Raw genomic sequence first — 54,944 nt, 5'->3', positions numbered from 1 at the left:
CGCCGAGGCTGCCCCAATGCAAATGGAGGCGGAATTCTGATGGATGCCCTTGCCGAAGCAAACCGCATCAAGGATCGCCTGCGCGCCTGCACATCAGCCAAAGAGCTGGAGCAGGTTGCCAACGAAGAGCGTGCAGCAGTGCTCAAGATGAAAGACGGAGAGGGCCACGGCCCGGCGATGTACCTCCACATTCGCAATCTCAAGAACCTGATGATGCGGGACTTTGACCCTGCACGGGCGGCGGCATGATGGCGGTATTTACAAACCTCTCTGAAATCCCGATGTTTCACTATGATCTGATCATGGCGGATCCGCCTTGGCTCTTTGGCAACTGGTCAAAGAAAGGCGAGAAGAAGAACGCGACATCCCAATATGATTGCATCCCAGAGGATGGCATCCGCGCACTCAGGGTGGCAGATTTCGCCGCTAAAGACTGCGTTCTCTGGCTTTGGGCCACAAATCCCCTGATCGATGTTCAGATCGATGTCATGAAGGCTTGGGGCTTCAAGTTCGTCACCTCAGGGCATTGGGCAAAGTTCACAAAGGCCTCCTACTGGCGTGATCAGAACGTGGTTTCCGGCAAGCAGCACTTCGGCACTGGGTATTGCCTGCGATCAGCGGGCGAGCCGTTCATCATCGGCGCAATCGGCAGCCCGACATATGCCAAGAAAGTCAGATCGGTATTGATGGCGCCAGCGCGTGAGCACTCCCGCAAGCCAGAAGAGGCCTATGCGGCCGCGGAAACACTGGCGCCAATGGCGACCAAGCGCCTTGACCTGTTTTCACGCCAAGTGCGCCCGGGCTGGGATTGCTTCGGAAACGAAGTCGGCAAATTCGAAGAGGTGACAGCATGAGTGGCGTCTCCCGCATCTACCACAAAGGCCCCTCAGATGCTCCGCAGGGCGCAGAAGCAACGCGCAGGAACCACATGGAACGCAAGCGGCTCTGGCACCAGCTGGGCGTGGCTGTGATCGACCCCAACGACATCAACAATGATTGGGAACGCCAACAGGTGATCAATCAGGCAGAAGAGCTTTACGGAAAGAGAAGGAAGCGCTGATGGTTTCCAACAGGCAGGTCAGAGAGCAGCTGAAGAAAGGCGGGCAACGCGTCTTCTCAAGTGCCAAGGCAGAGATCTACGACAAGCAGGGCGCACGCTTGGACCGACAAACAGCCGCGGGCATTGATACCAACGTCCACCAACTGCTTGACCCCAGATTGCCCCTTACAGACGCACAGCGCGCCGTAGGCAACTGCTTTGGCGCATACACCCAAGAGCTGCTTGCAGGTGGCAGGGGAAGCAACATCCTGCGTGAGAGGGTGGACAGCACTCCTACCGGTGCCGCTGGTGTGTCCGAGGGGCTTGTGTACCGCTCTCAGATGGTCGCCTGTGCTGTGAAGGTGCTGCAGGCCGCCCCGAAGATCACCTACAAGGTGGGAACGGCCCGCAACTGCGTGATGGGCAACCACAAGCCGATCTCATGCCTAGAGCTGGCCTCCAAGGTCTGCACGCAGCAGCGCACGCTCTCACAGGTCGCTATCACCTTCGGTTGGGTTCGCATCCCGGTAAAGGATGGTCAGTGGCAGTCGCCCAAGGTTCCAGACCGCCAGCGCAAGCACCTCTCCCAAGCTCTGGCTGACACCATCGACATGATCTCAGACGCTTGGGAAGAGGGTGGATACAAGGTGCCGCACCAGTTCTTCACGGTTGTGGTGAGGTGAGGCGAAGTAAGTTCGATAGCGGGAAGGAGACAAGATGGCCGAAGAAAAGAACGAGGTGGTTACACGTCTGGAGGAGGTGTTGGAGAAAGCTAAAAAGGGAGAAATTGACTCTCTTGCCTATGTCTACTCTGACCCCTCCAACACAATAACTTGGGGCCATATTGGGGTCACTGACTATGGCCTGCTGCTCTATGGTGCGCGAATTAGCGCGATGGCCCTCGAAGAGGGTGATTAAAAAACCGTTGACTGAGAGTCAGTTACTGAGTCATGTATGACATAATGGGGCGAATCAGGAACAAAACTGATCTCGCCCTTTTTGTTTGGAGTTCTTCTCATGACTGTTGGAGAAAGGCTTATCAAAGCCGCCCGTGAAGCCCGCGAGGGGTATGGCGGCGACAAGGTCCGGAGCATCGTGCGCTGACTGCATTGTGCTCCTTGGGCGCGGAGTTGTGACAGAGTCAGGTCTATTGTTGATCCCGAACTATGAAGGGCATGACCAGCTAGACACGGTGTTTGCCGCTGGAAAGGCAATAAGCAACGTGCCGTGGGTTCGAATCCCTGCCAACTCCCGCTCAGCAGACCTCATCGAAAGGGTGGGCGCCCCTCAAGCGTCAAATGGGTACAGTGCTGCAACCGAGGCCCTCCACCGAAGAGAGTAGGTGCGGATTCTTGCAGCCGGATTGGCAGACGAAACAGGGCTGTGTGACCGGATCGCTACCGGAGCCGAAACCCTGGCCATAAACACCACAAGAGACTGAGACGTCATATGGCAGCCATCCACCAAACGTGGCAATGGCGCAAGCTGCGTCCCAAGATCTTAGTCAGAGACAACTGGACCTGTCAGATGTGCGGCGTGGTTCTCCGTGAGGGCAGGCGCCACAAGGCAGCAGCTGTGGTGGACCACATCAGGCCATATGACCTTAGGCCAGACCTAGAGCTTGAGCCTGACAACCTCTGGTCAGTCTGCAGGGACTGCCACGATAGGGAATGCAGACGGATCGAGGATAAGGCGCGGAGCATACGTCAGTGGACGCCACGTGGAGCGGACTGGATCGCTTCGGAGAAGATGAGGTTCAGGTTCGTGTCGCTGGACGGGACGGTAGGTGGGCCAGGTGGTCAGCCGCCTCGGGCTTAAGGTAGTGCCATCAGACAGCCGCAGGGGGGGGTGGTAAAAGTGCCACAGGGTCGGTTGGCCGCTACCCGCGCCCAAGCTTCATTTTCGCGCAGATCAGTTTTCAAAGGGGGGTGGGGGTCAATTGAAGAAGCCGGTTTACAAACGCCTCTTTGCCCAAGCTGAAGACGGCGAAGCCCGTGCCAAATTTGCTGACGCTGAATGGAAGGCTCTTTGCGAAGCGCTTGATGCGAACGGCCATCTAAACGAGCAGCGCAAACGCATAATCGACCGTCTGGTGAGGGAGCGCGTTGAATACGAGTTTCTCTATCCTGTCGTGTCCGAGCATGGGCCCATCAAAGTCGGGCCAAATGGTGGCGACGTTTTCAGTGGCGAATGGTCCGCGCTCCAAAAGATCAAAGACCAAATCCTGAAACTCGAAGAGGCGTTGAAACTTACGGTTCCAAAGAGTGATGAAGCCCCCAAAAAACCAAACACAAATGCGCCAGCGCAAAAGTTCCTCGATCGCCTTGGACCCAACTAGCGAATACGCCCGCAAGGTGCTCGATGGAGAGATTGTGGCTGGTAATTACATTAAGCTGGCCTGTGAGCGGCACTTCTCAGATCTGGAGGCAGGGCCAGAGCGCGGATTGTATTTCGATGCTGAAGCAGCGGCTGAGGCCATTGGGTTTTTTCCGGCGATGTTTACCATCGCGGACGGGAACAAGGCGGGAGAACCGTTCCATCTTTTGGAGTGGCATACATTCGTTGTTGGGTCTTTGTTTGGATGGCACAAGAACGGGCGTCTGAGGTTCCGCAAGGCATGGATTGAAACGGGTAAGGGGCAGGCAAAATCACCTTTGATGGGAGGTATTTCGCTATATGTCTGCGGATTTCGGGGCATACCGCGAGCGCAATGCTACGCCATCGCCTCGAAGCTAGATCAGGCAAAAATCCCATTCAAAGATGCGGTGGCGCTTTGCCGTGAGCCGATACCAGAATTGGGTGAGAGCCTGGAAAAAAGGCAAGATGTTACCGTTTCCGGTAAAGGCCAGAACGCTTGGCGCATCGAGTTTCCTCACAACGGATCGTTTTTTGAAGCCAAAGCGACAACCGATAGCCTGTCCGGCCCTCGGCCAGATTGCGTGATCGCTGACGAGGTGCATGAGTTCCAGTCAATGAAGCCGCTTGAATTGTGGGAAGCTGGCATCGCAAAAAAATCGGGATCGGCGTTCATGTTGCTGGGGACAAACACGCCAGCGATTGACCAGATCGTCGGTACGGAAAAATCTGAATATTTCCAGCTCATGCTCAAAGGGATTTATGAAGACGATGAGGCGTTCGCTTACATCGCGCGCGTTGATGATGATGATGATCCATTCCAAGATGAGAGCTGTTGGATCAAAGCCATGCCTGCTCTCGGCGTCACATTCGAATACGACAACGTAAGAGGCCAAGTAAACACAGCTCGGAACGATGAAGCCAAACGGCTCACTGTATCGCGCCTGTATTTCGGGATTCCCGTTGGCTCCAGCGGTTTCTGGGTGGATGAGGCCGAGTGGCGAAAGTGCATTGGAGAGGTCAGTGAGCAGGATATAGAGGGCAAAAAGTGCTTTCTGTCGCTGGATCTCTCGGAGAAAAACGACCTCACGGCTCTTGGCGCGGTCTTCAAGGGTGCGGATGACCGGCTTGCCGCAAAACTCTGGTACTGGACCACGCCGGGTGGTCTTGAGCGGCGCTCCACATTGGATCGCATTCCTTACAAGGTCTATGTCGAAAAAGGCGAGCTGAGCGTCACTGAGTCCGCAGTAATCGACTACGAATTCGTAGCAATGCAGATCAAAGACCTGGTCTCGAAGCACGATGTTGACAGCCTGACGATTGACCCCTCTTTCTGGGAGAAATTCAGAGACGCCTGCGAGAAGATCGGTCTGAAAGTCTGGGTTTACGAAGGGCCAGAGGAGCCGGAAGGCGAGGGGCTTAAGGTTGTTCGCCATTCGCAGGGCACGAAAGTCGCGTTTGGCGAGCGGAATTTGTGCATGCCTCATTCGATCACCCGCCTAACCGACAAGGTTTTGACCGGGGATATCGTGATCGAGACCAACCGCCTGACGCAATATTGCGCGGCCAACACTGTGATCCGCACGGATGCGATTGGAAACCAGATGTTCGACAAGTCACGGCAGCGCGGCCGAATGGATGGAATGATCGCACTGGCGATGGCCACCGGCGCCTCTGAGGGGGTGAAGGTGAAGGCAACTGAGCCGAGCATCTATGAAAACCACGGCATTCGTACCGTGTGAGGGAGCTTGAATGAGCGTGTTTAGCATTTTCCGCCGCAGCGAACCGCAGGCGGCATCTCATTCGTCGGTGAAATCTATGGCGGGCGATCTTGCAGCATTCAACGGCCTTGATGACCCTGCGCTCTATGAGTTCATCCGTACCGGTGGCGGCAACCTTACCGAAAGCGGCGAGACCGTAACCATCAAATCTGCAATGCGAAACACAACCATCATTCGTTGTGTTTCGCTGATATCCTTCTCTATAGGCATGCTGCCGCTTCATCTTCAGAGGAAAGATGACAAGAGCAACGCCACAGAACACCCGTTGTTTCGGCTTCTTCACCGAAGGCCAAACCCCTGGCAGACTGCGTTTGAATTTCGCTCTTTGCTGGAGCAGAGGGCATTGCAGCACGGTGACGCGTATGCTCGAAAAGTCTACAGCGGCAACAAGCTGCTGTATTTGATCCCGATGAATCCGGCGCATGTGACCGTGCGCCAGCGCGATGATTGGTCTCTCGAATACCGCCTGGACCGCCGAGATAAGTCTCCGATGGTTCTGCCCCAGCGCGAGGTCTTCCATCTTCGCTACGGGCTTTCTGATGACGGCATTTCCGGCATCTCGCTGGTGAAACAATCCGCAGAGGCTATCGGCCTAGCATTGCAGGCTGAGAAAGCAGCGGCCCGCTTGTTCCGTAACGGGATGATCGTTGGGGGCGCGTTGAAACATCCGGGAACTCTGAGCCCCGAAGCGTATGAGCGTCTTCGAGCCAGCATGAACGAGGACGCAGGCGCAGAGGGTGCCCATAAATGGAAGATTCTGGAGGAGGGCATGGAGCTTCAGCCTTCTGCCCAGTCTAACAAAGACAGTCAGGCAATCGAGAACCGCAAGCACCAAATTGAAGAGGTCGCACGCCCATTCGGTGTTCCCCGTCCATTGCTTGGGATGGACGATACATCTTGGGGCTCAGGTATCGATGTCCTTGGTCAGTTGTTCGTAAGATATGGGCTCAATCCGTGGTTTGAAGCCTGGCAGCAGGCAATTGAGCGGGATTTGCTCACCGAGCGAGAGGCGGATCTCTATGAAGCCAAGTTCAACCCCGGTGCGCTGCTGCGCGGGTCGATGAAGGATCAGGCGGAGTTTTTCGCCAAGGCGCTCGGTTCTGGCGGCCATCAACCTTGGATGGAATGGCGAGAGGTCCGCGAAGTCATGGATCTGCCGGCAATCGATACGGCGCCGCCTCCACCACCGGGCCTTACAGGAAAAGGAGCTAAAAATGAGCCTTCGTGATCTACCTGACCTCCAGGTCAAGAAGTTGCCTTCAGTATGCGCTTTTGAGGCTGATCCCATCGCGTTGGAGCGTTGGAATGCTGGCGTTCAAGCACGTGACAGCGACGATAACACCATCACAATCCTGGACGTGATCGGCGAAGACTACTGGACCGGCCGAGGGGTGACTTCTGAGCGTATTGCGGCTGCACTGCGCAGGATCGGCTCACAAGACGTTGTTGTTGAGATCAACAGCCCGGGAGGCGACTTCTTTGACGGTATCGCCATTTACAACATGCTGAGAGCGCACCCTCACAAAGTGACGGTGAAAGTGATCGGTCTCGCCGCATCAGCCGCTTCAGTAATCGCGATGGCTGGCGATGAAATACAGATCGGCAAAACTGGGTTCATGATGATCCACAATGCCTGGACCATCGCTCTAGGCAACCGGCATGATCTCATTGAGGCCGCTGAAACGATTGAGCCCTTTGATGATGCCATGGCGACGCTATATGCATCTCGCTCTGGGGATGAGAAATCCAAGGTTATTGCATGGATGGATGACGAGACCTGGTTCAACGGCGAGCAAGCCGTTGAGGTGGGTTTGGCTGATGGTTTCCTCCCAGCGGATGCTGTGACCGAGGACCAAACCAAAGCCAAGGCGATGGAGGGGGTCAACGCGACACGACGCATCGACGCACTCCTCGCTAAATCTGGAATGCCGAGGACTGAACGCCGTGCGCTTCTCTCCGACGCAAAAGGGGGCAAGCCGGACGCTGCTCCAACCGCTACGCACGACGCTGGCGAACTCGCGGCTCTCGCCAAGGGCCTTTTCAAAATCTGAACCAAGGAGAAGCATTATGAATATGCATTCCGCACCCGCGAAGCCTCGCGGGATCGTTGCCGTGCGCGCTGATGCGTCCGGCGATATGAAGAATATCCTGACCAATCTGCAGAAGGACTGGCAGGCCTACAAAGACACGCAGGCTGAAAAAGACAAAGAAGTGGAAAACCGCTTCGATGATGTCGTCACGACCGAAAAGTTTGATCGCATCGACGCCAGCGTTTCGGATTTGCAGGCCGCTGTGGATCAAGCCAACGCCAAGCTGGCTGCTTTCGAAATGAATGGCGGCGCTGAAGGCGAGCGTGATCCTGAGTACAGCGAGTCCTTCAGGGCACACATGCGCAAAGGCGATGTGCAGGCAGCGCTGAACAAAGGTGCCGACGATGAAGGTGGCTATCTTGCTCCTACAGAGTGGGACCGCACGATCATCGATCGCCTGTCCGAGGTTTCGCCGATGCGGCAGATCGCTGATGTTCAGAAGGTCGGCAAATCTGGGTTTACTGTCCTGATCAACCAAGGCGGCACCGGTTCCGGTTGGGTGGGCGAGACTGACGCACGCCCAGAAACGACCACACCAACCCTTGTTGCCTTCACTCTGGGCAATGGCGAAATCTACGCCAACCCGGGCGCCACCCAGCAGATGCTGGACGATTCTGAGATCGACTTGGAGTCTTGGCTTGCTGGCGAAGTCGATACCGAGTTCGCGGAACAGGAAGGCGCAGCTTTCGTTGCAGGCAACGGCACCAACAAACCGGCAGGCTTCCTGAGTTTCGCGACCGGCGGTGTGAACGCAAACCGCAATCCTCTGGGCGCTGTTGAGGTTCTTCCGGCGGCGGGCGCTGCGGTAGTCACCGAAGACGAACTGCTGGATATGATCTACGACATTCCTTCTTCTTACTCGGCTGGCGCGCGTTTCATCATGAACCGCAAGAGTATGGGTAAAGTACGGAAGTTGCGCGATGGTGATGGCCGCCAGCTGTGGCAGCCCTCCAGTCAGGCGGGTCAGCCGTCTCAGTTGCTGGCTCATCCGCTGACTGAAATGCCTGACATGCCTGATATGACCAGCGGCGCGCTTTCGATCGGCTTTGGTAACTTCAAGCGCGGCTACCGCATCATGGATCGCTGGGGTGTGCGGATTCTGCGTGATCCGTTCACAGCAAAACCAAAAGTTCTGTTCTACACCACCAAGCGTGTGGGCGGTGCTGTGATCGATCCTCGCGGCCTGCGTGTCTTGCGGCACGCGTAAATCAATTGATCCGCCCCATCCTGGGGCGGATTTCACCCCTTTCAGGAGACAGAAAATGGCAACGCAAAAAACGGACAAAGACCAGGTTCAGCAGCCGAAACCTCGCCGCGCAATGACCCCCGAGGAAGCGAAGAAACGCGGCCTAGACCCGGCCGCCTATGGCAAGCCGTCCTCAAAATCGAAGGACTAGAAATATATGTTCCGCCCCATTTTGATCACGCCTCCATCCGAGCACCCCATCACCGTTCACGATTGTAAGGAGCATGCCGTTGTTGACTTCAACGAAGACGATGCGCTGATCCTTGGCTACATTGATGCGGCTATGGCAAAGCTCGATGGATACAGAGGTGTCTTGGGGCGGTGCATTATCAACCAAACGTGGCAGCAGGGTTTCCCATGCTTTCAGCGGGAGTTTTTACTGCCTGTCCCAGACGTTTCCGCAGTCTCGATCAAATATGATGACGCCGAAGGCGTTGAGCAGGAAATTCCAGCCGACAGTATCAAGTTTTACCCCGCGCCGCTTGGAACGCTCGTTGTGATTTCGTCCGGGTTTTCGTTTGCGGCATTGGAGTCCGGCAACCGGGCGCCGGTTAGGGTTGAGTTCACTGCGGGCTTTGGCGGAGCGGGTGATGTACCCCAGCCCATCAGGGTTGCAATTCATCAGATTGTCACCCGTCTTTATGAGGACCGGTCAGGCGATAATGGCGATCTCAGTGCATCGGTCATGAGCCTCATCAGCAACTACCGGTGGACCCGCGTATGATGCGCGAGAACGTAGCTTTCGATGCTCCGGTGCTTTCTCCGGATGGCTCTGGCGGTCATGAACGCGAATGGGTGAAGCGCTATTCCTGTCGCGCCAAATTCATCTACTCGCGGGGATCTGAAGCTGTTTCGGCCGCACGCTTGGAAGGTCGCGCAATCTATAAAATCAAAATCCGTCAGTGTGATGCATCAAGGGTCATTAAGACGGATTGGCGCATGCGCGACACACGTCGAAGCGAGACCTACAACATCCGTGAAGTTGACGCGATCACTGACCCGAAGTGGGTCTATTTGACCGTGGAAAGTGGGGTGGCGCAATGAGTGCTTCCGTAGAATTGCAATCTCTGGTCTACAGCACCCTTATCGCGGACGCAGGCGTTTCTGCGCTGGTGGGTGACAAGGTATTCGACGGCCGTCCCGACGAAACTCAGTATCCGTGCATCACTTTTGGTCCGATGGATATGAGCCCCGATGATATGGAGGGCATCTCGGGCCGAGAAGAGACGATACAGATCGATATTTGGTCCCGCGACGGGGGGCGGCTTCGCCCGTGCAAAGAGATCGCAGATGCTGTCAAGTCGGCGCTTCACCTGGCGGATCTGTCTCTCGCGACGAATTGTCTTGTGAAGGTTGAGGTCGAAAGCATGCGCGTGTTTCTGGATCGCGACGGCCTCACTGCTCACGGCGTCGTCAGCGTGATGGCCGATATCGAAGAAGCCTGATGGTCGAAGGTCTTGACCGGTTCAATCGCCGCTGGAAGTCGATCCCGAAAAACGCGCGTATCAATGTGCGCGCCGCGATGGAAGATGCCGCCACGGACATCGTGGAAGAGATGTGGTTGCGCGCGCCATATGATGATGGTGTTCTCGCGGCTTCCATCGGATGGACCTGGGGGGAAGCACCGGCTGGATCTTTAACCATCGGAACCGTTGGCGGCCGCGAGTACGGCGCGATGCGCATCACGATATTCGCAGGCGGGGGCGATGCATTCTATGCGTGGTTTCAGGAATTTGGGACGCAGGATATGCCTGCAAACCCGTTTTTTTACCCAGTTTGGCGGGTGCGCCGGAAAAACGTCAGATCCCGTATTTCTCGCGCGATCAGCAAGGCTATCCGCGAGAGTTAAGTCCGCTCATCAAAGAGGGAACTCCGCATGAAAGTCATTATTGTGAACGACACGACCTATCGCGTGTCTTCAGCGGTTTCGCAGTCATTCAAGGCGAAACCTGACCCTTTGAACCTTCCAAAGAAGACCGCACAGGCCCTCATCAATCGTGGGGATGCAGTGCTTTTCGACCCAGAAACCAAGCATCAAGGAGATTGAAATGGGAACGGGAAAACAGACCACACGGCTGGTCATTCAACTTGGCGACGGCGCTGATCCAGAAGTCTTTGCACATACCTGCGGCGCAAACGCGTTCGGCGTGACGCTCACCAACAACCTCGGCGAAAACGTCGTCTTGGACTGTGACAATCCTCTGGACGTCCCAGCTGCGATTGTGCGCCATCTGGAAAGCCAAGATACCAGCGTCACGATTGCGGGCATGGTTGCCATGGAGTCGTGGCCCACTTGGCGCGCATGGGCCGATACAGGCGCTGAGAAAAACATCCGGCTGAATATCGATGAAAGCGCCGCAAACAACGGCGGCCACTGGACGCTGCCCGCATTTTTGCAGCAATTGGAGATCAACAAGCAGAGCAGCGGCAAGGTGTCGTTCTCGGCCAGCATCAGTGGCGCCGGTCAGCGCGTATGGGCTGACGCAACCTGATGGCGGAAGTTGTTCGTGAATGGGCCGGAAAGCCTCGGTGCTTCCGGCTCGACTTCGGGAAGGTCATGGATCTCGAACAGGCCGCTGGCGAGGGCATCGGCGCGATTTTCCTGGCGGTGATCGGTGGGCAGTTCAAGGCGGCCTACGTGTATCACACAATTCGCCTTGCGCTGATCGGCGGCGGTGAGCGGATTGTCGATGCTGACATGCTGATCAAAGGCCATTTTGACCTGCGGCCTTACATGGAGAATGCGGCCCTAGCTGGTGAAATCCTGACCGCCTTGATGGCAGGGATTGAGCCTACTGAAAGCGACGAAGATACCGAGCCGCAAGGCCCGATGGTGTTCTCTGAAGTCAGTCAGATTTGTCAGGTGTTCAACATGTCCCCGCTCGATCTACGGGCGATGGAGTATGCAGACTTCGTGAATATGATCCGCGGCTTCAACGCAGGCAGCGAAGAGAAAATCCCACACATGAGCGAGGAGGAATTTGAAGACATTCTCCGTCGCTATGAGCCAGAGAAGTAAACCGCATGACCCGTTCCGTTGAAGACGCTCTTGTTGTTCGCATGGAAGCTTCGCTGCGCAAGTTTGAGCGGCAGATGGAGCAGGGGCGCAAGGCGGCGGTCAATTCGGCGCGGGGCTCTGAGGCTGCTTGGAACAAGGCGGGCAATCAGATTGCAGCGAATTCAAACCGCGCGGCGACTGGCTTGCAGCGACTGACAGCGGTCTCCAAGCAGCAAAGGTTTGTGATACAAAACACAACCAATCAGATCAGCGATATGGCTGTCCAGTGGGAGATGGGCACTGATGCGATGCGGATTGCTGGGCAACAGTTGCCGCAGACCATCGCGGGCTTTGCGGTTTTGGGGGGCACCATAGGTGCTGTCGCGCCTGTAATCAGCGCCTTGATTGCCATCGGTGCCCCCGCAGCGGCCATGTTTCTAAACATTGGTGAGAATGCCGAAGAGGCGGGGGAGGAGACGGAGAAGTTTGGCGACAAAGTCAGGTCCGCAATTTCTGCTCTGTCTGACGTCGAAAAAGCGCTGTCCAACCTCGCAGAGGGCGGCCTGGAGCACCTGATCGAAAAATACTCTGATGCGTCAAAGGCAGTCCGTGACCTGCAATCTGACCTGCTCGAGCTTGAAGTAAGAGCCGCAAAAATAGAGGTGGGAGAGGTCATTGATGACGCGCTTGGGGATGACTTCAAGGCATCATTAGAGAAGATCTTTGGGGGTGTTGGCGGCGCTGTTGCCGAAAGCACCCGCAAAGAGTTTGCCGCGCTCGAAAATGAGATATTGGCAGTGCAGTCGAGTATTGAGCAGCGTGAAGGTGTTGGCCTCATCGTTGATCCGTCAGAGCATCGACTGCTCAAAGAGATGCGGGAAGAGCTCGCGCTTTTGAATGGCGACCTCTCAGCGGCGGGAGACCTAGCATCTGAGATCGAAATAGATCCTTCGCTATTGGTTGACATTGATGCAGCTCGTAAGCGGCTTAAGGGCGCTGTTGATGAGGCTGATTTCTCTGGCGTGGCTGATGGGCTGAATACGGTGCGTATGCTTCTCCAGCAAATTGGGGATGATATAGATCAAGGGGTCATCGACGAGATGATCAAGGCTGAGGATGTTGTGCGTCAGGCAGCAGCGAGATTTGATCAGGCGGGCGAGGCGGTAAAGCTTATCAAGGACGAGGCGGGTGGCATCGGTGTTAGTTTTGACGGTGCGATTCAGGCCGCTCAAAGCCTGAATCAGGAGCTTTGGGATGCGGTCTCAGCTGCGAGTAAGCTCTCAGGGAATTCAGTTTCAGGCGGTCGTGGAGGAGACCCAAGGTCGTTTGAAAATGATCCCTACTGGAAAGAGCGGTACTTTCCTGATCCTGAAAAACCCCAGAAGAAGACCCGCACTAAATCTCCGCGATCCAGCAGGGATACCAGCGGTCTGCGTGAGGCAGAAAGGCTTTATGAAAGCACGCGCACAGAGGCGGAGCGGTATGCGACTGAACTTGAGCGTATCAACGATCTGCACCGCAGGTTTCCAGAGATCATCACCAGCGACGTGCGGGATCGGGCGATTGGCGCTCTGAAGGAGAGTGCCACAGAAGTCGGTAAGATTGCACAGATGATGGGGCGTAGCTTTGAGGACGCATTCACCAGCCTTGTCACCAGCACAGGCAAGGGCAGCGATGCTCTACGGGCTTTTGTCGCGGACCTCACAAGAATGGCAGTGCGCGGGGCCGCAGCTAATTTTGATATCTCCGGGCTGATCACAGGGTTGGCCGGTGGTGGAACTGGGGGAAGTGCATCGGGCGGTTTGTTGGGCGGTGCAATTATCCCTGGCATTCTGCACAGTGGTGGGGTTGCCGGTCGTGATGGTTATGGTCATGGGCGAGCGTTTTCGCCTTCCACTTGGTCGGGCGCTCCTCGCTACCATGAAGGAGGGATCGCTGGACTGAAGCCTGGGGAGGTTCCCGCGATCCTGAAGAAGGGTGAGCTGGTGGTGCCTGAAGGCGGCAGCATGCCGGTCATGCAGCCTTCGGCTTCTGGCGACTTGGTTGTGAACATCCACAACGCTCCTGAGGGTGATCACAGGGTAAGCCGATCTTCCGATGGTCGGGAGCTCAATATTGTCTTGGAAGATGCCGCAATCAAAGCGGTTACGGGGCCAAAGGGGCAGCGTGCTATGGGGCAGACCTATGGCCTTAGAACTCGTGGTTTGGGGGGCTGAATATGGCAGATTGGCCTAGTGGAATTCCGTTTTGCCCCGTGTTGAGCACTTTCAACGAGACAATTGAGGACTCTGTGTTGAGAACGCAAATGGACTCCGGTCCAGATAAAACACGGCGTCGGTTTACCGCCGTACCGACAAATATCAGTTTCGATCTTCGGCCGATTTCACATGTTCAATACGCCGAGCTCCAAGCATGGTTTCGAAATAGCTTGGGCGGGGGTGCTCTAGCGTTTTCGGCCAAACACCCGCTGACCGGTGTGGATGGGGATTTTCGTTTTCGGCGACCATTTCGAGCGCGGTTCTCTGGGCACAAGGTTGCGATCCGCCTTGAATTGGAGCTCTTGCCATGAGGTCAACACTCAGCCCTCAGATGCTCGATGCCATGCATTCGGAATCCACCGGCGAGGTGTTTCTTCCACTGGTCAAGCTGACACAAGACGGGTGGGATGATGCCATCCGGCTTGTGCCAAACACAGAGAAGATCACCCACATGGGTGAGAGCTATGACCCGCTCGCATTTGATATCGGCCTGCCAGATGAAGAGGCCGAGGGCATTCCGGTTCTAAATTGGGTTGCGGATAACACGGATCGCCGACTGGTAGAGGCGCTACGCCTTGTACGCGGGGCAGTGCAGGCGCGCATTGTTTGGATCTTGGCGAGCAACCCTGACCATATCGAGATCGGCCCGATTGAGGTGGAGATGCGCGCCGCTCAATACGATGCGCAAAGGGTGACAGGCACAATGAGTGTCGAGCCGGTCATGGAGCTTCAATTTGGCCATATGGTCATGAACCCCGCAAACGCACCGGCGCTATTCTGATGTGGACAGATGATTGGATCGGCATCCCCTACCAAGATCTTGGCAGGGGGCCTGATAGCTATGACTGCTTGGGGCTATTCGTAGAGTTGCAACGAGTGCAGCACGATCGAGAAATTTATGACCCGTTGTGCAGTGTGGGTGAGGCAGCGCGGTATGAGATCGCTGAGCAATCCAAGCCGCTGTGGCGCGAGGTTTCTGAGGCGCAGGCCGGAGACGCTTTGTTGTTTCGGGTGCGCGGTCGGCCACTACACATCGGCTACGCGGTCAGCGCCCGGCTGATGCTGCACACCAGCGCGCAAAGCGGCGGCAGTGTGCTTGAGGACTTCACCACTTCCAAATGGGGCGCGAACCTTGAGGGGATCTATCGATATGTTGGATAGCGTCGGGCGTGTTGAGGGATTTGCGCACACGCACCCACTGCGCACGGATAAGGAATTTCGCCGACCGATCTCCATGCATGAAGGCGTGACCATCGCTGAGATTGTGCGAGATTGCGGAATCGAAAAACGCTTTTTGGCAGATGTTCAGGTGGTTTTGAGTAGGGGCAAGAACCGCTCAATTGTGCCGATGGATCAGTGGTCGAAGGTGCGCCCGAAAGCAGGCGCATTCATTGAAATCGGGCCTCAGGTCGGTGCGCTGGCGGGGGCGGCCTTGGCGGCGCTGCTACCAAGTGCGGCAAGCTTTGTTGCTGGAACCGCATTGGGTCTAACGGCTGGCACTTTGACCTATGCTGTGGCTTATGCAGGTGTGACGATTGTCGGGTCGCTATTGATCAACGCACTGATCCCGCCGCCATCGCTGCCCGGGCAGACCAACGACAACCCCAACTTCACCATCACTGGCCAGTCAAACGCAGAGAGCCGCTATGGCATCTATCCAACGGTTTTAGGCCGCCACCTGATGTATCCGCCGAAAACCGCGCGCGGCTACACAGAGGGTGGCCCAGAAGACATCTACTATCGTGGTCGCTTTACCTTTGGCTATGGGCCTGTTGCGCTGGAAACTCTCAAGATTGGCACCACGCCGATCACTGATTTTGAAGACATCGAAATAGAGTTCCTGAATGTCGATCAGGCGGAAACGCTGAAACACATGCCTGATCTTGCACCCATGGTGAAAGCCTGGCGCACAGGCACGCAGCACATGTCACTTTACCCGGATGATATCGCCGAAGATGGGTATTCTGTGAGGCTTCTACAGAACACTCCGGTGGTCAGGAGAACGCGAGATCGCGCGATTTCTGCGACTGTGGATATCACCTATCAGGGCCTAACAACCATCGGCAAAAAAGGTGGGCGCCATAACCGCACTGTTGAGGTCGCTTTTGCGTATCGCCTTGTGGGTGCGACTGCCTGGATTGACGCTGGCACAGAAAAGCACACAGGCCGCTCAACGTCTAACTTGCGGTTCAGTAAGACCTTCGACTTCGGCAGCGAGGGTGAATATGAAATCCAAATCACGCGGATTACTTGGGATAGTGACGAAACCACGGTTCGCGACGACGCGTTCTTGACCGCTATTCGTTCGGTGCAAACTGGTGAGTTGCCGAGCCACGAACACATCTCCGAGATTGCACTGCGTATCAAAGCAAGTGATCAGCTCAACGGTCAAATCGATACGCTGAACGGTGTTGTTCTCCAGATGGCTCCGGTCTGGGATGGCTCCTCTTGGAGCGCTCTGCAGCCTGTTCGACACCCCGCTTGGATATTTGCGCGCACGCTGATGGGGCCAATGTTGAGCCGCCCTCAGAATGCGGCAAAGCTTCAACTGCAGGATTTGCGGGATTGGTATCTAGAGGAGCCACATTGGACCTGTGACATGGTGATCGACCAGCCCACGCAGGTTGGCGAGATCTTGAGCCTGATTTGCGGTGCTGGCCGCGCAAGGCGAACACTGCGTGATCTAAAGTTCTCGATCATTCGGGATGGCGCTGATGGGCCGGTAGTGCAGCAATTCAGCCCGCGCAACTCTTATGGCTTCCAAGGCTTAATCACGTTTCCGAAGGAGATCCACGGATTTCGGGTGCGCTGCATCTCTGAGCGCCTTGGCTGGCAGCAGGATGAGATCGTTGTCTATGCCGATGGATATGACGCGACCAACGCCACCGAGTTTGAGACGCTTGATCTCCAAGGTGTGGTTTTGGCGGAAAGCGATGCTGACGGCGGCAATGCGTGGCGGTTGGGACGGTATCATTTGGCCCAAGCTATTTTGAGGCCTGAAACCTTTGAATGGAACTCGGACCTAGATCACCTGCGCGTCAACATGGGCGACAAAGTGCGCCTTGTGCATGACGTTCCGCTGATCGGGGTTGGAGCGGGCCGTATCGCAAGCGTGAACACGCACAGCAACGGCGACATTGCGAGTTTCGTTCTGGATGAATTCATGTCTCCAACCGGATCATCCTTTCGGGCGCGCATCCGCACCGCGCTCGGGAATGAGGTGGTGGTAACTGCTGCCCCGCCAAGCTCTTTTGGTGGTGTTTGGACTGTACAGGACTTTGTGTCGGGCGATGCTGTTGCCCCCGGGGATCATGTTGTCATCGAAGAGGTGGGGCAGGAAAGCATGGAAGTGCTTGTTCAGTCGATCCAGCATCAACCCAATGGCCAAGCCCGTCTAGTAGGGGTTCCGGCGGCTCCTGCGGTTTTGCAAGCCGATCAGGGCACAATCCCAACCTATACGCCCACGATCACAAAAGTGGTGCCCAACAGCAATTTGAAGCCTCTCGCGCCACGCATCATCGAGGCCTACGCGGAGAATGAAATTCGCGCCAATGAAGCAGGTGACCGCTCGGTGCAGGTGTTTGGCAAGGTTAAGTGGATACCGGGCGAGGCGTTCAGCGCCGATGATTTCCTGGTGTATGTGACGGAGCCAGATGGCAATCGCTCCAAGATTGCAACGACCGCCGAGCAAGGCATTCGCTTCGAGCTTCCGGAATTGGGGCGCTACTCTATCGAGATCATTGCGCGCAATCGCGCTGGGATTTCTTCCGCTGGATTTGCGCAGATTGAGCGCAAGGCCTCGGGCGAGACGCCTGAAGATGTGTCAGATTTTCGTTCCAACATTTCCGGTGATCAGATGCAGCTTAAATGGCCTTCTGGTGAGGCGTTGGTTTCGCACTACCACTTGCGACGGTTGCCGCTCGACGCAGATGGCGGCTGGGGGCAGTCAGCTTTGGTTGATGATCAGATCATCGCCAATCAGTTTTCGATGCCCGCGCGGGATGGCCGATATCTTATCAAAGCGGTGTCGCTCTTTGGGCGGGAAAGCCGCACTGCAACGGAGCTGCGGGTAGAAAGTGCCGGTTTGGCCGCGCACAATGTGGTGCTCGATGTAAGTGAGCATCCAAGTTACGCCGGAACGCTTTCGCCAAGCCTTATCCGAGATGATGGCCAGCTCCTGCTCAATGCAACGGGTGATGGTGTCGGGGACGCGCTGGAAGGGGTTTATGAGTTCGCCGATGTGGTAGACCTTTCTGAGGTCTATTCCTCCCGTGTTACGGCGGATGTGCGCGGCTTCGGGTTCTTGGTTGACAACGTCATGTCCTCTTGGACCTCGCTGGCAGAACTCGACAATCTGACAGGGACGGGCAATGACACCTGGTCCATAGAGGTGGAGCTATCGATAACGCGGGATGATCCAAATTCCGGCAGCGCGGTTTGGAGTGATTGGCAGCCATTGCAGGTGGGTGACTACATTGCCCGCGGCTACCGGTTCCGCGCCAATCTCAAGAGTTTCTCCTCTGGTGTAGCAGTACGGATCAATCAACTTTCGGTTATGATCGACATGCCTGATCGGGTTCTTGGAGCCGATGACGTTATTTGCCCTCAGGCAGGGGTGCAGGTTGATTTCGATCTGCCGTTCAAGGCTAAGCCAGCGATCACAGTCGATGGTCAGGGGCTGCCCACGGGGGCAGTTTCTATTCGCACCAACGTGACGCGATCAGGGTTTCACCAGCGATATGAAGATCAACAAGGCAATCCAATCAACTGCACATTTGATTGGGTCGCCAAAGGCTTTGGCCGAACGATAGTGTAAGGACATTTCATGGCGCGAGCAGACTTTAGCGACATCGATCCCGGCCAAACATCCGGGGTCGATCTGGCAGACCTTCTTGGCGATTGGGCGGACGCATTGATCAGCACGCATGCTGGTTCAGCCAGACCCACCTATGCGCAGCCTGGCACCCTTTGGGTTAAGACAGGAGTGCCGAACAACGAGTTGATGTATTTCACCGGAACGGTAGATCTTCCGCTTTTTAGGCTTACAGACTCGGGTGCCGTTGCCACAAATGCCGAGCTTGTTGGCGGCGAGGCTATTACAAAGTTCTTGCGCACCGATATAGATAGCATTGCCCAAGGGGTAGTGACATTTGAAAATTCGCTCCGCGTTGGTCGAGATGGTGGCGGGGCAAGCGTTGCTCAGTTTTGGAATGATGGGGGAAAACGCTGGCAAAATATGTTCTTTTCGAACGTTTTGCTGGACTGGTTTTTGCAAGACGCGGCAGGAACATCGCGGCGGATCTGGCACGCAGGGAACCACGGGGCTGCCTCTGGGCTCGATGCCGACCTGCTAGATAGTCTTCATGCCTGGCAATTCCTGCGCCGCGACATTGCCGCAAACATGTTGGGACGCCTTAGCCTTGAGGTGCCAGCAGATGAGCAGCTCAGGATAGGTCACAACACTGGCGCCGCTAGGTCGGCTTTGATCTCCATTTTCGATGGATTGGTCACACAACGCGGGTATCTTCAGGCGCGCAGTGACCGCCTGAGGCTAGGGCATGTCGGGGGTGCAGTTCTAGACTTGCTCGGCTCAGGAAACGCCCGTTTGGACGGGCACCAGATCCATCATGACGGCAATCAACTAGAGTATGTTTCGCCGGAAACGACAGTCGGTGCAGGATATACCGTCACCTTCAATCACGGTCTTGGCTCTCGCCCCCGGAAGATCGATCTATTTCTCGTCTGCAAGACAGCGCATCACGGCTACGGCGTTGGAAATGAGGTACGCATTCCGAGTGGCGAAGCGTTCTCGAATTGGGGAGCGCAAGCGTACACGACCAACGACACCCAAATCCGCGTCGTCTATGGCGCGGCCGGGCTTGCGGTGCTGAATGCAGCCAACGGTGTGCGTGGAACGATCACCGGCAGTGACTTCGGAAAATGGCGACTGAAAGTGAGGGCATCCTAATGAGCCAGCAGGAGTTTTTCTTTGTCGATAATGCAACAGGGGCGCTGCGAGGGTCATTCGTCGGCTCAGCCGATGAGGCTGCCGCGCATCTCGTTGCCGAGTTCGCAGGTGGCGGGGTTTCCATTGCAAATGAGCCGCCAGACGCGCCAGCTATAGCGCCCGTTTTGTCGCCAGTACGGTTTGAGTGGTTGCTTGCCTACACGGGGCTGGATGATGTTTGGGAGGCGCTCATGGCAACGCTCAAAGAAACTGATCGGGTGGCATTTGCGACCTTGAAAGCGCAGCGTGCAAAGACGCAGTTTCACCTCTCTGTGACGTTGGCGGTGGTTGATCAGTACCGCGATCAGGTCATGGCACTAATGCCAGACGCTCAAATCTCAAACGCAGACATCACCGCCGCATGGGCGCTGGCTGCTGAGGCTCAGGTGTAGGCGCGGCGCACCGTATTTGGAATTTATTGGCGTCACCAAGATGCCTGTTGGGACTTTCAGCCAACTTAAAGAGGGCAATGAATCATGAAATATGAACTTCTGGGCTCCGCTTCGGTGGGCTTATTTGGCGTGGCCGGGTCTTGGCTAATCGCGAACGGATCATCCTGGCCGATGGTCTTGGCGGCGCTCTTGGGCGCTGCCGCTGCTGTGCTTGATCTCAGCCCATGGGGTGTGCGCAAAGCACTTCTCCTCTTGTTGTTCAATACGATTGTTGGGGCGTTTGGCGTGCCGATTGCGCTGCACATGTTCAAACAGGATTTGAGTATGCTTCCATTGGGAGCCAGTTTCTTGCTTCCGTTCCTTGTCGGGTGGGTTGCGCACTCCTTCTTCTCGGAATTCCGGGAACCATTCATCACGATTATCACCAAGTTCTTGGGAAAGTTGGGGGGTGCCAAATGAAACCGTCCCTCCTGAAGGCGCAGAAGATCGCGCGCAGCCGCACGGTCCGCCTAATCAAATTTATTTGTGCCGGGGCTTTTTGGGCGCTGCTCCTCTACAGCGCCGTCACTCACGCCTAAACCCTCTTAGCAAAAATCGGAGATTGCCATGAAACTGGCCATTGTCGTCGGGCACAACGCCCGCGCCCAAGGTGCTGTGCGCCGTGATACGGGTGAAACAGAATTCTCTTGGAATAGCCGCCTTGCAGAGATCATCGAGGATCGCGCCGGCCGCTTTCCGGGCGTGTTTGTGAGAACCTTCTTTCGTGAGGATGTGGGCAGCTATCGCCGCGAGCTTCGCGAGGTCTACCGTCAGGTGGATGAGTGGGGGGCAGAGGCATCCTGTGAGCTGCACTTCAACAGCCACAGCACCACCAGCGCGACCGGCACAGAAACTCTGACCAGCGGCACGCCGTTGTCACGACAGTTTGCGATAGCCGTGCAGCGAGAAATGCTTGATGCACTTGGGTTGCGTGATCGCGGCTTGAAGACCGTCTCACGGACGGATCGCGGCGGCAAAAGCCTGTTCGTGGGGCGCGCGCCCGCGATCTTGATTGAGCCTTTCTTCGGCTCATCGCCCAAAGGGCTGGCGGCTACGGATGAGCATGACGAAATGGTGCTGTTGGCTGATGCCATTCTGCGCGGCGCTTCACGGGTGTTTGTGTGATCCGGAGCATTATGCGGGGCGGCGCTGCTTTGGTGGCGGCTAGCTCGATTGCAGGGCTGATCTGGTTGGTGCGCGACTACGCCAACGACAAAGCCGCACTTAAACTGGAGCGTGCCGCGCGCATCGCCGCAGAGGCCAGCCTTGAGCGCGCGGAAGAGGCCGCTGCGGTTCATCGCGCCCATCTGGCGCGTGCTGCCGATCAGGAGCGCCAAGTCCAAGAAATCCGCAATGAGCTTCAACAAATGGAGGGCCGCGATGCGCCTTTGTCTCCTTTGCTGCGCGCTACTGCTGAGCGCCTGTGGCCGCCAGAATGAGCCGACGCTCAGGCCTGAGCTGCACAATGTACCGCCTGACCTATTGCAAGCATGCCCCGGCTACTTGGGGCCGCGCCCGCAAGACGAAGGGCAGATCTCGGATGCATTGGTAGCGGAACATGCTGGCCGCCTCTGTGCCAACGGCAAGCTCGCGGCAATTGACGAAATTCTAAACGCCGGTCCTCGGTAGGTGGTGAGAACATGGATATTCCAACTTATGACTTCACGGTGAAGCAGGGAAACACTGGCACCGTCCAGAATGTGGAGGGCATCGTTGTCCGTCTCTCCCCGTCAGAGCCCTTTGCCGCTGCCGATGGTGACATCGTGTTCTATGCCTTCTGGAACCACGAGACACGTCTTCGCCTGTCCAAGAGCGGCAATGAACTGACTGTCGAGGATGAGACTGGGCGCATCATTGTGCCGATCTCCGCAGCGACGTTTGAGGATGTGCGCCCCGGCACGCGCATCCAGTACGAGATGGAGCATCAGATCAACGGAAGCGAGCGGACCTTTCTGCAAGGTGAAATCGAACTGCTGCACGGCTTCAATGACTGAGCAGGCCAAGGGCGCGGCGCAAGTCGGCGAGTCTGATATTGATGAGGGTTCAAGCGAGCGCCGGCCGCCCCTCACCGCTGACCTTGAGAGGATGATATCTGAAGATCGCTTCGACCTCTCCAAACCCACAAACAAAAAGTACGAAGGTGACGCATGAGCGATGTTGTAGAAGTCCTCGTTGAGGGCGCCATTGAAGTTGTTGTCGAGGTGAGCCCGCTTGTTGTGCCTGGCGACGGTGGGTCGGGGTCGGGCGCGAAAGGCGATCCCGGAGACTCCGCATATCAAATCGCGGTCGCGGCGGGCTTTGTGGGCACAGAATCCGAATGGTTGGCCTCTTTGGTTGGCGCTGCCGGCGCAGATGGAGCGTCGGCCTACGATGTCGCGGTTGCGGGTGGATACACCGGGACGGCGGCGGAATGGCTGGCAACCCTTCAGGGTCCGCGGGGGGCTGACGGTCAGGATGGGGCAAGCGGGGCAAATGGTGTGGATGGCCAAGACGGGGCTTCGGCATATCAGATCGCTGTCGCAGGCGGTTTCTCTGGGTCTGAAGCTGCTTGGCTTACCTCTCTTGTGGGGGCAGATGGCGCGTCCGCCTATCAGGTTGCCTTGGCAAACGGCTTCGTAGGTACTGAAGCTCAGTGGCTGGCTTCCTTGGTAGGGCCTTCGGGTGACGGCTCTGGCAGTGGGCAGGATGGTAATTCTGCCTATGAGGTGGCGACCCTAAATGGTTTCGTGGGAACGGAAGCGGAATGGCTTGCCTCGCTTGTCGGTGCTGACGGACAGGATGGGGCGGCGGGCCAAGATGGGGATAGCGCCTTCCAAATCGCGCAAGCTGAAGGGTTTTCTGGCACTCAAACGCAGTGGCTCGCTTCGCTGGTTGGACCCGCCGGGGCGAACGGTTCGGACGGAGCAGACGGCCAAGATGGAGCCTCGGCCTATCAAGTGGCTGTCTCGGGTGGGTTCTCCGGAACGCAGTCACAATGGCTGGCATCGCTCGTGGGTGCGCAGGGCGCCGCGGGAGTTGATGGCGCGGCAGGTTCGGATGGTGCATCAGCGTATCAGGTGGCGGTCGCAGAAGGTTTCTCTGGCACAGTGTCGCAATGGCTGGCGTCTCTTGTCGGGGCGGCGGGGGCAGATGGGTCAGATGGCGCGCCGGGTGCTGACGGCCAGAACGGCACAAACGGAACAGATGGCGATGATGGAGCGTCGGCGTATGAGGTTGCTGTCACGAACGGATTTGTCGGCACTGAGGCGGAATGGCTTGCCTCTCTGAAGGGAGATACCGGTCCGGCAGGATCTGGCGGCGGTTCTGGCGTTTCCTCTTTCGCGCAGTTTATTGGCACGTCAGATACAAACATCACTTCGAGCACTGATTTTCTGCTGATTAGCGCTGCATGGGCCGCAGATATTGCTTCATCTGACTTTAGCATAGCGGCTAGTGGTCATGCGATTATCTGCAATTTCGACGGTGTTGTTGATGCATCTGCCATGATCCGCGGGACCTCTTCCGGTCAACGCGCAGGTCCAGAGGTGTCTTTCGCCTTGAATGGTGCACGCATCGGCGGCTTGACCTCCACAGGCTACATCCGGAACGCAGATGGCCACAATGAAGCCTCTCACACATTGCGCCGCTTGGTGCAGGTGACAACAGGCCAAGAAATCTCGGTTGTGGCTCGCAGGGGTACGACCGTAGTGGCGCCGGTCTATCTTTCTGCATCAGACAGCCTGCTGACGCTTGTCAGGCTGCAGTAGCCCCATGCAACTGCTTGATAGCGACCGGTCAGCCATTCTCCAGATCCAGTACGAGTTTGGAATGGCGCGCGGTCCCGCAACCGCGTTCTGGCTGTTGCGCGAGCGGGCAGGGAAGCCGGTGGATCACGTGCAGATCGATGATGCAATCGACGCCTTCAACGGCGCCGCACGGGAACGGGATATCCGCAACGTGATCAAGCATGTGAGGGCGGCCCTGCGGAAGACCGAGAACTCCCCCACCATCAAGACGATCTACGGCGGCGGCTACGTGCTTGAGTTGCCCGACGAAGAGACCTGACCTCACAGCAGAAAGGAACTCCCCATGAAACGGATGATCATTGCCGCTCTGGCGGCCCTGTTGGCGTGCCCTACCGCAGCGCAGACCGCGCGAAACTGCGCTGCCCGTGACAAGGTGGTGGATAGACTTGCGGAGAAGTATGGCGAATCCCGTCAGGCGCTAGGTCTTGGCGCGGAGGGAGCCATGGTGGAAATCTTCGCCTCCGAGGAAACAGGCAGTTGGACCATCACCATGACAATGCCAAACGGGGCGACATGTTTGATGGCCACTGGGCAGGCGTTTGAAAGGCTGTCTGAGGTGCTACCAGAGCAGGGCGACGACACTTAAGGCTCTATTTGGTCACCAGCCTCATGCTGTATGGCCTACGCCCGCATTGGGAGCAGATCATTCGCCACATGATGTCTCTCATGGTGGCCTTGGGGCCTAAAAGCTCCAATAGCTGATCGCGCGAAAAGCCCCGGCTATGGGTGCAGATATAATCCTCACAGCAGACCCATATCGACTGTGTGTCGCTTAGTTCCGCTACAGGGCTGGGAACTACCTCGTATCGGCCAAGTCTATCGCGGGGGTGTTGCACGTCTCTGATCCGTCAAACCAACTCGAATCCTTTTTGCCAATTTCTTGCCAAAATACCTAGAGAGTTCTTGGGATGTTCTAGGATGTTTTTGCCAAGCGGCAAGCGCTTGGCGGCTAGCGGCGCATCGCCTAAGTCTCTTATTTTATTGAGATTTATGGCGGAGACGAAGGGATTCGAACCCTCGAAACGGTTTCCCGTTTACTCCCTTAGCAGGGGAGCGCCTTCGACCACTCGGCCACGTCTCCGCGGACCCGTATATGTGCAGGCCTGACGGGACACAAGACCCAAAAACACGTTTTCAAGAATTCCTTGAGTTTCGATGTCACGCCTCGCAAACGTTCCTGCGACTCGTAGTGTGTGAGGCCTTCAGACCAGGAAGCCGAAGCGAGTATGTGCTTAGGCGCAGCGCACTAATGCGGAGTGGTTCTGTTGCTAGAAGGTCCAGCCGTGGTAACAGACTCGCAATCAATGAGTGAAATTTGTGACAGTCTGCTATTGTGGCAAGCCATTGGCTTAGAATAAAAAATGTACAAGTATCTGTTGATATGTCCGCGTTAACTTCGCGCTGCTACACAACCCATCACACCCACGCGAGGATGGCTGCGCGCGGCAACGATGCTGTGTTACGCTAATCTCAACTGAAATGATCACGTTATTAGGAGAGTTATCGTGAAGTGGCTAATTGCACCTGCCTTTGTGGCACTGACCTCGACCATGGCCTTTGCTGGCGAGCAGTATGTTGACGAAACCGGCTACGCCGTTTCGGGTTACGATGTTGTAGCCTATTTTGGGCTTGAACAGGCCCCTGTAGGCAGCGCGCAGCCAGCAGCAGTTCCTGGCAACAAGAGCATCACCGCTGACTACAACGGCGCGACCTTTGCTTTTGCCTCTGAGAAGAACAAAAAGGCTTTCTTGAAGGATCCGGAAAAATACGCTCCGAAATATGATGGCCACTGCGCATATGGTGTGTCCAAAGGCGGCAAGGTTCCTGGCAACCCGAACCTGTGGCGGATTGTTGACGGTAACCTCTATCTCAACATCACCAAAAATGTGGTAGGCTTCTGGGAAGAAGATATTCCGGGGAATATCTCGCTGGCACAGGGCAACTGGGGTGGTATTGAATCAAAAGCGGCGTCAGACAGCACGATCCCTAACTTCTCGTCGCCTGCGCCGACAAACTAAGGCGATACTATGAGGCTCTCACGACGGTCTGTGCTCGCGCTTGGAGGCGCGGCTGCAGTTGGGGTGGGGGCTTCGTTCATGCTGCCCACTTCGCGTGCGGATGTGGCGCACATCATGACACCTCAGGAAGCTTTTCAAGCTGCAGAAAGAGGTGACATCCTGCTTGTAGATATTCGCCGCCCTGATGAATGGGCGGCGACTGGTGTACCGGCGCCGGCGGTGCCGATCGATATGCGTGCGCACGATTTCATTGAGCAAGTGTCAAATGCACGCGCATTTCCTGCACAGCCTGTCGCCGTTATTTGCGCGCGCGGAGTACGCTCTGCGCGGGTCACTCGGCAGCTTGAAGCGGCCAATCTGACACCGATTATTGATGTGCCGGAAGGTATGCTGGGGTCCCGTGCTGGCCCCGGATGGCTCAAAACAGGATTGCCGGTGAGGACCGAATAGTGATGCGAAGAACCATGTTGGCGGCTCTGGCCTTTACTGCAATGAGTGGTTCCGCTGCGTGGGCATGCTCTAACGAGACACCCTGTGAGGTGGGGGAGCGGGCCTACTATGTCGCTTTGCCTGAAGTGCAGGAACAGCCAGCCCCCGCAGTTGTTTACATCCATGGATGGGGGGGCAGCGGGAAGGGGGCACTCCGCAATGGCGGGATGGTCTCTGCATTTTTGGAGCGTGGCTATGCTGTGATTGCGCCAGATGGCGTACCCAGAGAAGGGCGTAGTGGGCGGAGTTGGGGATTTCATCCAAATTCAGGCAGGCAGCTTGAGGAAATTGCCTACCTACAAGCTGTGCGAGATGATGCGATCGAACGCTTTGATTTGGACCCGGATCGCATTGTGTTGGCTGGCTTTTCCATTGGCGGATCGATGGTTGCCTATACGGCCTGTCTTGATCCCAGTTCTTTTGCCGCCTACGCGCCTGTCGGCGGAAATTTTTGGCGCCCGCACCCGACAGAATGTGCCGGCCAGGTGCGGATGTTGCACACGCATGGGTGGACAGATGGAACAGTTCCGCTGGAGGGCCGCGTGGTGAATCGGGTGCCAGTGACCGATCCGGATGCTTTCGCGCAAGGCGATGTTTTTTATGCGATGTCTCTATGGCGTGAGACCAACAAATGTGTGCACCTGAAAGCGGACCGTTTCGTCACAGAAGGGCAATTCTGGCGGCGTATCTGGGACCGCTGTGCACCGGACTCTGCATTGGAATTGGCACTGTTCCCTGGGGGTCATGCCATTCCAAGGGGCTGGTCTGATCTTGTTGTAGATTGGTTTGAGGGGCTGTGATGCTGATCGCAGGTATATCAGTTGCTGCGCTTGTCACCGGGATTTTGCTCCCGTTACGGTGGGGCGTTTATGGGTTTGTCGGCGGCGCAGCAGTTCTTTTCCTGATACAAGTCGGGATCAATTCCGCTGGTGGTTTTGCCGGTGCGAGTTTTGAGGAGAGCCTGTTGTTGTTCAACGGCTCATACCTCTCGTATTTCGGATTTAACTTGCAGATAAGCTATCGCGCCTTTGCTGCGCCGCTGTTGGCTTTGGCGTTGCCGATAATCTATCGCTTGTCACTCCGCCGCAATTGATTGCGGCGCAGCTGTTTCTGTCAGTACAGATTTCATCCAAGCCCGTTCATTCCGCGCCAACGACACGATCTTTGGCTCGACGAGTGTGTGCGGTGTATCGAGGCGTAGCACGCGGCTTGCGGCATTCGCGACAGGCACTGAGCTGAGTTTTGACAGGGGTACAGCAGCTGCAAGGCTGAAAGCGATCGGCAGGATCAAAAGCGAGATATCTGCGAAAATCATGCCTCCGATGAGCGCAAGGCCAAACACGGTTTCAATCCAATGGAACCGCAAGGTCGCCAACCATCCGTAACCGTTCCCGCTCCGATCTTGTGGCGCCCACGCATTTTTGCGCCCCAGAAGAGCGGAGGTCGCTGCAATGGTGTGGTGGACCATCATGATCGGAGCATAGAGCACCGAGAGCAGAACTTCGACGAGCATTGATCCGATGAAGACCCGACGTGAGCCATAGGCTGCGCGTGTTTTGGATTGCAGGCCAAAGATGACAGCGCCGGCGATTTTTGGGAACAAAAGCATGCCGTAGATGAAAGCGAGGTAGAACCAGGCCATACTGGTTGGGGTTTCCTGCCATATCGGCATCAACGGGTTCGCCGGTGAAAAATAGCTGGGTGGAGTGTCGTCGCTGACGCCGACAAAGGCCCAAAGGGTGATCACCGCGAGCCAAGCGGGCGACATCAGAAAGGCGAGGGCGCCCAGTAAAAGGTGAAAGCGAGAAATGACATGGAAGCCGCGTGCCGTAAGAATTCGCAGATGCTGCATATTGCCATGGCACCAGCGACGATCCCGCACGACATAGTCGATCAGGGTTTGCGGTGTTTCTTCATAGCTTCCTGTGACGCGGGGCAGAAGACGCACGGCCCATCCCGCACGGCGCAACATACCTGCTTCGACAAAGTCGTGGCTCAGCAAAAGATGTTTTGCGCCGCGCCAGCCCTTCAGGTGCGGAAGGCGGGCGCTTTCAGCAAATGCGCGCGTGCGAATGATCGCATTGTGGCCCCAATAGTTGCCTTCGTGCTGCGACCAGCAGGCCAGCCCCTCGGCAATCAGCCAGCCGTAGACTGAGTTCGAAAACTGTTGCACGCGACCAAAAAGTGTCTGAGCGCCAATCAACATTGGACGGCTTTGAATGAGGCCTGCATCCGGATCAGCCGCCATGGCGCGCGCGAGTTGCCGGATGGCTTTGCCGCTCATCAAGCTGTCTGCGTCAAGGATCACCATGGAGTCATAGGCGGCACCCCAGTTTTCGATCCATTCGGTGAGGTTGCCTACTTTCTTGTCGGTGTTTTCCTCGCGACGGCGATAAAAAACTTTGGTGTCTGGGTGTGCTGAGCTGCTTAGTGCTTGATAGGCGCGTTCTTCCATCGCGGCGACTTGCGGGTCGCGCGTGTCACTGAGGATAAAGAGTGTGTAGCAATCTTCTCCCGGACCATCTGCAAGCTCTCGCATCATGGCGGAGGCATTTCCGAAAACATCCCAAGGTGTTTCGTTGTAGACGGGCATCAACAGGGCGATTTGAGCGGATTGACCGGTCACGTTGCCACGGGTCATTCGCATGCCGCCAAGAGCTGTGCTAACCAGTCCCAAACAGGCATTGGTTGCCGAAAATGCAAGCCACACGGTCGAAAGCGCAATCAGCGCCAAGACAATGGCATCAATCGTCGATACGCCGCCACGGCTCAAATACGTTGAGAAAGAGGTGCAGATCAGGGTCGTCAACGTGATGGTTGGTACAAAGGCCGCTAGGCGCCAAAGGTGCCGCCCCGGACGCCCAGCATGTTCCATGGAGCGCCTGCTGCCGACTTCTGAAAAGGTCTGAGCCGGCATCGCGAGCGGTGCCCGCGGGGGCATATGGGGATGCTCAGGCGTCATGCGGTCCACCGATAAAGCCACACCTCACTCAGCGGTGCGCCTTTGAGCCGAAGCTGTGCGCGGAATTCAATGAGCGTCTCGTCTCCTGGATGAAACTTGAAGGCCAGTCGAGGGCCGCCGGTTTCCGGATTGCGTTGCAACACACCAGAGGACACTTCGCCAGCGCTGCTGTTCACTACAATTTCGATCTCGGAGAGATCTTCCGGAACAGTTTCATCATCGGCAAAATCAATCAGCACGATGGTTCCGTTGTTCTCAAAAGCGGAACCAATCATCGTGTTGAGCACGGTGAGGCCTTGCCCATAACTGACCTCTTCGCTCCATGTGAGACGATAAGATAGTTGGGTTTCCGTGCCGTGGGTCAGACCGCCTGCTGGACGCCAGTAACATACGATATTGTCGTAGATCTCGGATTGGGTCGGGATTTCGATCAGCGTGACCGCACCTTCGCCCCAATCGCCCTTGGGCTCCACCCATACACCCGGGCGGCGATGATAGAGCGCTTCAAGATCCGCAAAATCGCTGTATTCGCGTGCGCGTTGCAGAAGGCCGAAACCTTTGGGATTGTTGTCTTGGAAGGCGCTGATCTGCAGCGCGGAAGGGTTGGCCAATGGACGCCAAATGGACTCGCCCGCGCCGTTGCTGATCAGCAGACCGTCCGTGTCATGCACCGCAGGACGAAAGTCGGTGAAGCGATGTCTGTTGGTTTGATCGTATTGGAACATCGACGTCAAAGGCGCGATGCCAATGTTGTCGATATCGCGACGTGGGAACAGATGCGTTGTGATGTCCATGGTGAGGGCTTTGCCCGGCGTTATCTCAAAACGATAGGCACCTGTGCAACTTGGGCTATCAAGCAAAGCATGGACAACGAAGGTTTCTTCTTTGGGGCCAGGCTTCTCAATCCAGAAGGCGCGGAAATCCGGGAACTCCTCGCCCTCAGGTGAGGCTGTATCTATGGCCAGACCTCTCGCGGATTGGCCGTAGATGTTGCCGGTCCCAATGGCACGGAAATAGCTCGCGCCCTGAAATACTGCGAATTCCTGATAAATCCCTGCCTTTGCCAATTCTGCTCGGAGACGCAGGCCAGAATAGCCAAGCGTGTCATCGGTAGGCAGTTCAGGGAATTTGTCAGTTTTGTCAAAGACATCGAAATCAAATTTGAGCGGCTGAGCCATGCCGTTTTCAACAACAGCGATGTCGATCGGATGCGGAAAGTATAGGCCCGGGGCGAAGACGTCCAACTGGAGCGGGGTCTCGGGTTCTTTGCTCCAGAGCGCATTGCGCACGTCAAACCAGATGGAGACGTAATCCTCGTAGCCAATTTCTGTCCATTCCTGCGGAATGCGCTTCGGTGGTTGGTAGTCCTTCTGGCTAAGCGCACGGGCACGCTCAATCACCTCATTCGGATCAAATGAGACGGGCGCATGCAGTTGCAAACCGGGTTCGTTGCTGGCTTCAGCCAAAGCGGGGCTTGCGGCCAAAGCCGCCAAGCTGGCGATGAACTCACGTCTTAGCATTGGCGCCGCTCCGCTTTTTCCAAGGTTGAGATTTGTAGTAAGACGCGCCATAGGCCACGCCGACTATGATCGCCGCGCCGAGCAGGTTCACCCAGAACATAGTGAAATGTGTCCGGCCCACCTGATCCAACAAAGCTCCCATCAGGCGTGCCAGGAACATGGAGGCGATGAAGACCGCCAAAGATTGCTGACCAACTTTCAGGATGACGGTGATCATGCGCTGCCAGATGTGCCCGATGGGCGAAGCTGGGTCACGCGGCTGAAGGCGGTCGCCATTGCGGCCAGCCAGCACCCAAGCGACATAAGCAAGCGACAGGAAGTGGACATAGCGCAAGATGCCAAAGTTGGTCTTGTCGATCAGCACACGCCACTCTTTGCGCCACTCCAATGCCCAGGACAGCTCGTTATAGAGACGGAAATAAGCAAACGGGAGGGTGATCAGGAGCACAGCGACGGCCACCAGAAACAACCGATTGTCTACGGGAGGAGCGGGGAGCCAACGCGCATTGAGCGCAAATCCCGTGAAGAAAATCAACTGCCAGCCAAATGGGTTGAAGAACCAATGGCGCTCGGACCACGGCTCGGCGGGAAAGTTAAGGTCATAGAGGTTCGCGCACAGCCAGACCGCGACCACGGCTGCAAACGCCAGCGCCTTGTTGATCTTTGCCAAGATCACCACTGCGGGCAGCATCACGAGGATGACCATATACATTGGCAGAATGTCAAAATAGTTCGGCACATAGGTCAAAGTCAGCAGACCAAGCAGATTGGTTGGCGTGTCCTTGAAGAATGGGTGCAGGTTGAGCTGGCCGACGTAGTTGCGACCCTCTGGCAGAAGCGCGTTGAGCGCGACCATGGCGGTGGCAATTGCAAAAAACAGACAGATATGCGCCCAGTAAATCTGCCAGACACGATAACTGATCCGGACAGTGCCCATCATATTGCCCTGCTCGCGGAAAACACGGCCAAAGGCGAGGGCGCTCGCCATGCCAGAGCAAAAGACGAAGATTTCAGTGGCATCTGAAAAGCCGAAGCGGGCCGGGATCCAGAGGGTCAGCCAATTGCCCGGGACATGGGCGATCAAGATGATGAACATCGCGATACCCCGGAAAAAATCCAGACGGATATCGCGTGTTTTGGCGCCGATCTGTGCGGCTGTATTCACTGCCGCCGTAGCGGGAGCAAAGGTCGGGTTTGCCACTCTCATAGTCCTCGTCCAGACTTAGTTTGCTGCCGTCGATGGGGTCGCCAACGTGCGCAACTCGGCGATTTGGGCCATGCGTGATGCGCCAAATGCGTCTTCATGTCCGCCGCGCAGCCCTGTGCGTGCTCGCAGCAGCGCTTCGGTTTCCGCCAAATGACCAGCTCGCAGACCGGCTTCGATGGTGAGGCGTTCGAAGATATCGCGCTGTGCGTGACTGCCTCCCATGGATTGGAAGTTGGTCTGTGCCGCGCGCAGGTGGGAGAAGGCAGACGCGTAGTTTGCTTCGCCAAAGGCAGCCAGACCTTCGGAGGTCGCCACACCTGGCGAGAGCATTACGCGTGCCATTTCATCTTCTTTTTTGGCGTTTTCGGCCACGCGGGCATTCAGGCGCGCGACGGCGTCAGGGCGGGTTTCACCGATCAGCGCAAGCATGTAGTGCATATCGGCGAAGGTCAGGCAGCCATCATCAGAGCGCTTCTCTGCAAGGTTGGCCAATTCAACCCAGCGATCTCCCACATCAACACCTTCAAGTTCAAGGCGCATTAGTAGGGAGCTTGCATTTGAAAAGTCGCGATAGTCGTCGGTTTTCTCATCGCGCACTTTGGTGTCGTAGAGGTCCAGAACCGTGCCAATGTCGCCCTGATCCAGGTGAAGAATGGCCTTGTGCCACCAGACATGGAACCGGAAGTTGTTGCAGTGGTTCCACGCATCGAGATTGCTGTCGATGAGTGAGATGCCACTGTCGGTCTGATGTGTCATGTCATAAACATGCGCCACAGCATGAAGACCCCAAGCGTCGTCTGCGGCGAATTCAAGCCCACGCAGGCCGACGTGTTCAGCGCGCTCATACCGACCGTTTTCTTCAAGTGCGAAGGCGTGACATCCCAGTGCGTATCCGTAGAGCGGATGTGCAACCCCGTGGGCGCTGATCACGCGTTCGATCGACCGCAGCATGCCTTGGCTGTCGCCGAGCATAAAACGAATGCCATGTGAGAGCTTCATGCTGATCGTGTCGGCATGATTGAGGCGCAGCGCTTCCTCCATGCGCACCACAGATTGAGAAGGCTTGCCGGCCAGCCAATCCGTCAGTGCGGCACACCAAAGACGTTCACGCTCTGTGGCGCCGCCTTGCGTCAGAGCACGCTGCGCATCATCGCTCGCGGATTGCGCAACGCTGACCAGCTCACGGCGGCCGAGCATCAAGCAGCTCAGGCCCTTCATGGCGTGGCCCATCGCAAAATCAGGAGCCAGGGTTAGCAGGCGGTTGAGATGGTCACCGGTTGTTTGGCCATGTGATAAGACACCAAGAATAACATTGTTCCATGCGCTCAAGGCCTCCTCGTTAGACAGACTTACCTCGCAGGCACTGATATCGGTCAGCATTATGAAACCTTTCGGACGCTTCAAGACAGTTTGAAAAATTATAGGTTGGGCACCAAATACGCGCACATCACCAAAACGTTATGGCTCGAAAAGGTGATTGGATCTCAACCTATTGTGATTGGCTTTGGCTCATGTGTTGCGACAGCAGGTCAAATACATTTTCGGTGTCTTCTCCAAATTTTGGCGGTGCTTTTGCATATTGAATCGGCGTTTTAGAGAATTTGAGCGGATTGCCCAGCAGATTTACGGTACCGGCGCTGGTTGCTTCGGCTGAAACCTTGACAACAGCGCCTCTTTCTATGGCCTGCGGCGATGTGAGGGCTTCTTCAACGGTGTGTATGGGGCCGCAGGGCACGCCCTGAGCTTGCAACATTGCGAGGGTCTCTTGCGAGGAATGGGCGCCAATTGTTTCAGAAACGGCGGTTTCCAGCGCAACGCGGTTCTCCAGGCGCAGCGGATTTGTTGCAAAACGCGGATCCGCAGCCAAATCGCTGCAATTAAAGGCACGGCAGAAAGATTGAAATTGCGTGTCATTTCCTACGGCTAGGATGATATGGCCGTCTTTGGTGGCAAAAACATTGTAGGGCGCAATATTAGGGTGCCCATTTCCGCGCCGTTTCGGCGTCTTGCCGGATGTCAGGTAGTTTGTACCTTCATTGACAAGCCACGCCATCTGGCTGTCCACCAATGCCAAGTCGATCTGTTGTCCCTCGCCGGTGGCTTCTGCGTGGCGTAGAGCGGCCAACATGCCAACGGTGGCGTACATGCCGCACATGACATCGGCGATGCCGACGCCCACCTTCATGGGCGCACCATCTGGATCACCTGTGATGGACATGATGCCCCCAAAACCTTGCGCCATGAGGTCATAGCCGGGCCGTTCCCGGTTGGGACCGGTCTGGCCGAAACCAGAAATCGAACAATAGACGAGGCTCGGGTTGATCTCACTCAGCGCGGCGTAATCGAGCCCATACTTTTTGAGACCCCCGGGCTTGTAGTTCTCAATCACGATCTGAGCTTGAGCCGCGATCTGTTTGACAAGCTCTTGCCCCTCAGTGGTCGAGAGATCTGCGGCCACCGAGAATTTGTTGCGATTGGCGGCCATGAAGTAGGCGCTCAGATCACTTTGGCCGTCTGTCGTTTCTGCGTAGGGTGGGCCCCAGCGGCGCGTGTCATCGCCGCCAGTGATTGGATTTTCGATTTTGATGACAGTCGCGCCGAGATCGCCCAGAAGCTGGGTGGCTGTCGGGCCCGCAAGAATGCGGCTGAGATCGAGAACCAATACGCCTTCAAGCGCGCGGGGGGCATTAGGATTAGAAGGCATTGTCATAGGCTTTCCGGTCAATTTGAACCGCAATAACTGTGAAAGTTTCAGCGGATTGCGCATCGTTCAGTGCCTGGCGCAATTCCGCTTCGCTGGAAACACTCACACCGTTGCCACCGAAAGCGCGCCCAACGGCCGCCATGTCGGTTCCTTTGAAATCCACGCCAACATTGTCGAGTTTGCGCTCGCGTTGTTTCAGCTCGATAAGAGCCAGGGAGGCGTCGTCGAACACAACGAAGATGGTTTTCAGGTTGTGTTCCGCGGCTGTTGCGAGTTCACCCACGACCATGAGAAAGCCTGCATCTCCGCTGAAGGACACCACGGTACGATCCGGTTCAACAAGCTGAGCGCCAATGGCGAGCGGTACGGCGCAACCCATGGTACAAAACCCTGAGGACTGCGTGAGCGCGCGCGGGAAGCGGCATGTCCACATTTGGCTGAGAAGAATGCGATGTGCGCCGCTGTCCGCCGTGGCCAGCGTGTCCGCCGGCAAAACGTGCTGACATATTGAGATGGCTTGTGCTGGCCCCCAGGTTTCACCGGCTGGAAACGCTGCCGCCAAGGCATTTTGGGTGTCTGAGATTGTGGAGCCTGACCAGCCGTTGCGCGCGTTGTCTGGAAGCAGCGCAGCAACAGAGGCGGCGCAATCCCCAACAATATTGTGGCTGGACTGATGCATATAGTGGTGGTTCGGCTCGGCTGTTATGTCGATGACCACTTGCGTCTCGGGATCCCAAGGATTTTGCCAGCCGATCCGCATTTCGATGGGGTCATAACCAATAGCGAGAATGACATCGGCTTCTTTGACAAGCGGCAATAAAAACTTGTCAGCTTTTGGGGAGAGGCCCGCACCGCCGAGTGCAAGCGGATGATCTTCGGGCATTAGCCCTTTGGCTTTGTAGGTGGTGATGACCGGCGCGCCTAAGAGTTCTGCCGCCTGCTGGACTGCGCTGGCTCCAGCCTCAGACAGGGCGTCGACGCCTGCTACAATGAGTGGCTTCTTTGCGTTTGCGAGAGCGGTGCGGGCTGCATCTAGCTCGGGCCCTGCCGGTGCGACCGAAAGGGCCGGGCGGCGCATCACGCCTTCCCCTTCAGAGGGCGCATTCGCCACGGAAATCGGGACATCAATGTGGACTGGGCCCGGGCGCCCTTCGGTGGCGATGCCAATGGCTTTGTCGATGATCACATGGGCTGCCTTCGCGTTGAGCGTAAAGCTCGCCTTGGTGACACTCTCAAAAACCTTTGTCTGATCCAGGACTTGGTGGGTGTAGACTTGGGCTGTGTCCGGATCGACGCATCCGGTCAGTACAATCATCGGCACGCGATCTTCACGCGCATTTTCCACGACATTCACTCCGTTTAAGGCACCAGGGCCAACAGTCGTGAGCAAAATGCCTGGTGCGCCAGTGCGGTGATAGGTGGCTTCTGCCATAAAGCCCGCAGCGTTTTCGTGACGGCAGAGGACAAATTCGATTCCGGCTTTATCCAGTGCATCCAAAAGTGTCAGCACTTCGCCTCCAGGCATACCAAAGGCCCAACGGCATCCTTGCTCATACAACCGTTTCGCAATCACATCTGCTGCGCGCATGCTATCCCCGCCATTGAATTCATTTAGCGGTGTATTGGTCGTAGACTTGCAGCAAGTCAACGGAGGTGCGGCGAACCCACGTGAAATTCATATTCTGTAATATTAAGATTTGCTGGCGGTGCGAATTTTGGTGGCGTGCCAGCTTGCGCCCCAAGGTGGCTGTGGTGTAGGCCCGCATCAACTTCAAAGCTCTCTGCTGCTAGTCAGGAGCGCATGCGAAAAGGCGAAGCGATGCGATTCACCATTGCGATTGATGGACCGGCGGCGGCTGGAAAAGGCACAATTTCCAAAGCAATTGCTGCGCATTTCGGTTTTGCGCATCTTGATACCGGGCTTTTGTATCGCGCCGTGGGCGCGCGCACACTGGATGGCACAGACCCGATTGATGCAGCGAAAGCGCTGACGGCGGAGGACCTGGCTGCGGAAAATCTGCGCACGCCAGAGGTTGCGCAGGCTGCAAGCCGCGTAGCGGTAATAGCGGAGGTGCGCGCGGCACTGATTGATTTTCAGCGCGCTTTCGCCGGCCGGGCAGGGGGAGCTGTGCTGGATGGGCGCGATATCGGAACCGTTATTTGTCCGGAGGCGGACGCTAAGCTTTATGTGACCGCCAGTGCGGAGGTGCGGGCGGAGCGTCGATATCTTGAGCTCGTCGGCAAGGGACACGAAACGACGCGAGACGCTGTTCTGGCTGATGTGAAAGAGCGCGATGCACGTGATGCCGAGCGGGCCGAGGCGCCCATGAAGCCTGCGGAGGATGCGGTTCTGATTGATACGTCTGACTTGGCCATCGAGGCGGCGGTTCAAGCAGCTATCGATGCGGTGAAGGCGCAGCGGAGCTGATAGGCCTCAGGCACTGTCCTTCAGCGCCGCTTCCCGATCATTGATTTCCCGTGCCGCATCAATGGTGGGCAGGTTTTCCAACGCCCAGTATCCCATCGCTTTTACAGGCTCTAAAAACGAATGCCCCAAATCTGTTAGAGCGTATTCCACTTTGGGAGGAATCGTTGGGTGGTATGTGCGGCTGACCAGCCCGTCGCGCTCCAGCTCGCGCAGGGTCAGCGACAGCATCCGTTGCGAAATACCTAGTCGGCGTTTGAGCTCGTTGAAGCGCAAGACACCGTATTCGCCAAGCGACATCACAATCAAAACAGACCAGCGGTCACCAACTCTGCTCAGAACTTCGTTGATGCGTTGGCATTCCGGGCACTGCGTCTTTTGCGTTGCATCTGGCATGTGAGACTCCTGGGGTGGTTCCCTTCGTGTGACCGGGGAACGAGAATGTGACTTCTTGCAGCGGTATTTAGTTCTTTCTATATCGTCAGTATCGAAAATATACCACCCCTGGCGGCTCGACTGCAGGAGGGGTGAAAGAGAAAGAAAGATCAAAAATGACCTCCCTCAAAGACTTGATGTCCTGGCGCTATGCCACCAAGAAAATGGACCCTGCAAAAGCGGTTTCTGAAGAAAAAGTAGAGGCCATTTTGGAAGCAATCCGCATGGCGCCGACGTCCAGCGGCATGCAGCCGTTTGAGGTGTTTGTGGTGACGCAAGATGCGATGCGGGAAGAAATCCGCAAAGTGGGCTGGGATCAAAGCCAGATCACCGAGTGTAGCCATCTGCTCGTTTTTGCTGCGTGGGACAATTACTCCGCAGAGCGGATCGATGCGGTTCGCGCGCATATGGAAGAACTGCGCGGCGAAAACCCGATGATCACGCAGTACTACGAGAACCTCAAAGGCGCCTATTTGCCCCGCGAGTCCGCCGTAAACCACGATCACGCAGCCCGTCAGGCCTATATTGCTTTGGGGTTTGCAATGCTGGCGGCGGCAGAACTTGAAGTGGATTGCTGCCCGATGGAAGGGTTTGATGCGAATGCTGTGGATCAGATCATGGGGCTTAAGGAGCTTGGCTTGAAATCCGTTACGCTGTTGCCGCTTGGCTATCGCGAAGAAGGCGCGGATTGGCTGCTGCCGATGCCGAAAGTTCGTAAGTCGCGAGAGACTCTGGTCAAAACACTCGCTTGATAGCGGGCGATAGCGCTATTGCAGCGGTGCTCGGGTTGGGCGCCGCTGATTTGCATTTCTGGCTTGTTATTTACTCTCATAGATATGTAATAACGTAACATATTGATGTGAAGGCAGAGTGGATATGCAAAAAAATCTCAACAGCAGCTTGAAAGGGCGACGACGCCAGGGGAATACGATGCAAGCCTATGATGCTTTGCCACCCGAGTTGCGCCAATGGTTGAGCGTGGCGGCGTTGCCATGGAGCCCTGCATCCGCCATCGGTATCTGGAAGAAGGCCGGCGGTACGCGAGATCCGGAGGCGGCGCTTGAGCGGCTGAATACAATTGAACAGGCGACACTACGCCGAGATCGGGTGGTGCGCGGAATCGGCTTGCCCACATAGGTGATTGTCGTTAAGAAGCACACGTCTATAAGGCGCAAATGCCATAAAACAATGAGACGAGCAGGGTCGGACGCACCGGCCCTCTTTGTTTTTTGTGTGTTTTCTCGTTGTTGGCGTGCCCAAGACCAAATTGTTCTGCCAGAAGGCGGACGCCAACCAAGACCGGCGGAGACAACCGCACGGCCAGAAAAAACGTTTGTAAAGGAAGTAAACGCCACATGGCTAACGCAACCATGGAGGAATTCGAAGCCCTCCTCCAAGAAAGCTTCGAAATGGACACACCGAACGAGGGTTCGGTTGTCAAAGGCAAAGTCATCGCTATTGAAGCGGGCCAAGCCATCATCGACGTCGGCTACAAAATGGAAGGCCGCGTTGAGCTAAAAGAATTCGCAAACCCTGGTGAAGCTCCTGAAATCGCTGTTGGCGACGAAGTGGAAGTGTACCTGCGCGCGGCGGAAAACGCCCGTGGCGAAGCTGTTATCTCCCGCGAGATGGCACGCCGCGAAGAAGCATGGGATCGCCTTGAGAAAGCCTACGCAGACGATGCACGCGTTGAAGGCGCGATCTTCGGCCGCGTTAAAGGCGGCTTCACGGTTGACCTCGGCGGCGCCGTGGCCTTCCTGCCAGGTTCCCAGGTTGACGTACGCCCCGTACGTGACGCTGGCCCTCTGATGGGTCTGAAGCAGCCGTTCCAGATCCTGAAAATGGACCGTCGCCGTGGCAACATCGTTGTGTCCCGCCGCGCGATCCTCGAAGAGTCCCGCGCCGAACAGCGCGCCGAAGTTATCGGCAACCTGTCCGAAGGTCAGGCTGTGGACGGTGTGGTCAAGAACATCACCGAATACGGTGCATTCGTTGACCTGGGCGGCGTAGACGGCCTGCTGCACGTCACCGACATGGCATGGCGTCGTGTGAACCACCCATCTGAGATCCTGACGATCGGTGAAACCGTTAAGGTTCAGGTCATCAAGATCAACAAAGAAACCCACCGCATCAGCCTGGGCATGAAGCAGCTGCAAGACGATCCATGGGATCTGGTTGCTGCGAAGTACCCACTGGAGTCCGTGCACAAAGGCCGCGTGACCAACATCACCGATTACGGTGCATTTGTTGAGCTGGAAGCGGGCGTTGAAGGTCTGGTTCACGTCTCCGAGATGTCCTGGACCAAGAAAAACGTGCACCCCGGCAAGATCGTTTCCACCTCTCAGGAAGTGGACGTCATGGTGCTGGAGATCGACGGTGCCAAGCGCCGCGTGTCTCTGGGTCTCAAGCAGACCATGCGCAACCCATGGGAAGTGTTTGCAGAAACACATCCAGAGGGCACCGAGGTCGATGGCGAAGTCAAGAACATCACCGAATTCGGTCTGTTCATCGGCCTGCCAGGCGAGATCGACGGCATGGTGCACCTCTCCGACCTGTCTTGGGACGAGCGTGGCGAAGATGCGATCCAGAACTACCGCAAAGGCGATATGGTTTCGGCCGTTGTCTCCGAAGTGGACGTTGAAAAAGAGCGTATTTCCCTGTCCATCAAAGCACTGGGTGGTGACAAATTCGCAGATGCGGTTGGCGGCGTGAAGCGCGGCTCTATCGTGACTGTTGAAGTGACCGCGATCGAAGACGGTGGCATCGAAGTGGAATACGAAGGCATGAAATCCTTCATCCGCCGCTCCGACCTGTCCCGTGACCGTGCTGAGCAGCGCCCAGAGCGTTTCTCTGTCAGCGACAAGATCGACGTGCGCGTCACCAACATCGACAGCAAGACCCGTCGTCTGGGCCTGTCGATCAAGGCACGCGAAATCGCAGAAGAAAAAGAAGCAGTGGAACAGTACGGGTCTTCCGACTCCGGCGCATCTCTCGGCGATATCCTGGGCGCAGCGCTCAAGGGCGACGAGTAAGATCACCCGATCTTTTTGCTCTATGACTTGGGAAACCCCGCCAGGAATGGCGGGGTTTTCTTTCTGGGGTGTCGTCCTGAGGTCCTGATGGGCGCAGTTTTCACTATCTACCAGGCGGCGAAGCCGACCAGCCCCTCCCATTTCTAAGGGCCCTCCCCCAGGGCGGGGTCTCCACCCCCACCCAGATTCGGGGACTGGTCAATGCGAATAAGTTCAGGCGGTGTGGAGCCGCCGGTCGCTGTTCAAGCGGGGTGCCAGAGGTTTTCTGCCTCCGGCGCGCTTGCTTCTTTATTCATGTTCTGCATATGTTCTCGTTCTGGATATTAGGTACAAGGACATAAAATGATTTCTGGAAGTTGTAATTGCGGGGCTGTGCAATTCGAGTTGAGCGCAGCACCAACAATGATGGGAACCTGCCATTGCTCTCGTTGTCGCAAATCCGGCGCCAGCACGATTGTGTTTGTAAAGAAAGAGAGCCTGCGGTGGGTGTCCGGCAAAGATCAGGTAGCGCTCTATCAGCCAGAGGCACCGTTCAAATATGGGCGATGTTTCTGCAAGATCTGCGGCACGTCTTTGGGAGAGATCTTGTCAGAGGAAGAGAGTTTCCCGATTTCCGCCAATGCCTTTGATAGTGATCTCGGGTTGCAAGTTCAGTTCCAAGAGCATTTGGACGATAAGCCCAGTTGGGTTGCAGTTGGCGACACAGCCTGAGCGTCGCCAACTTTCAAAAACTCAATAGTGTTGCGCCGCTTGAGCTGTCAATGTTTTCATCGCAGTACGATAGGGAGCCGGGCCAAAGCTGATGCGCGCCACTCCAAGCGCCGCCAGCGGTGTGATGTCAGCAGATGTGTCCAGACACAGCACGTTCACCGGCAGAGAGACCTGTTCACAGATCTGTTTTATCAACTCAGGATCTGTCAAGCCGGGCACAAAGAAACCGCTCGCACCTGCTTTTGTATAAGCCTCAGCCCGCGCGAGAGCATCGTCAATCAAGCTGGCGTGCGCATCCGGCTTTGATTGCAAGAAAAGGTCTGTGCGCGCATTGATGTAGAGTGGAATTCCGGTTGCATCGGCTGTCGCTCGGATTGCTTTGATACGCGCCACCTGTGACGCGGTATCATGCAGGCCTTCACCGCCGACCACACGATCTTCAAAATTTAGTCCCACCGCACCTGTGGCCAAAAGGCGTTTGATGTTGAGCGAGAGTTCTTCAGGGTTGGTAGCGTAACCGCCTTCGAAATCGACGCTGACTGGCAGCTCTGTTGTGGCTGTGATCCGGCCTGCGATTTGAAAGAGCAGTTCCATCGGTAGGTCTTCGCCATCTGCATAGCCTTGGGCAACGGCCACCGACCAACTCCCAGTGGCGAGAGCTGATGCGCCAGCTTTGGCCACTGCAGCTGCGCTGCCAGCATCCCACATATTGTAGAGCACAACAGGGGAGCCGGGTTTGTGTAGGTCGGCGAAGGCTTTGGCGCGGTCACTTTGAGACATTGGGCGTTCCTTGTGTTTTGCGATCAGCTTATATTTGATCGAGGCGTTGAGTTCCGTTCTGCAGTCAGCAGCGGTGTTTGCAGCAACTCTAGCAGGGCAAACGGCCTTTACCGCCTCTATTTGGTGGTGAGCTGAACAACTTTATGTGCGATTGGACGGCTTTTGAGAGAAGATCCTGAAAGTGACCAAATGATCGAGATCGAAAGACTGGACCATCTGGTGCTCACAGTTGCCAGCATCGAGGCAACCGTGGCGTTTTATACTCGGGTTTTGGGATTTCGGGCCGAGACTTTTGGAGAAGGCCGCATGGCCCTCACATTCGGTCAACAGAAAATCAATCTGCATCAGGCTGGTTGTGAGTTTGAACCGAAAGCTGCGCAACCGATGCCGGGATCAGCCGACCTGTGTTTGATCGCAACGACACCGCTGGCCGAGGTGATTGTGCATTTGGAAAAGCAGGGTGTCACGATCGAGGAGGGGCCCGTCGTGTGCACCGGTGCCAAGGGGCCGATCACATCGCTCTATTTTAGCGACCTAGATCAGAATTTGATTGAAGTCTCAAATTACTGAACGCTCTAAATGGAAAAGGCCGGGCGATGTACCCGGCCTATCTGTTGATATTGTTTGACTTACCGGCCGCGAATACGCGGATCAAGCGCATCACGCAGGCCGTCGCCGAGGTAGTTTACCGACAACACAGTCAAAGAGATCGCTAGACCGGGCCAGAACACGCGCTCCGGATAATCTTGCAGATATTGTACGGCGTCATTCAGCAGGCGACCCCAGGTTGGGAAGTCCGGTGGGAAGCCAAGGCCTAGGAATGAAAGGGCCGATTCCGTGATGATCGCGTTGGCGATGCCAAGTGTTGCAGAAACCATGATCGGCGAAAGCACGTTGGGTAGGATATGCCGTGTGATCATGTTGTGGTTTGACGTCCCGATGGAGCGGGCTGCGAGTACGAACTCACGTTCCTTCAGTGCAAGTACGTCGCCGCGTACAATCCGGGCTGTGGGCATCCAGGAGGTGATGCCGATGGCGACCACGATCAGGATGAAAATACCACGCTCAGGACCAACAGCGGCGGAGAGGGGCTCTCGGAAGAGCATCATCATCACCAGCAGAAGAGGCAGGATTGGCAGAGCCAGAAACAAGTCAGTCAGCCGCATCAGCGGGCCGTCGAGTTTCTTGAAATAGCCAGCGGTGATCCCGACAAAGCTGCCCAGACCCAATGCTAGCAGCATGGCGGTGAGGCCCACGGCAATCGAGGTTTGCCCGCCCGCCATCATCCGCGCCAGGGTATCCCGTCCCAGCTGGTCGGTTCCAAAGGGATGCGCAAAGCTTGGGCCTTGGTTGCGTGAACGGATATCGATGTAGGTTGCGTCATAAGGCCAGAGCCAAGGGCCGATAAAGACGCCCAGTACGATCACAATGAAAATGATCCCGCCCAAAAGCGCGCCTTTGTGTGCCTTGAACTGGTGCCAGACGTCCACCCATTGGGACCGCTGCGGTGTGGTCGGTTCGGTGTTGGTGGTATCAGTCATAGCGGATCCTCGGATCAAGAATGCCGTAGAGCACATCTGCGATCAGGTTGAAGAAGACGATCAGGAAAGCGAACATAAAAGTCAGCGTCTGCACGGTGGGCAGGTCGTTGGCCTGAATGGCGCCGATCAACTGAGCCCCGATGCCGTTCACAGAGAACACCTGTTCGGTGATGATTGCGCCGCCAAAGATTGCAGGCAGGCCCAAGGCAATTACGGTCACAACAGGGATCATCGAATTGCGCAGCACGTGCACCAGAACCACGACACGCTCACTTAGGCCCTTGGCACGCGCAGTGCGCACGTAGTCTTGATTGAGATTGTCCAGCATAGAGGCGCGCATGTAGCGGCTGATCTGAGCGGTGGTCTGCAGCGCCAGTACCATCACGGGCATGATCATCTGTCGCAGCTGATAGACAAAACTGTCCCAATCCACCACCTCATGTGTGGTGTCATAGATGAAAGGGAACCAGCCAAGGTTCACCGAGAAGATCACAATAATCAGCGGGCCGGTGAAGAACGGCGGGATGGAATAGCCGATCATGGTGATGAATGTGCCGGCCTGATCAAACACCGAATATTGTTTGTAGGCTGAGTAGATCCCGATTGGCAGCGCGATCAGGATGCCCACGATGTAGGACATGCCCACAACCCACAGTGTCTGGGGCAGGCGTTCCACCACCACATCCATCACCGGAGAGCGGGTCTGCCAGCTGATGATGCGCAGCTTGCCTTCAGAGAAAGCGGTGCCAAAGAGATGGTCAAACAGCACTTGCGGCTCGACCCAGAAGAACTGAACAAGCCATTTGTAGAACCGGATATAGCCAGGCTCGCCCAAACCAAGGGCCTGGCGCATCTTTTCCTTCACTTCTGGCGGCACGGTGAGTGGCACCTGTGCCATCGGGTCACCGGGGGCCAGTTCCAGCAGAAGGAAAATGACAAGAGATATGAAAAAGAGCGTCGGGATCGAAAGGATCAACCGTCGTATTGTGAAGGTCAGCATAAAGCGGCGCCTTTGTGCGTCTATTTTTTGATTGGTGGGCTCCGCGCAGCGACCTGCCTGTTCAGAACCGATAGAGGATAGGGCGGCCCCGAAAGCCCGCCCTAAGCATTAGTTTACTTCACGCGGTGCCAATCGGCAATGTTCCAAAGCTCGGAGTCCCATGTGTTCAGCACAACGCCACCCAGAGAGTTGGCGTGCGCGGATACACGACCACGGTGCACCAGTGGCACGATGGTGAAGCTCTCGTTGGTCAGCATGTCGTTCATTTTCTTCGCGATCTCGCCGCGCTTCTCGATGTCGCCGGTGCGGGCCAGTTCGTCGATCAGAGCATCATAGGCTGGGTCACAGAAGCGGTTGATGTTCTCACCCTGCCACTGAGAAGAAGGCTTAGGCTCGCCGCCGCAACGGTAGGCCGCCAGGTATTGCTGAGGGTCGGTGCCGTTGAAAGTGTTCGCATACATTTCCACGTCTGCGTAGAATTTCTGGAAGGTGTCAGGGGAACCTGGGTCACCACCGAAGAACACGGATGCAGACAGGTTGCGCAGCTCGGTTTCAACACCGATCTCGCTCCACCACTGTTTGATCAGCGCCTGGAAGTCCTGACGCACAGCGTTTGTAGAGGTCTGGTACAGGATGGACAGTTTCACGCCGTCTTTGGCGCGGATGCCGTCGCCACCTTTGACCCAGCCCGCTTCATCCAGAAGCGCGTTTGCGCCTGCGATGTCCTGGGTGAAGCAGTCGGTGTTTGCCGAGGCGTAGTTTGCTGGCACAGGCACGAGGTCACAGGTGACTTTGCCCGCTTTGCCATAGCCGATTTCCACCAGCAGTTCGCGGTCGATTGCCATGGACAGCGCTTTACGCACGTTGATGTCAGACAGGAACGGGTGTGGATGCGCAACAGTCGCACGCTCACCTTCAGGCAAGTCGGAGGACGGGTTGGTCATGTTCATTTCGAGACGCTCAACCAGTGGGCCAAAGCCCGCGATCGCGATGCCTTTGCCGCCTTCTTCCATCTTGGCAATCACATCGGGTGCCAGCTGGAGGTTCCAAGCGTAGTCAAACTCGCCGGTTTCCAGAACCGCGCGGCCTGCGCCAGTCGCATCCCCGCCACCTTTGAAGGTTACGGTAGCAAACGCTGGTTTCGCCGGATCGCGATAGTTCGGGTTGGCTTCGTACTGGATCACATCGTTTGTTTTGAATTCGGTCACAACAAACGGGCCGGTGCCGATTGGGCCGAAGTTCTCTGCAGTACACTCAGGTGCTTTGGCACCCATGCAGTTTTCAAACTGCGCTTTCTGCAGGATTGGGGACTGGCCGCCAACAAATGGGCCATATGGGTTTGGTTTTGGCTGGTTGAAGGTCACTTTGACGGTTTTTTCGTCTAGCGCTTCGATTTCTTCAACGCCGTCAAAGAATGCGGCCTGTGCGCAGCCGCCTTCTGGGTGCATGCAGTAGTCGCCGGTGAAAACAACGTCAGCGGAGGTCACTGGTGTGCCATCAGACCACACCATGCCGTCTGCGATCGTCCAGGTGATAGAGGTCAGGTCTTCAGAAACGCCACCGTTGTTCACGGTTGGAATTTCAGCTGCCAGATACGGGACCATTTTGCCGGTTTCGTCGTAACGCGCCAGCGGTTCAATTGTGAGAGAGGCGGATTCGATGTCCTTGGTCCCGGAGGACAGATAAGGGTTCAGAATCGAAGGCGCCTGCCAATAGATGATGTTTACGTGGCCATCAGCGCCGCGCTCTGCCATGGCCGCCGGGGCCATCACAAACGCTGTTGCAGCGCCCAGCATCAGGGTTTTTGCTTTCATATCTCACTCCATGTTGGCACGTCGTTCGTGCGAAAAAGGCAGATTGGTTCCGCCCGTTTTTGGTTGTCATAACAAGAGGAGCGGGTGGCGAATCGCACAGAACCCAATGCACAGATTTGTGTCGTACTCCCCTCCGACTGAGGGCATCACAGACCAGTCGGTAAAAAATTGCAAGGGTTCGTTTGTTTTTCCTGCCGTCGCTTTCCGAGAAAGAAGTTCGCATCGGTTTGACCTTGTGGAACGTCAGCTATAGCGTCGGCGACAAGGAGAAAACAAAAACACTGAGGGGAGTAACCCGCATGCTGGACAACGCCATAGCCTCCATCGAGAACCTGCGCGTCGAATTTCAAACCAAAGACGGCCCGGTGGTTGGGGTCGAGGACGTGTCCTTCAAGGTGAGTCCGGGTGAAACCGTATGTATCGTTGGAGAATCTGGCTCTGGTAAATCCGTTTCCAGCCTGTCTCTGATGCGTCTGGTGGAGTTTGGGGGTGGGGATATTGCTGGCGGCCGTCTGTTGTTTGACCGGCGCGACAACGGCGATGTGGACCTCTCCAAAGCCGATCAAGATCTTATGCGGACGATTCGTGGCAACGAGATCGGGATGATCTTTCAGGAGCCTATGACGGCTCTAAACCCGGTATTTACAGTGGGCCGGCAGCTGACCGAAGGTCTGCGGTTGCACAAAAAACTGTCAAAAGCCGATGCAGAAGCTCGTGCTTTAGAACTTTTGCGACAAGTACGGATTCCAGAGCCGGAGCGACGCCTGAAACAATATCCGCATGAGTTGTCTGGTGGCATGCGCCAGCGGGTTGTGATCGCGATGGCCATGGCATGCGAGCCGCGTTTGCTGATTGCGGATGAGCCTACAACAGCTCTTGACGTGACCATTCAGGCGGAAATTCTGGCACTGATGGACCGTTTGAAGCGGGAAACCGGAACGGCCGTGATGTTCATCACGCACGACATGGCGGTTGTCGCGCAGATGGCTGACCGCGTGGTCGTTATGTTCCGCGGAAACAAGGTTGAAGAGGGCACTGTCGAAGAGATCTTCGAGAACCCGTCTCATGATTACACCAAAGCGTTGCTCGCAGCTGTTCCCAAGCTGGGTGAAATGACGGGTACGGATGTCCCAAGCCCGATGAAGTTGTTTGGGGACACCACGCACAACACAGATCCAATCCCCGGGACGGAAGAAACCATCTTGGAGGTCAAAAACCTCGTCACCCGGTTCCCGGTGAAAGGTGGCCTCATGCGGCGCACCGTGGCGAATGTGCATGCTGTGGAAGATGTGTCTTTTAGCGTCAACAAAGGTCAAACGCTGTCTCTTGTCGGAGAGTCTGGTTGCGGTAAGTCCACGGCGGGTCGTTCGTTGCTGCGTCTGGTTGAGCCAACCTCTGGGGAAGTCCGGTTTGACGGCAAGGATATCATTTCGCTCAATCCGAAAGAGATGCACGCTGCGCGTCAAGATATGCAGATGATCTTTCAGGATCCTTTTGCATCCCTGAACCCACAGATGATGTTGATGGATCAGGTGGCGGAGCCGATGCGAAACTACGGGACGCATTCCGGTGCCGAGCTGCAAAAGCGTGTGGAGATGTTGTTTGACCGAGTGGAGCTGCCGCGCAGCTTCATGCGTCGTTACCCGCACGAAATGTCCGGTGGTCAGCGCCAGCGGATTGCGATTGCCCGCGCATTGGCACTGAATCCCAAGCTGATTGTGGCTGATGAAGCTGTGTCTGCACTCGACGTGTCGGTCCAGGCGCAGGTGTTGAATCTGATGATGGAACTTCAGGCGGAGATGGGGATTTCATACGTCTTTATCAGTCACGACATGGCTGTGGTTGAGCGTGTCAGCCACCATGTTGGCGTGATGTATCTGGGGCGCATCGTCGAGATCGGCCCGCGTCGTGCGGTATTTGAGAACCCGCAGCACCCGTATACGCAAGCATTGATGAAGGCCGTGCCGATTGCGGATCCGCGTCGTCGTAAGTCTGAGAAAGACCTGAACTTTAAGCCAATCCCAAGCCCGATCCATCCGGTTGGCTATGAGGCGCAGCCGTCTGAGTACAAAGAGGTTGGTCCCGGCCATAAAGTTCTGATCACCGACAGCGGGTATTGAGTCTATGGCGGAAAGACTGACGCCCCGCGCCATTCTTGAGAAACTCGTATCTTTCCCAACGGTGTCGAGTGAAACGAATTTGCCGCTGATCGATTGGGTCGAGGCTTATCTCAAGAGCCATGGTATCGCAGCACACCGCCACCCGCATGAAACAGACCCTGACAAAGCTTCTGTTTTTGCGCATGTCGGGCCTGCGGTGGAAGGTGCCATCGTATTGTCGGGCCACACAGATGTTGTGCCGGTTGAAGGGCAGCCTTGGAGCAGTGATCCTTTTGAGGTCGTTGAGCGGGACGGAAAGCTCTTTGGGCGCGGTACATGCGATATGAAGGGCTTCGACGCTTTGGCCATCTGGGCGATGGTTGAGGCGCACTATGCCAATGTTCAGCGGCCGATCCAGCTTGCTTTGTCTTATGACGAGGAAATCGGCTGCGCAGGCGCTCCGCCGTTGATCAACAGCCTGAATGCTCACTTCCCGAAAGGCAGTGCAACGATCGTTGGTGAGCCGTCCATGATGGGCGCGGTTTCTGGGCACAAAGGCGGAGCTGGCTTCATGGTGCATATACGCGGCTTTGAGGTGCACAGTTCGCTGATGCACACCGGCGTGAATGCAATCATGTATGGTGCCAAGCTGATTGAGTGGGCTAACGAAATGAATGTCGCCAATCAGGCAAAGACCCCTAGCGATACGTCCGCTACATTTGAGCCTCCATGGACCACTGTTCATGTTGGGGTGATTGAAGGTGGCACAGCGCATAACATCACCGCGCTTGATTGCCGCTTCGGTCTCGATTTTCGGGTTGTCCCTGGTGAGGATCATGCGTTCTGGATGTCTCGGGCACGTGCAAGGGCCGCCGAAATTGAGGCAGAGATGCAAGCGGTGGTGCCTGAAACGTACATCGAGATGACCGAGTCCTTTATGGTTCCGGCGCTGGCCCCTGAGGAGCAAGGCGAAGCGGAAGCTCTGGTGCGTCAGCTCACCGGAGACAACGCTACGCGCGTTGTCAGCTATGGTACCGAGGGAGGCCACTTCCAGGAAGCAGGCTACTCTACAGTGATCTGCGGTCCCGGCGATATTGCGCAGGCACATCAGCCGGATGAGTTCCTCTCCGTCGCTCAGTTTGAAGCTGGACAGCGTTTCATGGAAAAACTGATCGAAAGTTGCACCTAGTTTAAACGCGCGGCGGATTGCGCGAAGTTGATGTTAATAATCGGTTAATGAAATTCAAATCTTAACCAACAGTGTAAAAACAGTGGGTAGCAACGCTTTGTAGGGGCTTGCGCGTTCTCAGATCCTGTTGATAACTTTGTCCTCGTGCCTAGTTGATGGAGTATCATGCGCCACACCCTGCCAATAGCACCGCAGTTCTATGTAACCGCCCCGCAGCCTTGCCCCTATTTGGAAGGGCGCATGGAGCGAAAGCTGTTCACCGCCTTGCAAGGAGACAATGCAACGGCTCTGAACGACGCGCTTTCGCAGCAGGGGTTTCGACGTTCTCAGAATGTTTTGTATCGTCCTTCTTGTACGGACTGCACTGCTTGTATGTCGGCGCGCATTGATGTGTCGAAGTTTCAGCCCACCAAGAGTCAGCGGCGTGCAGCGCGTCGAAACGCGCATTTGATGCGTCGCGCAACGTCTCCTTGGGCAACGGAAGAGCAGTTTGAACTGTTTCGGCGGTATCTGGACACCCGTCATGCCGACGGTGGCATGGCTGACATGGATGTCTTCGAGTTTGCCGCAATGATTGAGGAAACGCCCATCCGCAGCCGCGTGGTGGAGTATACGGATCGGGAGACCGATGCCTTGATCGGTGTGTGCCTGACAGACATGCTCGAAGATGGCCTGAGCATGGTGTATTCCTTCTATGATCCGGAGCAGAGTCGGGCATCACTGGGAACTTATCTGATCCTCGATCACATCGAGATCGCGCGGGAAGCGGGGCTGCCTTATGTCTATCTCGGCTATTGGGTGCCGGGCAGTGCGAAGATGGCTTATAAGGCGAAGTTCTCCGGTCTGGAGATCCACTTCGCCAATCAATGGCATCCCATGCGGGACCCGGAGAAGTTTTCCTCTGATACACATCCCCTGTCCACACCTCCTATTGCAGAGCAAGTTGCCAATATATCTCTGCCTGACTTGCGCGCTCACAAGTTTTGAAGGCGCATACCGTTCTCTAACCAACACTCCTTTGATGTCTGCTTTGTCTAAGCTCTGACGTGTTCGCAATCGAGTAGGTGGTCTGAGGCGATATGATGCAAGTCTTCTCACGAGAGCGATTGTGGTTGCTTTGACCTATAAGGACGACACAGGAAGATTACTCCGAAAGCAGAGCGCGCATTGCCCAAAAAAAACGCGGCGCCTGAAGGCGCCGCGCTCACACAGTCCGTACAGGCCGATGTTGTGTTTATTCTTCCGCTGCGGCTTCTTCGCCTTCAGCTTCTTCTTCGTTGTCTGCGGAACGCAGGCCGGAAGGTGCGGACAGGTTGGCGATCACGAAGTCACGGTCGATGGTTGGCTTCGCACCAGCTGGCAGGTCGATCTGGCTGATGGTGATCACGTCGCCGATCTCTTTGCCGGTCAGGTCAACAACCAGACGCTCAGGGATGTCACCCGCGGTCACGTTCAGTTCGACTTCCGGGCGCACGATGGTCAGAACGCCACCTTTTTTGATGCCCGGTGCCGCTTCTTCGTTTTCAAAGTCAACGTGGATGAACAGGTTGATTTTGGAAGTACGACGCAGACGCAGCAGGTCGATGTGGGTCGGAAGGTCCTTCACGGTGTCACGCTGAACGCCGCGGCAGATCACGCGCACGTCTTCCTGGCCTTCAACTTTCAGGTTGAAAAGCGTGGACAGGAAGCGGCCTTCTTTCAGTTTCTTGAACAGAACGTTGAAAGGGATCTGGATTGCGAAAGGTTCACCTTCGCCGCCGTAAACAACACCAGGAACAAAACCGTCGCGACGCGCTTGACGAGCGGCGCCCTTGCCTGTCCCCGTGCGTACTTCGGCGTGAAGATCAGGAATCTGACCAGCCATATTGAATTCTCCATAAATAAGGGTGGGGTTCCTCCAAGGCTGTAACCCCACGTGAAGCCGCGCCTATAGCGCGGATTGGCTGAAATGCAAAGGGGATTCGGGGCTACTCGCTGCGAAAATCGCGCAGGATGCCCCCTGCGTCTTTGACGCGGTCATAAAGCGCAAAATCATCTGGGCGCGCAGCGCGAAAGGCGGCGGCGACGTCCTCAGAAATTGGGGCTGCCACATCCGGAGATACATTTCGCAAGCCAGGCACGATTGGTTCCTCAAATCGGGCCGATAAAAAGGCCAGCAGAAGCTCGCTCTGATCGTAAGCGAAAAGGTGATGGATGGGGACAATGCCCGGCGTGAGCGACAGAAAAGACGCTTGAGACCCTATGCCGGCTGCTTTGCTCGGTGACGGGCTGATTGCATCTATTACAAATTCGTCAAAACTGATGCCGCCATGGCTTGCGGGGTTGCCTGCTCCCATACGCTCAGGGCTGCGGTACTTGTACCAGCTGCGCGCGTGGTCAATCGGGTCGCGGATCACAGCGACACGCTCGGGATGTATGCCGTAGGTCTCGGACAAAAGCGGGGCGAGTTTGGCGTGAAATTTGCCGATTGTCATATGCTTCACACTCTTGGTGAAAATGACGTCCGCTCTTGAGCGCAATGTGCTTTCAAATGCCGTCGAACCGGTCTTCGGCACAGATAGAAATGCAAGATTCTGTTTGAAAAAGACAAGCATATACAAGACGTCCTTCTGCCCGGCCCGTTTATGACGTGCCGGGCAGCGGAATGTCAAAGCGTTAGATCAGCCCTGCCAGCGGCCTTCGAAATTTTCCGGCACCAGCAAGATATCGCGGTCCAGATCAGTCACGCTGCGGCGGCCACAAAGCGCCATGGAGACATCAAGCTCCTTGTGGATCACTTCCAGCGCCCTGGTGACGCCCGCTTCGCCCATCGCGCCCAGTCCGTAGATGAAGGCGCGACCGATGTAGGTGCCTTTGGCCCCCAGCGCGAGCGCCTTCAGCACGTCCTGACCAGAGCGGATACCGCTGTCCAGATGCACCTCAACCTGATCGCCCACGGCCTCTATGATGGAGGGCAGGGCTCGGATTGCGCTCAGCGCCCCGTCAAGCTGGCGGCCGCCGTGGTTGGAAACGATAATCGCATCCGCGCCCACTTTCAGCGCCATCTTGGCATCTTCGGCATCCAGAATGCCTTTCAGGATCACCGGGCCGCCCCAAATCTCTTTGATTTTGGCGATCTTGTCCCAATCCAGCGACGGGTCAAAGCTCTGCGCGGTCCAGGCCCCCAGATCGGCAGTATCAGTCACGCCCTGCACATGGCCCACGATATTGCCGAAGTTGCGCCGCTTGGCGCCCAGCATCTCTATACCCCAGCGCCATTTGGTGGCGAGGTTGGCAATGGTCGAAGCGGTCAGTTTGGGTGGGGCGGATAGGCCATTTTTGAGGTCTTTGTGCCGCTGCCCGAGGATCTGGAGATCCAGCGTTATCACCAGTGCCGAGCATTTTGCCGCTTTTGCGCGCTCGATCAGGCGGGCCACAAAATCCTCGTCGGTCATGGTGTAAAGCTGAAACCAGAAAGGCTTGGTGGTGGCCTCTGCCACTTCCTCGATCGAGTTGATCGACATGGTGGACAGGGTGAAGGGCACGCCGAATTTCTCTGCTGCGCGCGCGGCTTTGATCTCGCCGTCGGCGCACTGCATTCCGGTCAGGCCGACTGGGGCCAATGCCACCGGCATAGTGACGTTTTGCCCGATCATTTGGCTGGCCGTTGTTCTGCCCGACATATCTACAGCGACGCGCTGGCGCAGGTAGATGTCAGCAAAGTCAGAGGTATTTTCCTGAAAAGTCTTTTCTGTCCAGCTGCCGGTTTCGGCATAGTCGTAAAACATGCGCGGCGCGCGGCGCTTATACAGGCGTTTGAGATCGTCAATACAGGTGATCACGGTCATGCGCTCTTAAACTCCGTAATTTGGTAAAGGTTCTTTACCAATATGGAGATCTAAGCGCAATCCCCTTGTTTCTTAGATTTTTGTTTACCATTTGTTCGCATCATGTTCGCGTTGGTTGGTTTTGAGTTTCGCGGAGGTTGCCATGAAAGGCATTGTGTTTGTTGAATTGGTCCGAATGGCTGAATCCGCTCTGGGAGAGGATGTCGTGGATGAGATTCTCGATGAAACAGAATTGGAAACCGATGGCGCGTTTAGCGTTGTGGGAAACTACCCTTGCCGAGAACTGCTTACAATTGTGGAGGCGATCGGCGCTCGGGTTAAAGTACCTGTAGAGGATTTGCATGAGCAATTTGGCCAATGGATGTTTGCCCGCTTTGTGGAAAGCTATCCAGTGTTCTTTGAGGGCAAGACTGACGGGTTCGACATGCTGGAGTCCATCGAAGATGAGGTCCATGTGGAGGTGCGCAAGCTCTACCCGGAAGTCGAGCTGCCAAGTTTTACCACGGAGCGGCTTTCGGTGGATCAGTTCAAAATGGTCTACGACAGTGAGCGTCCGCTCCAGCATTTCTGCAAGGGGATGATCCAATCCTGCATGGAGCATTTCCAGCAGGAGGTTGATCTTCAAATGGTGGATCGCTCGCAGGGCGGGCGCTTTACAGCAGAGTTCACACTGCAGAAAGCCGCGTGATGTTTTTACGCGACGACCTTGCGGCGCCGACCGAAACAGTATCGCGCCGCAGGTACAATCGACAGATGCGTGCGCGAGAGGAGGCTGAGCATCTTCTTGAGGCAAAAAGCCGTGAACTCTATGAGGCGAACCAAAGGTTGCAGAAGCTTCTAGATACCTTGGAGACCGCCGTTAAGGAGCGGACACAGGAGCTTGAGGAGGCGCGCGTCGTTGCGGAATCGGCGAACGAGGCCAAGTCCGTCTTTTTGGCCACCATGAGCCACGAAATCCGCACACCGCTCAATGGGATCTTGGGCATGGCGCAGGCCCTTCGGGACAGTGGATTGTCGGAAGATCAAGGGCAGTTGGTGCAGATCCTTCAGGACAGTGGAGGGCTGCTATTATCTCTGATCAATGATGTGCTCGACATTTCAAAGATAGAAGCGGGGAAGCTGGAGTTTGAGGCAATTCCCTATGATTTGAGACAGCTCGGTGACGCGATGCTGCAGCACTTCCGGTTGCGCGCTGAGGAGA

62 protein-coding genes and 2 tRNA genes (2 of these 64 cut by a window edge) are annotated in these 54,944 nt (G+C 56.2%); 49 read left to right on the top strand and 15 right to left on the bottom strand.

What is annotated here, in order from left to right; genetic code table 11:
• The 34 genes from J7400_RS18915 to J7400_RS18750 form a co-directional block, all read left to right on the top strand.
• Window positions 1–40, top strand: partial view of an AAA family ATPase gene (locus J7400_RS18915; RefSeq protein WP_209065659.1) — the 3' end only. 1,397 nt of this gene lie to the left of the window's left edge; 40 of the gene's 1,437 nt are visible here — the last part of the coding sequence; its start codon lies off the left edge, out of view; the stop codon is at window positions 38–40.
• Window positions 40–249 (top strand): hypothetical protein, encoded by a 210-nt coding sequence (locus J7400_RS18910; RefSeq protein ID WP_209065658.1) that lies wholly within the window; start codon window positions 40–42, stop codon window positions 247–249. The genes J7400_RS18915 and J7400_RS18910 overlap by 1 nt, the downstream gene beginning before the upstream one ends.
• Window positions 249–854 (top strand): MT-A70 family methyltransferase, encoded by a 606-nt coding sequence (locus J7400_RS18905; protein ID WP_209065657.1) that lies wholly within the window; start codon window positions 249–251, stop codon window positions 852–854. Before J7400_RS18910 ends, J7400_RS18905 begins: the two co-directional genes overlap by 1 nt.
• Entirely contained in the window at window positions 851–1,060 is a 210-nt protein-coding gene (locus tag J7400_RS18900) for a hypothetical protein (protein ID WP_209065656.1), read from the top strand. Before J7400_RS18905 ends, J7400_RS18900 begins: the two co-directional genes overlap by 4 nt.
• On the top strand, window positions 1,060–1,722 hold the full coding sequence (locus tag J7400_RS18895) for a hypothetical protein (protein WP_209065655.1): 663 nt from the start codon (window positions 1,060–1,062) through the stop codon (window positions 1,720–1,722). The genes J7400_RS18900 and J7400_RS18895 overlap by 1 nt, the downstream gene beginning before the upstream one ends.
• Window positions 1,723–1,756: 34 nt before the next feature.
• Window positions 1,757–1,957, top strand: a complete 201-nt coding sequence (locus J7400_RS18890) for a hypothetical protein (protein ID WP_209065654.1) — start codon at window positions 1,757–1,759, stop codon at window positions 1,955–1,957.
• Between the two features lie 208 nt (window positions 1,958–2,165).
• Window positions 2,166–2,292, top strand: a tRNA-OTHER gene (locus tag J7400_RS18885).
• A gap of 686 nt (window positions 2,293–2,978) precedes the next feature.
• A complete protein-coding gene (locus J7400_RS18875) occupies window positions 2,979–3,377 on the top strand; it encodes a P27 family phage terminase small subunit (protein ID WP_209065652.1) in 399 nt (132 codons plus the stop codon).
• On the top strand, window positions 3,334–5,136 hold the full coding sequence (locus J7400_RS18870; protein WP_209065651.1) for a terminase TerL endonuclease subunit: 1,803 nt from the start codon (window positions 3,334–3,336) through the stop codon (window positions 5,134–5,136). Before J7400_RS18875 ends, J7400_RS18870 begins: the two co-directional genes overlap by 44 nt.
• A gap of 10 nt (window positions 5,137–5,146) precedes the next feature.
• Window positions 5,147–6,403 carry a phage portal protein gene (locus tag J7400_RS18865; protein WP_209065650.1) on the top strand — a complete coding sequence of 419 codons (1,257 nt, stop codon included), beginning with the start codon at window positions 5,147–5,149 and terminating at the stop codon, window positions 6,401–6,403.
• Window positions 6,390–7,226: a head maturation protease, ClpP-related gene (locus tag J7400_RS18860; RefSeq protein WP_209065649.1), complete on the top strand. Its 837-nt coding sequence runs from the start codon at window positions 6,390–6,392 to the stop codon at window positions 7,224–7,226. Before J7400_RS18865 ends, J7400_RS18860 begins: the two co-directional genes overlap by 14 nt.
• Complete coding sequence (locus J7400_RS18855) at window positions 7,120–8,472, top strand: phage major capsid protein (protein ID WP_348540213.1); 1,353 nt, start codon at window positions 7,120–7,122, stop codon at window positions 8,470–8,472. The genes J7400_RS18860 and J7400_RS18855 overlap by 107 nt, the downstream gene beginning before the upstream one ends.
• A gap of 55 nt (window positions 8,473–8,527) precedes the next feature.
• Window positions 8,528–8,662, top strand: a complete 135-nt coding sequence (locus J7400_RS21365; RefSeq protein ID WP_280638030.1) for a hypothetical protein — start codon at window positions 8,528–8,530, stop codon at window positions 8,660–8,662.
• A gap of 6 nt (window positions 8,663–8,668) precedes the next feature.
• Window positions 8,669–9,235: a hypothetical protein gene (locus J7400_RS18850; RefSeq protein ID WP_209065648.1), complete on the top strand. Its 567-nt coding sequence runs from the start codon at window positions 8,669–8,671 to the stop codon at window positions 9,233–9,235.
• Window positions 9,235–9,555 (top strand): head-tail adaptor protein, encoded by a 321-nt coding sequence (locus tag J7400_RS18845; RefSeq protein ID WP_209065647.1) that lies wholly within the window; start codon window positions 9,235–9,237, stop codon window positions 9,553–9,555. Before J7400_RS18850 ends, J7400_RS18845 begins: the two co-directional genes overlap by 1 nt.
• Window positions 9,552–9,956 (top strand): DUF3168 domain-containing protein, encoded by a 405-nt coding sequence (locus tag J7400_RS18840; protein ID WP_209065646.1) that lies wholly within the window; start codon window positions 9,552–9,554, stop codon window positions 9,954–9,956. The genes J7400_RS18845 and J7400_RS18840 overlap by 4 nt, the downstream gene beginning before the upstream one ends.
• The gene (locus tag J7400_RS18835; RefSeq protein WP_209065645.1) at window positions 9,956–10,360 is read left to right on the top strand and encodes an HK97-gp10 family putative phage morphogenesis protein; all 405 of its coding nucleotides are present in this window, start codon (window positions 9,956–9,958) and stop codon (window positions 10,358–10,360) included. Before J7400_RS18840 ends, J7400_RS18835 begins: the two co-directional genes overlap by 1 nt.
• Before the next feature lie 27 nt (window positions 10,361–10,387).
• Window positions 10,388–10,558: a hypothetical protein gene (locus J7400_RS18830; protein ID WP_209065644.1), complete on the top strand. Its 171-nt coding sequence runs from the start codon at window positions 10,388–10,390 to the stop codon at window positions 10,556–10,558.
• A gap of 1 nt (window position 10,559) precedes the next feature.
• Window positions 10,560–11,003 (top strand): phage tail tube protein, encoded by a 444-nt coding sequence (locus J7400_RS18825; protein WP_209065643.1) that lies wholly within the window; start codon window positions 10,560–10,562, stop codon window positions 11,001–11,003.
• On the top strand, window positions 11,003–11,530 hold the full coding sequence (locus J7400_RS18820) for a gene transfer agent family protein (RefSeq protein ID WP_209065642.1): 528 nt from the start codon (window positions 11,003–11,005) through the stop codon (window positions 11,528–11,530). The genes J7400_RS18825 and J7400_RS18820 overlap by 1 nt, the downstream gene beginning before the upstream one ends.
• Before the next feature lie 5 nt (window positions 11,531–11,535).
• A complete protein-coding gene (locus J7400_RS18815; protein WP_209065641.1) occupies window positions 11,536–13,725 on the top strand; it encodes a hypothetical protein in 2,190 nt (729 codons plus the stop codon).
• A 349-nt stretch (window positions 13,726–14,074) separates the two neighbouring features.
• Entirely contained in the window at window positions 14,075–14,548 is a 474-nt protein-coding gene (locus J7400_RS18810; protein WP_209065640.1) for a DUF1833 family protein, read from the top strand.
• A complete protein-coding gene (locus J7400_RS18805; RefSeq protein WP_209065639.1) occupies window positions 14,548–14,928 on the top strand; it encodes an NlpC/P60 family protein in 381 nt (126 codons plus the stop codon). Before J7400_RS18810 ends, J7400_RS18805 begins: the two co-directional genes overlap by 1 nt.
• Window positions 14,918–18,583: a hypothetical protein gene (locus J7400_RS18800; RefSeq protein ID WP_209065638.1), complete on the top strand. Its 3,666-nt coding sequence runs from the start codon at window positions 14,918–14,920 to the stop codon at window positions 18,581–18,583. Before J7400_RS18805 ends, J7400_RS18800 begins: the two co-directional genes overlap by 11 nt.
• Before the next feature lie 9 nt (window positions 18,584–18,592).
• A complete protein-coding gene (locus J7400_RS18795; protein WP_209065637.1) occupies window positions 18,593–19,735 on the top strand; it encodes a hypothetical protein in 1,143 nt (380 codons plus the stop codon).
• Window positions 19,708–20,166 carry a hypothetical protein gene (locus J7400_RS18790; RefSeq protein ID WP_209065636.1) on the top strand — a complete coding sequence of 153 codons (459 nt, stop codon included), beginning with the start codon at window positions 19,708–19,710 and terminating at the stop codon, window positions 20,164–20,166. Before J7400_RS18795 ends, J7400_RS18790 begins: the two co-directional genes overlap by 28 nt.
• A gap of 84 nt (window positions 20,167–20,250) precedes the next feature.
• Window positions 20,251–20,625, top strand: coding sequence for a hypothetical protein (locus tag J7400_RS18785; protein ID WP_209065635.1), 375 nt, complete (start codon window positions 20,251–20,253; stop codon window positions 20,623–20,625).
• A 147-nt stretch (window positions 20,626–20,772) separates the two neighbouring features.
• Window positions 20,773–21,330, top strand: a complete 558-nt coding sequence (locus J7400_RS18780; RefSeq protein ID WP_209065634.1) for an N-acetylmuramoyl-L-alanine amidase — start codon at window positions 20,773–20,775, stop codon at window positions 21,328–21,330.
• Entirely contained in the window at window positions 21,327–21,644 is a 318-nt protein-coding gene (locus J7400_RS18775) for a hypothetical protein (RefSeq protein ID WP_209065633.1), read from the top strand. The genes J7400_RS18780 and J7400_RS18775 overlap by 4 nt, the downstream gene beginning before the upstream one ends.
• A 201-nt stretch (window positions 21,645–21,845) precedes the next feature.
• Window positions 21,846–22,199 (top strand): hypothetical protein, encoded by a 354-nt coding sequence (locus J7400_RS18770; protein WP_209065632.1) that lies wholly within the window; start codon window positions 21,846–21,848, stop codon window positions 22,197–22,199.
• Window positions 22,192–22,356 carry a hypothetical protein gene (locus J7400_RS18765; RefSeq protein WP_209065631.1) on the top strand — a complete coding sequence of 55 codons (165 nt, stop codon included), beginning with the start codon at window positions 22,192–22,194 and terminating at the stop codon, window positions 22,354–22,356. Before J7400_RS18770 ends, J7400_RS18765 begins: the two co-directional genes overlap by 8 nt.
• A complete protein-coding gene (locus J7400_RS18760) occupies window positions 22,353–23,951 on the top strand; it encodes a hypothetical protein (protein WP_209065630.1) in 1,599 nt (532 codons plus the stop codon). Before J7400_RS18765 ends, J7400_RS18760 begins: the two co-directional genes overlap by 4 nt.
• A 4-nt stretch (window positions 23,952–23,955) precedes the next feature.
• The gene (locus J7400_RS18755) at window positions 23,956–24,249 is read left to right on the top strand and encodes a helix-turn-helix domain-containing protein (RefSeq protein ID WP_209065629.1); all 294 of its coding nucleotides are present in this window, start codon (window positions 23,956–23,958) and stop codon (window positions 24,247–24,249) included.
• Window positions 24,250–24,273: 24 nt separating this feature from the next.
• Window positions 24,274–24,576 carry a hypothetical protein gene (locus J7400_RS18750; protein ID WP_209065628.1) on the top strand — a complete coding sequence of 101 codons (303 nt, stop codon included), beginning with the start codon at window positions 24,274–24,276 and terminating at the stop codon, window positions 24,574–24,576.
• 405 nt (window positions 24,577–24,981) lie between these two features.
• Here the strand turns inward: J7400_RS18750 and J7400_RS18745 are convergent.
• Window positions 24,982–25,071, bottom strand: a tRNA-Ser gene (locus J7400_RS18745).
• Between the two features lie 469 nt (window positions 25,072–25,540).
• Here J7400_RS18745 and J7400_RS18740 point away from each other — a divergent pair.
• From J7400_RS18740 to J7400_RS18725, 4 genes are all read left to right on the top strand, one after another.
• On the top strand, window positions 25,541–26,008 hold the full coding sequence (locus tag J7400_RS18740; RefSeq protein WP_209065693.1) for a YHS domain-containing (seleno)protein: 468 nt from the start codon (window positions 25,541–25,543) through the stop codon (window positions 26,006–26,008).
• A gap of 78 nt (window positions 26,009–26,086) precedes the next feature.
• On the top strand, window positions 26,087–26,458 hold the full coding sequence (locus J7400_RS18735; RefSeq protein WP_348540212.1) for a rhodanese-like domain-containing protein: 372 nt from the start codon (window positions 26,087–26,089) through the stop codon (window positions 26,456–26,458).
• 14 nt (window positions 26,459–26,472) lie between these two features.
• The gene (locus J7400_RS18730) at window positions 26,473–27,297 is read left to right on the top strand and encodes an alpha/beta fold hydrolase (protein WP_209065626.1); all 825 of its coding nucleotides are present in this window, start codon (window positions 26,473–26,475) and stop codon (window positions 27,295–27,297) included.
• Window positions 27,297–27,590, top strand: coding sequence for a hypothetical protein (locus J7400_RS18725; protein WP_209065625.1), 294 nt, complete (start codon window positions 27,297–27,299; stop codon window positions 27,588–27,590). Before J7400_RS18730 ends, J7400_RS18725 begins: the two co-directional genes overlap by 1 nt.
• Here J7400_RS18725 and mdoH read toward each other — a convergent pair.
• From mdoH to J7400_RS18695, 6 genes are all read right to left on the bottom strand, one after another.
• Window positions 27,573–29,459 (bottom strand): glucans biosynthesis glucosyltransferase MdoH, encoded by a 1,887-nt coding sequence (mdoH, locus tag J7400_RS18720; RefSeq protein WP_209065692.1) that lies wholly within the window; start codon window positions 29,457–29,459, stop codon window positions 27,573–27,575. The genes J7400_RS18725 and mdoH overlap by 18 nt on opposite strands.
• Window positions 29,456–30,979: a glucan biosynthesis protein gene (locus tag J7400_RS18715; protein ID WP_209065624.1), complete on the bottom strand. Its 1,524-nt coding sequence runs from the start codon at window positions 30,977–30,979 to the stop codon at window positions 29,456–29,458. The genes mdoH and J7400_RS18715 overlap by 4 nt, the downstream gene beginning before the upstream one ends.
• Window positions 30,966–32,186 (bottom strand): OpgC domain-containing protein, encoded by a 1,221-nt coding sequence (locus J7400_RS18710; RefSeq protein ID WP_209065623.1) that lies wholly within the window; start codon window positions 32,184–32,186, stop codon window positions 30,966–30,968. Before J7400_RS18710 ends, J7400_RS18715 begins: the two co-directional genes overlap by 14 nt.
• 15 nt (window positions 32,187–32,201) lie before the next feature.
• The gene (locus J7400_RS18705) at window positions 32,202–33,566 is read right to left on the bottom strand and encodes a tetratricopeptide repeat protein (RefSeq protein ID WP_209065622.1); all 1,365 of its coding nucleotides are present in this window, start codon (window positions 33,564–33,566) and stop codon (window positions 32,202–32,204) included.
• 109 nt (window positions 33,567–33,675) lie between these two features.
• The gene (locus J7400_RS18700) at window positions 33,676–34,890 is read right to left on the bottom strand and encodes a CoA transferase (RefSeq protein WP_209065691.1); all 1,215 of its coding nucleotides are present in this window, start codon (window positions 34,888–34,890) and stop codon (window positions 33,676–33,678) included.
• A complete protein-coding gene (locus tag J7400_RS18695; protein WP_209065621.1) occupies window positions 34,880–36,478 on the bottom strand; it encodes a thiamine pyrophosphate-binding protein in 1,599 nt (532 codons plus the stop codon). Before J7400_RS18695 ends, J7400_RS18700 begins: the two co-directional genes overlap by 11 nt.
• Window positions 36,479–36,709: 231 nt before the next feature.
• Here J7400_RS18695 and J7400_RS18690 point away from each other — a divergent pair, with 231 nt between their 5' ends.
• On the top strand, window positions 36,710–37,318 hold the full coding sequence (locus J7400_RS18690) for a d(CMP) kinase (protein WP_209065620.1): 609 nt from the start codon (window positions 36,710–36,712) through the stop codon (window positions 37,316–37,318).
• 6 nt (window positions 37,319–37,324) lie between these two features.
• Here the strand turns inward: J7400_RS18690 and J7400_RS18685 are convergent, their stop codons facing one another.
• The gene (locus J7400_RS18685) at window positions 37,325–37,711 is read right to left on the bottom strand and encodes a helix-turn-helix domain-containing protein (RefSeq protein WP_209065619.1); all 387 of its coding nucleotides are present in this window, start codon (window positions 37,709–37,711) and stop codon (window positions 37,325–37,327) included.
• A 155-nt stretch (window positions 37,712–37,866) separates the two neighbouring features.
• On the opposite strand from J7400_RS18685, the gene J7400_RS18680 reads away from it, so the two are divergent.
• From J7400_RS18680 to J7400_RS18665, 4 genes are all read left to right on the top strand, one after another.
• Window positions 37,867–38,502, top strand: coding sequence for an NAD(P)H-dependent oxidoreductase (locus tag J7400_RS18680; protein ID WP_209065618.1), 636 nt, complete (start codon window positions 37,867–37,869; stop codon window positions 38,500–38,502).
• 124 nt (window positions 38,503–38,626) lie between these two features.
• Window positions 38,627–38,887: a DUF6525 family protein gene (locus J7400_RS18675; protein ID WP_209065617.1), complete on the top strand. Its 261-nt coding sequence runs from the start codon at window positions 38,627–38,629 to the stop codon at window positions 38,885–38,887.
• Between the two features lie 218 nt (window positions 38,888–39,105).
• Window positions 39,106–40,782, top strand: coding sequence for a 30S ribosomal protein S1 (gene rpsA, locus J7400_RS18670; RefSeq protein WP_209065616.1), 1,677 nt, complete (start codon window positions 39,106–39,108; stop codon window positions 40,780–40,782).
• 342 nt (window positions 40,783–41,124) lie between these two features.
• Window positions 41,125–41,493 carry a GFA family protein gene (locus tag J7400_RS18665; RefSeq protein ID WP_209065615.1) on the top strand — a complete coding sequence of 123 codons (369 nt, stop codon included), beginning with the start codon at window positions 41,125–41,127 and terminating at the stop codon, window positions 41,491–41,493.
• Between the two features lie 21 nt (window positions 41,494–41,514).
• On the opposite strand, the gene J7400_RS18660 is transcribed toward J7400_RS18665, so the two are convergent.
• Complete coding sequence (locus J7400_RS18660; protein ID WP_209065614.1) at window positions 41,515–42,273, bottom strand: isocitrate lyase/phosphoenolpyruvate mutase family protein; 759 nt, start codon at window positions 42,271–42,273, stop codon at window positions 41,515–41,517.
• Between the two features lie 189 nt (window positions 42,274–42,462).
• On the opposite strand from J7400_RS18660, the gene J7400_RS18655 reads away from it, so the two are divergent.
• Window positions 42,463–42,843, top strand: a complete 381-nt coding sequence (locus J7400_RS18655) for a VOC family protein (RefSeq protein ID WP_209065613.1) — start codon at window positions 42,463–42,465, stop codon at window positions 42,841–42,843.
• 59 nt (window positions 42,844–42,902) lie between these two features.
• On the opposite strand, the gene J7400_RS18650 is transcribed toward J7400_RS18655, so the two are convergent.
• From J7400_RS18650 to J7400_RS18640, 3 genes are all read right to left on the bottom strand, one after another.
• Window positions 42,903–43,814: an ABC transporter permease gene (locus J7400_RS18650; RefSeq protein WP_209065612.1), complete on the bottom strand. Its 912-nt coding sequence runs from the start codon at window positions 43,812–43,814 to the stop codon at window positions 42,903–42,905.
• Window positions 43,807–44,814 (bottom strand): ABC transporter permease, encoded by a 1,008-nt coding sequence (locus J7400_RS18645; protein ID WP_209065611.1) that lies wholly within the window; start codon window positions 44,812–44,814, stop codon window positions 43,807–43,809. Before J7400_RS18645 ends, J7400_RS18650 begins: the two co-directional genes overlap by 8 nt.
• 113 nt (window positions 44,815–44,927) lie before the next feature.
• A complete protein-coding gene (locus tag J7400_RS18640) occupies window positions 44,928–46,628 on the bottom strand; it encodes a peptide ABC transporter substrate-binding protein (protein ID WP_209065610.1) in 1,701 nt (566 codons plus the stop codon).
• 299 nt (window positions 46,629–46,927) lie between these two features.
• Between J7400_RS18640 and J7400_RS18635 the strand changes: the two genes are divergently transcribed.
• The 3 genes from J7400_RS18635 to J7400_RS18625 all read left to right on the top strand — a co-directional run bounded on the left by J7400_RS18635 (window position 46,928) and on the right by J7400_RS18625 (window position 50,903).
• Window positions 46,928–48,748, top strand: coding sequence for an ABC transporter ATP-binding protein (locus tag J7400_RS18635; protein WP_209065609.1), 1,821 nt, complete (start codon window positions 46,928–46,930; stop codon window positions 48,746–48,748).
• 4 nt (window positions 48,749–48,752) lie between these two features.
• The gene (gene argE, locus J7400_RS18630; RefSeq protein ID WP_209065608.1) at window positions 48,753–49,916 is read left to right on the top strand and encodes an acetylornithine deacetylase; all 1,164 of its coding nucleotides are present in this window, start codon (window positions 48,753–48,755) and stop codon (window positions 49,914–49,916) included.
• 165 nt (window positions 49,917–50,081) lie between these two features.
• A complete protein-coding gene (locus tag J7400_RS18625; RefSeq protein ID WP_209065607.1) occupies window positions 50,082–50,903 on the top strand; it encodes an arginyltransferase in 822 nt (273 codons plus the stop codon).
• 247 nt (window positions 50,904–51,150) lie between these two features.
• Here J7400_RS18625 and J7400_RS18620 read toward each other — a convergent pair whose 3' ends face one another.
• From J7400_RS18620 to J7400_RS18610, 3 genes are all read right to left on the bottom strand, one after another.
• Complete coding sequence (locus J7400_RS18620) at window positions 51,151–51,780, bottom strand: 50S ribosomal protein L25/general stress protein Ctc (protein ID WP_209065606.1); 630 nt, start codon at window positions 51,778–51,780, stop codon at window positions 51,151–51,153.
• A gap of 103 nt (window positions 51,781–51,883) precedes the next feature.
• Window positions 51,884–52,390, bottom strand: coding sequence for a hypothetical protein (locus tag J7400_RS18615; RefSeq protein WP_209065605.1), 507 nt, complete (start codon window positions 52,388–52,390; stop codon window positions 51,884–51,886).
• 186 nt (window positions 52,391–52,576) lie between these two features.
• Window positions 52,577–53,743 carry an alpha-hydroxy acid oxidase gene (locus tag J7400_RS18610; protein WP_209065604.1) on the bottom strand — a complete coding sequence of 389 codons (1,167 nt, stop codon included), beginning with the start codon at window positions 53,741–53,743 and terminating at the stop codon, window positions 52,577–52,579.
• Between the two features lie 142 nt (window positions 53,744–53,885).
• Between J7400_RS18610 and J7400_RS18605 the strand changes: the two genes are divergently transcribed.
• Complete coding sequence (locus J7400_RS18605) at window positions 53,886–54,431, top strand: heme NO-binding domain-containing protein (protein WP_209065603.1); 546 nt, start codon at window positions 53,886–53,888, stop codon at window positions 54,429–54,431.
• Window positions 54,431–54,944, top strand: partial view of an ATP-binding protein gene (locus tag J7400_RS18600; protein WP_209065602.1) — the start only. 863 nt of this gene lie beyond the right edge of the window; the window shows 514 of its 1,377 coding nt (coding positions 1–514); the start codon lies at window positions 54,431–54,433; its stop codon lies beyond the right edge, outside the window. Before J7400_RS18605 ends, J7400_RS18600 begins: the two co-directional genes overlap by 1 nt.

The organism is Shimia sp. R9_2 (assembly GCF_017743735.1).
Lineage (GTDB): Bacteria > Pseudomonadota > Alphaproteobacteria > Rhodobacterales > Rhodobacteraceae > Shimia.
Note: the sequence above shows the minus strand (reverse complement) of the source record. Positions and strands in the feature narration are given on the sequence as shown.

Coding starts and splice junctions, on each gene's coding strand:
- J7400_RS18710 (WP_209065623.1), bottom strand. CDS start 32,186: ATGAGAGTGGCAAACCCGACCTTTGCTCCCGCTACGGCGGCAGTGAAT.
- J7400_RS18735 (WP_348540212.1), top strand. CDS start 26,087: ATGCTGCCCACTTCGCGTGCGGATGTGGCGCACATCATGACACCTCAG.
- J7400_RS21365 (WP_280638030.1), top strand. CDS start 8,528: ATGGCAACGCAAAAAACGGACAAAGACCAGGTTCAGCAGCCGAAACCT.
- J7400_RS18840 (WP_209065646.1), top strand. CDS start 9,552: ATGAGTGCTTCCGTAGAATTGCAATCTCTGGTCTACAGCACCCTTATC.
- J7400_RS18645 (WP_209065611.1), bottom strand. CDS start 44,814: ATGCTGACCTTCACAATACGACGGTTGATCCTTTCGATCCCGACGCTC.
- J7400_RS18830 (WP_209065644.1), top strand. CDS start 10,388: ATGAAAGTCATTATTGTGAACGACACGACCTATCGCGTGTCTTCAGCG.
- J7400_RS18685 (WP_209065619.1), bottom strand. CDS start 37,711: ATGCCAGATGCAACGCAAAAGACGCAGTGCCCGGAATGCCAACGCATC.
- J7400_RS18680 (WP_209065618.1), top strand. CDS start 37,867: ATGACCTCCCTCAAAGACTTGATGTCCTGGCGCTATGCCACCAAGAAA.
- J7400_RS18690 (WP_209065620.1), top strand. CDS start 36,710: ATGCGATTCACCATTGCGATTGATGGACCGGCGGCGGCTGGAAAAGGC.
- J7400_RS18905 (WP_209065657.1), top strand. CDS start 249: ATGGCGGTATTTACAAACCTCTCTGAAATCCCGATGTTTCACTATGAT.
- J7400_RS18635 (WP_209065609.1), top strand. CDS start 46,928: ATGCTGGACAACGCCATAGCCTCCATCGAGAACCTGCGCGTCGAATTT.
- J7400_RS18695 (WP_209065621.1), bottom strand. CDS start 36,478: ATGCGCGCAGCAGATGTGATTGCGAAACGGTTGTATGAGCAAGGATGC.
- J7400_RS18835 (WP_209065645.1), top strand. CDS start 9,956: ATGGTCGAAGGTCTTGACCGGTTCAATCGCCGCTGGAAGTCGATCCCG.
- J7400_RS18790 (WP_209065636.1), top strand. CDS start 19,708: ATGGCGACTGAAAGTGAGGGCATCCTAATGAGCCAGCAGGAGTTTTTC.
- J7400_RS18800 (WP_209065638.1), top strand. CDS start 14,918: ATGTTGGATAGCGTCGGGCGTGTTGAGGGATTTGCGCACACGCACCCA.
- J7400_RS18715 (WP_209065624.1), bottom strand. CDS start 30,979: ATGCTAAGACGTGAGTTCATCGCCAGCTTGGCGGCTTTGGCCGCAAGC.
- J7400_RS18770 (WP_209065632.1), top strand. CDS start 21,846: ATGGATATTCCAACTTATGACTTCACGGTGAAGCAGGGAAACACTGGC.
- mdoH (WP_209065692.1), bottom strand. CDS start 29,459: ATGACGCCTGAGCATCCCCATATGCCCCCGCGGGCACCGCTCGCGATG.
- J7400_RS18605 (WP_209065603.1), top strand. CDS start 53,886: ATGAAAGGCATTGTGTTTGTTGAATTGGTCCGAATGGCTGAATCCGCT.
- J7400_RS18625 (WP_209065607.1), top strand. CDS start 50,082: ATGCGCCACACCCTGCCAATAGCACCGCAGTTCTATGTAACCGCCCCG.
- J7400_RS18730 (WP_209065626.1), top strand. CDS start 26,473: ATGTTGGCGGCTCTGGCCTTTACTGCAATGAGTGGTTCCGCTGCGTGG.
- J7400_RS18870 (WP_209065651.1), top strand. CDS start 3,334: ATGCGCCAGCGCAAAAGTTCCTCGATCGCCTTGGACCCAACTAGCGAA.
- J7400_RS18820 (WP_209065642.1), top strand. CDS start 11,003: ATGGCGGAAGTTGTTCGTGAATGGGCCGGAAAGCCTCGGTGCTTCCGG.
- J7400_RS18740 (WP_209065693.1), top strand. CDS start 25,541: ATGGCCTTTGCTGGCGAGCAGTATGTTGACGAAACCGGCTACGCCGTT.
- J7400_RS18785 (WP_209065635.1), top strand. CDS start 20,251: ATGAAATATGAACTTCTGGGCTCCGCTTCGGTGGGCTTATTTGGCGTG.
- argE (WP_209065608.1), top strand. CDS start 48,753: ATGGCGGAAAGACTGACGCCCCGCGCCATTCTTGAGAAACTCGTATCT.
- J7400_RS18910 (WP_209065658.1), top strand. CDS start 40: ATGGATGCCCTTGCCGAAGCAAACCGCATCAAGGATCGCCTGCGCGCC.
- J7400_RS18860 (WP_209065649.1), top strand. CDS start 6,390: ATGAGCCTTCGTGATCTACCTGACCTCCAGGTCAAGAAGTTGCCTTCA.
- J7400_RS18610 (WP_209065604.1), bottom strand. CDS start 53,743: ATGACCGTGATCACCTGTATTGACGATCTCAAACGCCTGTATAAGCGC.
- J7400_RS18815 (WP_209065641.1), top strand. CDS start 11,536: ATGACCCGTTCCGTTGAAGACGCTCTTGTTGTTCGCATGGAAGCTTCG.
- J7400_RS18700 (WP_209065691.1), bottom strand. CDS start 34,890: ATGCCTTCTAATCCTAATGCCCCCCGCGCGCTTGAAGGCGTATTGGTT.
- J7400_RS18750 (WP_209065628.1), top strand. CDS start 24,274: ATGAAACGGATGATCATTGCCGCTCTGGCGGCCCTGTTGGCGTGCCCT.
- J7400_RS18900 (WP_209065656.1), top strand. CDS start 851: ATGAGTGGCGTCTCCCGCATCTACCACAAAGGCCCCTCAGATGCTCCG.
- J7400_RS18675 (WP_209065617.1), top strand. CDS start 38,627: ATGCAAAAAAATCTCAACAGCAGCTTGAAAGGGCGACGACGCCAGGGG.
- J7400_RS18660 (WP_209065614.1), bottom strand. CDS start 42,273: ATGTCTCAAAGTGACCGCGCCAAAGCCTTCGCCGACCTACACAAACCC.
- J7400_RS18640 (WP_209065610.1), bottom strand. CDS start 46,628: ATGAAAGCAAAAACCCTGATGCTGGGCGCTGCAACAGCGTTTGTGATG.
- J7400_RS18765 (WP_209065631.1), top strand. CDS start 22,192: ATGACTGAGCAGGCCAAGGGCGCGGCGCAAGTCGGCGAGTCTGATATT.
- J7400_RS18665 (WP_209065615.1), top strand. CDS start 41,125: ATGATTTCTGGAAGTTGTAATTGCGGGGCTGTGCAATTCGAGTTGAGC.
- J7400_RS18890 (WP_209065654.1), top strand. CDS start 1,757: ATGGCCGAAGAAAAGAACGAGGTGGTTACACGTCTGGAGGAGGTGTTG.
- J7400_RS18620 (WP_209065606.1), bottom strand. CDS start 51,780: ATGGCTGGTCAGATTCCTGATCTTCACGCCGAAGTACGCACGGGGACA.
- J7400_RS18780 (WP_209065634.1), top strand. CDS start 20,773: ATGAAACTGGCCATTGTCGTCGGGCACAACGCCCGCGCCCAAGGTGCT.
- J7400_RS18795 (WP_209065637.1), top strand. CDS start 18,593: ATGGCGCGAGCAGACTTTAGCGACATCGATCCCGGCCAAACATCCGGG.
- J7400_RS18805 (WP_209065639.1), top strand. CDS start 14,548: ATGTGGACAGATGATTGGATCGGCATCCCCTACCAAGATCTTGGCAGG.
- J7400_RS18655 (WP_209065613.1), top strand. CDS start 42,463: ATGATCGAGATCGAAAGACTGGACCATCTGGTGCTCACAGTTGCCAGC.
- J7400_RS18615 (WP_209065605.1), bottom strand. CDS start 52,390: ATGACAATCGGCAAATTTCACGCCAAACTCGCCCCGCTTTTGTCCGAG.
- J7400_RS18705 (WP_209065622.1), bottom strand. CDS start 33,566: ATGCTGACCGATATCAGTGCCTGCGAGGTAAGTCTGTCTAACGAGGAG.
- J7400_RS18755 (WP_209065629.1), top strand. CDS start 23,956: ATGCAACTGCTTGATAGCGACCGGTCAGCCATTCTCCAGATCCAGTAC.
- J7400_RS18650 (WP_209065612.1), bottom strand. CDS start 43,814: ATGACTGATACCACCAACACCGAACCGACCACACCGCAGCGGTCCCAA.
- J7400_RS18825 (WP_209065643.1), top strand. CDS start 10,560: ATGGGAACGGGAAAACAGACCACACGGCTGGTCATTCAACTTGGCGAC.
- J7400_RS18810 (WP_209065640.1), top strand. CDS start 14,075: ATGAGGTCAACACTCAGCCCTCAGATGCTCGATGCCATGCATTCGGAA.
- J7400_RS18725 (WP_209065625.1), top strand. CDS start 27,297: ATGCTGATCGCAGGTATATCAGTTGCTGCGCTTGTCACCGGGATTTTG.
- J7400_RS18850 (WP_209065648.1), top strand. CDS start 8,669: ATGTTCCGCCCCATTTTGATCACGCCTCCATCCGAGCACCCCATCACC.
- J7400_RS18895 (WP_209065655.1), top strand. CDS start 1,060: ATGGTTTCCAACAGGCAGGTCAGAGAGCAGCTGAAGAAAGGCGGGCAA.
- rpsA (WP_209065616.1), top strand. CDS start 39,106: ATGGCTAACGCAACCATGGAGGAATTCGAAGCCCTCCTCCAAGAAAGC.
- J7400_RS18760 (WP_209065630.1), top strand. CDS start 22,353: ATGAGCGATGTTGTAGAAGTCCTCGTTGAGGGCGCCATTGAAGTTGTT.
- J7400_RS18865 (WP_209065650.1), top strand. CDS start 5,147: ATGAGCGTGTTTAGCATTTTCCGCCGCAGCGAACCGCAGGCGGCATCT.
- J7400_RS18845 (WP_209065647.1), top strand. CDS start 9,235: ATGCGCGAGAACGTAGCTTTCGATGCTCCGGTGCTTTCTCCGGATGGC.